Here is a 55615-nt window from a genome sequence, read left to right on the forward strand (position 1 = left end):
GCAAGACCCTCGGATGGAGGACACCCGCCGAAGCCCTCAACGAACACCTACTCTTGACTCAACAAGCCGGTGTTGCGACGACCGATTGAGTCCGGACTGGTCACCGAGCGCGCCCACCTGCCGCTGCTGCGCGGGCTCGACCTGCCGGGCGTACGGCTGCTCGTGACCGACACCGGGGAGTACGCCGAGTTGCTCGCCCCGTACGCGGCCGCGAAGCCGGGCGAGGCGGTGCTCGCCGCCCCCGGGCCCGCCTCCCGCTTCCTCCTCTACTTCACCTCGGGCTCCACCGGCGCCCCCAAGGCCGCCATCTGCACCCAGGGCCGGCTGGCCGCCGCCGGCGACTCACTGGCCCGGCACTTCTCGGTCGCCCCGGACGACGTCCACTACGTCTGCATGCCGCTCTTCCACGGCAACGCGGTCATGGCCGACTGGCTGCCCGCCCTCGCCGGGGGCGCGTCCGTGGCCCTGCGCCCCCGCTTCTCCGCCTCCGCGTTCCTGGACGACGTCCGCGCCTACAGAGCGACGTACTTCACCTACGTCGGCCGGGCCGTCCAGTACCTGCTGGCCACCGAGCCCCGCCCGGACGACCGCGACCACACCCTGCGCCTCGGCTTCGGCACCGAGGCCGGCGCCGTGGACGCGGCCCGCTTCGCCGAGCGGTTCGGAGTCCGGCTGGTGGAGGGGTACGGGGCCACCGAGGGCGGCGCCTCCGTCCAGAGGACCCCGGACACCCCACCGGGCGCCCTGGGCCGCGCCGGGGCCGGGGACGACCTGGCGGTGATCGATCCGGAGACGGGCGCGGAGTGCCCGCCGGCCGTCCTGGACGCGCGGGGCCGCCTCCTGAACGGCTCCGCGGCGATCGGGGAGCTGGTCAACCGCGGCCGGAGCCTGTTCGAGGGGTACTGGCGCAATCCCGAGGCGGAGGCCGCGCGGACCCGCGACGGCTGGTACTGGACGGGCGACCTCTTCTTCCGCGACGCGGGAGGCTTCCTCTACTTCGCGGGCCGTACGGACGACCGGCTGCGCGTCGACAGCGAGAACCTCGCCGCGGCCGTGATCGAGAACATCCTGGCGCGCTGGTCCCCGGCGGCCGCGGTCGCCGTGTACGCGGTGCCGGACGAGGTGGCCGGCGACCAGGTGATGGCGGCGGTCGCCCTCGGGAAGGGGGAGCGGTTCTCGCCGGAGGCCTTCTCCGCGTTCCTGGCCGGCCAGCCGGACCTGGGCACGAAGATGTCCCCGCGCTATGTCCGGATCCTGGAGTCCATGCCGACGACGGCGACGAACAAGGTCCACCGCGTCGCCCTGCGCCGGTCCGGTTTCCGCTGCCCGGACCCGGTCTGGTGGTCCCCTCCGGGCGCCCGCGGCTACCGGCTCCTCGGTCCGGCCGATCTCGACGGCCTGCTGGCGGCGTACGCGGCCCACGGCCGCAGCGAGCTCCTGGACCGCTGATCCCCGCCTCGGGGGGCATGGTTTTGAGCACCCCTGAGGACCAGGTAGTATTTTCTCTGTCAGGCGCCGCTAGCTCAGTTGGTTAGAGCAGCTGACTCTTAATCAGCGGGTCCGGGGTTCGAGTCCCTGGCGGCGCACCTGTACTTCGGGCGGTTTCCGGTTCACCGGAAACCGCCCGAAGTGTTTTCGGGGCCCTGTCCCGCCGTGGCGAGCCTGCCTGCGGCGAGCGTCACAAGGTGAGCGACAGCAACAGGGGCGCGGCCTTCCGGTTCAGTGCGTCCGCGGCGGCCCGCAGCCGGTGTGCGTGCTCGACCGGCATCGACAGGGCCAGGCAGCCCACCGAGGCCCCGGCCGTGATCGGCACGGCGGCGCAGACGGTGCCCACCGCGTACTCCTGCAGGTCCAGCACCGGAACCGTGGCCGGCTGGCTGTCCAGCTTGGAGAAGAGGATCTGCTCGTTCACGATCGTCTTCGACGTGAGCCGGGCGATCTTGTGCCGCGACAGGTGGTCGCGCCGCCCGTTCTGGTCGAGCTGGGTCAGCAGGCACTTGCCGACCGCGCTGGCGTGCGCCGCGGACCGGAAGTCGACCCACTCGTGCACCTTCGGCGTGCGCGGGCTGTCCGCGAACTGCGTGATCTTCACTTCGCCGTCCTCGTACCGGCTGATGTAGACCGCCGCGCCCACCGAGTCCCGGAGCCGGCCCAGGGTGTCCTGCAGCTTGTTCTGGAGTGCCTGCTGCCGGTCTATGCCGGAGCCGAGCAGCACCAGGGAGTCGCCTATGGCGTAGGCGCCGTCGGACACCTGGAGTACATACCCCTCACGGCGCAGCATGAGGAGCATCGGGGCGAGATGGACCGCGGGCAGGCCGGTCTCACGCGCGATCTGTACGTCGGTCACACCGCCGGTATGGCGGGCGATTGCTTCGAGTACGCGCAGGGCGTACTGCACCGAGTGGAACGGCGCGATCGGCTCGGGCTTCAGCGCCACGGTTTCCCCCTAGCAGGTTGTTACCGCTTGCCCTACCACGATAGCCATCAAGAGGCCCACGTGGAGCGCCTGTTGATGAGATTGATGGCTCAATCATGTCCTCCCGCCTGTGTCTACTCCAGTGGCATATGCCAAGGTCATGCCCGGTGTCTCGGGATGCCGGGAATGGCCGCACGCCGCCGATGGTTCGAGTTCTTCGTACGGACGGCGAAGCGAGACGGGAGCGACTATGAGTGACACCGGGGACGCGGGTCGGGGTGCGGACGCGGGCGGCCGTGGCGACCGGATCCGGGGCGAGGCCCGCGGCCTCGCGCCGGTTCCGCTCTCGGTGCTGGACCTCGTCACGGTCGGCAGCGGCAGCACCGCGCACGACTCCCTGCGCACGAGCGTCGGCATCGCCCGGCTCGCCGAGTCCCGCGGCTACCACCGGCACTGGGTCGCCGAGCACCACTCCATGCCCGGGGTGGCCAGCTCCTCCCCGGCGGTGATCCTGGCCCACCTGGCCGCCCACACCTCCCGCATCCGGCTCGGCTCCGGTGGGGTCATGCTGCCCAACCACGCCCCGCTCGCCGTCGCCGAGCAGTTCGGCACCCTGGAGGCGCTCGCCCCGGGCCGGATCGACCTCGGGCTCGGCCGCGCGCCCGGCACCGACGGCCGCACGGCGGCGGCCTTGCGCGGCCCCGGGCGCCTCGACGAGGCCGCGGAGGAGTTCCCCCGGCAGCTCGTGGAGCTCACCCGCTTCCTCGACGACGACTTCCCCGACGGTCACCCGTACGCCCGCGTCCACGCGGTGCCGGGGCCCGTGCAGGGCGCCGCCGGGCGGCCGCCCCTGTGGCTGCTCGGCTCCTCCGGGTTCAGCGCCCGCCTCGCCGCCGAGCTCGGCCTGCCCTTCGCGTACGCCCACCACTTCTCGGCGGCCGGCACCCTGCCCGCGCTGGAGCTCTATCGGCAGTCGTTCCGCCCCTCCGCCGTACTGGACGCCCCGTACGCCGTGATCGGGGTCTCGGCGCTCGCCGCCGACACCGCGGAGCAGGCCCGCGCCCAGGTGCTCACGGGGGCGCTGTCGATACTGCGGCTGCGCAGCGGCCGGCCCGGGTTGATCCCGACGCCCGAGGAGGCGGGGAGTTACGGATTCTCCCCGCTGGAGCGGGAGTTCGTGGACGGCTGGCTCGCGAACGTCGTCCACGGCACGCCGGACGAGGTCCGTGCCGGGCTCGACGGCCTCGTCGGGCGCACGGGCGCCGACGAGCTGATGCTGACCGCCAACGCGCACAGCGGCGCGGCCCGGTTGCGTTCCTACGAGCTCGTCGCAGATGTGTACGGAATGCCGGTGCAGAGCCGCGTGAGCTGATTGATCGCATGCGAACGGGGTTCGGCTGGTTTGTTGCCGAAACCTTGCAGGAGGGTGTCCTAAGGCATCCTTAAACCGCTCGTCACCCGGGGTGGCGGGCGATTTTTCATGTGTTCCCAGGCCTCTGACGAGGGGATTTCCGCGGCGAGTGGTCTAGTCCTTCTTTGGTCCAAACCATTGACTCGGACCTCGGGTGATCGCTATTCCTTCTCCCACCCGAACCTCTTGCTTCCCCTCCCACCCCCCGGAGGCAGTTCATGCACATCCGTAAACCCCTCATCGCGGCCGCCGCCACGGCCGCGCTGGCAGCCGGAGCGCTGGCAGGCTTCGCGGGGCTCGGCACCGCACAGGCCGCCGCCGGCGGCGCGAGCGGCGGCGGCAACGTCAAGATCGCGTACTACGACCAGTGGAGCGTGTACGGGAACGCCTTCTATCCCAAGCACCTCGACACCCGTGGCATAGCGGGCAAGCTGGACGTCATCAACTACTCGTTCGGCAATATCCACCCCACGAACCTCACTTGTTTCGAGGCGAACAAGGCGGCGGGCGACGACAACAACGCCAGTGCCGGTGACGGCGCGGGCGATTCGTACGCCGACTACCAGAAGTCCTTCAGTGCCGCCGACAGCGTCAGCGGCGTCGCCGACAAGTGGGACCAGCCGATCGTCGGCGTCTTCAACCAGTTCAAGCAGCTGAAGGCGAAGTACCCCAACCTCAAGATCAATATTTCGATCGGCGGCTGGACCTACTCGAAGTACTTCAGCGACGCGGCGAAGACCGATGCCTCCCGCAAGAAGCTCGTGTCCTCCTGTATCGACCAGTACATCAAGGGCAACCTGCCGGTCGAGGGCGGCTACGGCGGTCCGGGCACGGCGGCGGGCATCTTCGACGGCATCGACATCGACTGGGAGTACCCCGGCTCCTCCGGGGGGCACCTGGGCAACCACTACGCCCCCGAGGACAAGCAGAACTTCACGCTCCTGCTCAAGGAGTTCCGCGAGCAGCTCGACGCCTACGGCGCGGCCAACGGCGGCAAGAAGTACCTGCTGACCGCGGCGCTCCCGGCCGGTCAGGACAAGATCAAGTACATCGAGACGGACAAGATCGGTTCGTACCTCGACTACGCGAACATCATGACGTACGACATGCACGGCGCCTGGGACGGCGACGGGCCCACATACCACCAGTCCCCGCTCCTGCCCTCGGCGGCCGACCCGACCGACCCGATCGCACCGGGCACCGAGAAGTACAGCATCAAGAACGCCGTCGACTCCTGGCTCGACGGCAACGCGGCCTACGGCATCGCCGGCGGCTTCCCCGCGAACAAGCTGACCCTGGGCTACGAGTTCTACTACCGGGGCTGGAAGGGCGTCCCGGCGGGCGCCGCCAACGGCCTCGCCCAGACCGCGACCGGTCCCTCCGGCGCCCGGCCCACCAGCCAGCAGGCCGGCATCGCCAACTACAAGGAGCTCGGCGGGATCGTCGACAACCCGGCGACCACCTTCTGGGACGACCAGGCGAAGGCCTCGTACTTCTACAAGGACGGCGAGTTCTTCACCGGCCTGAACCAGAAGTCCGTCCAGGCCCGGGTCGACTACGGCAGGCAGCGCGGCCTGGCCGGCGCGATGATGTACTCCCTGCTCGGCCTGGACGCCAACACCACGCTGCTCAACCAGATCTCGGACGCCCTCGGCGGCACCACGCAGCCTCCGACGACTCCGCCCACCACGCCGCCGACGACCCCGCCGACCACGCCCCCGACCACCCCGCCGACCACGCCGCCCGGCACGGGCTGCACGGCGCCGGCGTACGTCGCGGGGACCGTCTACACCGGAGGCAGCGAGGTTTCGCACAAGGGCCACAAGTGGAAGGCCCAGTGGTGGACGCAGAACGAGGAGCCCGGCACGACCGGTGAATGGGGTGTCTGGAAGGACCTCGGCGCCTGCTGATCCCCCCACCCCGCGCCGAGCGGCACCCCGCCCTGCACCCCGCATCCCGGGTGCGGGGCGGAGGTGTGTCCCGGGGCCGGCCCGCAGAGCGCGGCGGCGCCCCCGACCCCGGCCGGCCGCCCGGGCGGAACGCCTAGCGGCGGTCGCGGTCGCGGTCGTGGTCGCCCGGCCGGGTGCCGATCATCTCGGCGATCCGCTCCGGGGCGACGGCCCGCGAGTACAGCCAGCCCTGGCCCGTGTCGCAGCCGACGCGCCGCAGGCGGGCGGCCTGGCCGGCGGTCTCCACGCATTCCGCGGTGACCGTGAGGCCGAGGCGGTGCGCGAGCTGGACGAGGGCCTCGACGATGGTCTCGTCGGCCGGGTTCGGGTGGGTGCCCTCGTCGTAGCGGAATCCGTGGACGAAGGAACCGTCCAGCTTCAGCACGGACACCGGCAGCCGGCTCAGGTACGCCAGGTTCGAGTACCCGGTGCCGAAGTCGTCGATGGCGATCCGCACCCCCATGTCGCTCAGCGCCTGGAGGGCCTGGAGCGGCCGCCCCGCGGAGCCCATCACCGCCGACTCGGTCAGCTCCAGCTGGAGCAGCTGCGGGGCCAGCCCGGTCTCGGCCAGGATCTCCGCCACGTCGCCGACCAGGTCGGAGTCCCACACCTGCCGTACCGCCACGTTGACGGAGACGAAGACCGGGGCGTCGCTGGGCTGCTCGATCTGCCAGCGCCGGGCCTGGCGGCAGGCGGTCCGCAGCACCCAGCGCCCCAACTGCACGATGGAGCCGTCCTCTTCCGCAATTCCGATGAACCGATTCGGCGTCAGCGTGCCGAACTGCGGGTGGTTCCAGCGGACCAGGGCCTCCACCCCGCGCACCGCCCCGCTCTCCAGGTCCACGAGGGGCTGGTACTCCAGCTCGAACTCGCCCCGCTCCACGGCCGGCCGCAGCGTCGAGCTGAGCGCCTGGCGGGTCATGCGGTGGGCGTTGCGCTCCGGGTCGAACAGCGTCCAGCGCGCCTTCCCGTCCGCCTTGGCCCAGTACAGGGTCGTGTCCGCGGCCTGCATCAGCGCGGTCGCCGACGTCCCCTCCGCGGTGCGCTCGACGACGCCGATCGACGCCGAGACCGACAGCCGCTGGCCGGCCAGGTCGAACGGCTCCTGCACGGCAGCCAGTACGCTGCGCGCCAGGTCGGCGAGCTGCTCGGTGCCGGTGGAGTCCTCGACCAGCAGGGCGAACTCGTCGCCGCCGAGCCGCGCCACCAGGTGCCCGCCCGTGCGCCCGTACCCGGACTGGTCGGCGCACTGGGTCAGCCGGGCCGCGACGGCGGTCAGCAGCCGGTCGCCGACCCGGTGCCCCAGGGTGTCGTTGACGGCCTTGAACCCGTCCAGGTCGAGGTAGCACAGGCCGATCCGCCCGGTGCCCCCGTGCTCGTACGAGGAGGCCTCCAGGGCGGCGGAGAGCCGCTCGAAGAACAGCGCCCGGTTGGGCAGCCGGGTCACCGGGTCGTGCATCTGGAGGTGCCGCAGCCGGGCCTGGAGATCGCGGCGGTCGCTGATGTCGGCGACGGACAGCAGCACGTCCCGGGTCCCGGGCACGGGCCCGAGGGTGACCTCGGTCCACAGCGAGTGCCCGTCGGGGTGTTTGAGCCGGCGGGTGCAGCGCAGCCTGGCCTGCCGGCCGCGCAGCACATCCTGGTAGGCCTGCCAGGTACGGGCCTCGGCGCCCAGGTCGACCAGGTCGGCTGCGCACTGCTCGACGAGTGCGTCCGGCTCGGTGCCGAGGAGCCCGGCCAGGGCCGCGTTCGCGGCGACGACGTAGCCGGAGCGGTCGACGACGGCCATCGCGAGGTGGGCCGCGTTGAAGGCGGCCCGGTAGTCGCGCAGCTCGGACGCGGTGCGGGGCGGCGTCGGCGGCACAGCCGGCACTACTTGGTGACGCTCCGTAATGGCCGATCGGGTGCTGTCGGCCGCCGAACCGGTTCCCTCTGAGGTTCCGCTCACCGTTGGCTCCCGCAGTGCTCGTGAGTGTCCGTGCAGGAAAGTGTGCCGATCATAGAGGCACCGTACGGCCCTATCCAGCGGCGTCGCCGTGCGGGGCGCGGGACTTCGGCATGCTGACGGCCCGCCGGCCGGATCCCGGGCGATCGTTTCTGCACCGCTCTGAGCAGCGGAAGGCCCTCGTTGATCTCCCGTGATCGGTTGTGACGTTCTGTAGGCATGTGGGTGAACCCCCGAGTCACCGGCTTGCCGTAGTGCTCACTCGTGTGGGGCAGCGGAACAGGACATCAGTAAGACAATCGCCTCAGGGTGGAGCGAGATGGTACGAATCCACCACCGGAGGCCGATGTGCCGCGACAGCAGACACCCGGGGGAGTGGAACACTCCCGCGTCAGAAGTGCGGCGGCCGTGTTCACTTCCCTCACGGCGCTCGCCGCCATGTCGCTCGTCGCCGGTCCCGCGGTCGCCGATCCGGGGGCCGCGCCGTGCGCCCTGACCCGCACCTCGGCGCACCATTCCCTCGGCCTGGACAGCTGGAACCGGGCCTACCCCAAGCCGGAGCGCACCCTCGACGCGGTCATGGTCTTCCTCTCCTTCCCCGACCACCGGACCACCCTGACGACCGGGCAGCTGGCCGACGACTACTTCCCCGCGACCAGCGACTTCTTCGAGCGGGCCTCGTACGGGAGGTTCCACCTCGTCCCGCACCCGCAGAAGCAGTGGATCCGGATGCCCAAGCCGTCCACGGCGTACGGGATACAGCGTGACTGGGCGGCCGAGGACCGGGGGGCCTACCTGCGGGACGCGGTCGCCGCCGCGGACCGGGACGTGGACTTCTCGAAGTACGACGTCGTGTACTTCGTCGCCGACCCGGACGCGCCCGGCGTGGACTCGGACGCCACCAAGGTCGTCAACTTCGACCGGCCGATCAGCGCGGACGGGACGGACCTGCGGCGGATCGTGACCGTCTTCGAGCGCCACCCGCCGGACCGGAACGTGCTGGCGCACGAGACCGGGCACGTCTTCGACCTGCCCGACCTCTACCACCGGCCGACGGACGGCAAGGGCGACTGGGACACGTACGTCGGGGACTGGGACGTCATGGGCAGCCAGTTCGGGATGTCGCCCGACCTGTTCGCCTGGCACAAGTGGAAGCTCGGCTGGCTGGACTCCTCCCAGGTGGACTGCGTGCAGTCCGGATCCTCCCTGCACACCCTGCTGCCGCTGGCCCAGCCCCCGGCGCCGGGCGCCACGGGCGGGACCCGGCTCGCGGTGATCCGTACGGGTCGCGGCAGCGCCGTCGCGATCGAGGCCCGGGGTTCCGCCGGCAACGACGGGGACATCTGCACGGAAGGGGTCCTGGTCTACCGGGTGCGCAACGAGGCGGCGTCGGGCGGCGGACCGATCGAGGTGCTCGACGGGCATCCGCACTCGGAGGCGTGCTGGGACCGCTCGGTGTACCCGCCGCTGGCGGACGCGCCGCTGGGGGTCGGGGAGGCGTTCACGGTGCCGGGGGAGCGGATCAGGATCGAGGTGGCCGACCGGACCCCGTCGGGCGCGTACACGGTCAAAATCACGACCTAGTGCAGGCCACGACGAAGAAGGCCCCCACATGTGTGGGGGCCTTCTTCCGTCTGTGCGCCGCCAGGGACTCGAACCCCGGACCCGCTGATTAAGAGTCAGCTGCTCTAACCAACTGAGCTAGCGGCGCTTGCTGACGAGGAAGACATTAGCAGGAGGACGGCCGGAAGGAAAAATCGATATCCGCAGCTCGGGCGGCGCGGACGTACGCCCACTGGAGCGCCTCGGGTCCGGGGAGCCAGGGCGTGCGGGTGTCGGGGGCGACGAGCCAGCGCGACGGGCCGGGTGTGGCGGCGAGCGGCGGCACGGTGACGGCGTCGCCCCGCCCGTGGCACAGCGGCGCGGGCACGGCGCTGCCCCCTTCTTCCCAGGCGAGCAGCGCGGGGAGCCGGTGGGCGGTCCCGGTGGCGGTGAAGAGCAGCATCCGCCCGCGGTGCACGGCGACGGGCCCGGATCCGGGGCCCTCGGCCCAGAGCAGGTCGAGCATGCGGCGCCCGAGGACGAGAGGGACGTTGACGACGTCGAAGGCGGTCCCGCAGGGCAGCGCGGCCGGCTCGGTGGGCCGCGCCTGCCAGAGCGCGAGGGTGTCGTGCGGGTTCGCACAGGCAGAGGTGAGCCAGGCGGCGCCCTGAGGGGTGACGTGGGTGGCGGTGCGTGCGTCGTTGGCGGGGCAGGCGGGTGCCGTCGTGAGCGTCGTCATGCGGACCGGTCTACCGGGCGTAGCAATCCGGTTTCCGGGAGTTACGGAAAGTCGGGACAGGGCGGAGGGAGGTGGGCTATGTTGCGCCCCGCATATGCCGGATGAGACATCCGCCACATCCGGCGCGGAGGCCCCCGCCCGGCCCTGCGGAGGCGGTACGGGCGGCGGGGGCCAGGTCGGGGTCAGGCCGGGGGCGGCAGGGCCAGGGGATGTCCGGGCTGGGGGGCGTCCGGGCTAGGGGGTGTCCGGGCCCGCTTCGCGCTGGAGGGATTCGCCGAACTCGATCATCTTGCGCGCGTAGTCCTCGGTCCATTCCGCCTCCGCGGCGATCGCCGCCAGCGGCAGCCGGTCGAACCGCCGAGGGTCGGCGAGCTGTGCGGCGGCCAACGCCTGGAACTCCACCGCGCGCTCCTGCGCCGCCCGGAAGGCGAGCGTCAGCTCGGTGGCGCGGGCCAGCAGCTCACGCGGATCCTCGATCGACTCCAGATCGAAGAAGTGCTCCGGGTCAGTGGCAGCCTCCGAGGGCTCGAAGAGCAGCGGCGCGGGCCGCAGCTTCCGCTCGGTCGTCCGCTCGGGCTCTGCCATGCGTGTCCTCCTGCTGCACGTTCGGGATCCTTCCGGGCCACCCTCCATTGTCCAACGCGGCGCAAGAGTGCCGTCCTCGGGCCGCGTCCCGCCGTATGAGGGCTTCCGGACCACCCGGTGCTCCGCCAGGTGCGCCAGGACCGGGGTGGTTCGCCTCCCGGCCGTCGGGGCTGCGTCCGTTGGCCGCCTGCGGCGGTGTGTCGGACTCCGTCCGGCGATTGCGGCAAGGCTCCTCGCGCGGCGCCGTGCGGGGCAGGCGGAGGTGGATCACGGCCGCCAGGTGACGCGGTGGTCGGACCAGAAATCCCACGTGGCCATCATCGCCTCCCAGCCGTCGGGGAACTTCACCGTCACCCCCAACTGGACCGGCTCCGTGGACGGATGGTCGTCCAGCAGCTCCGCTATCCCCGCCCGCGCCACGACCACGCACGCGTGCCGGTGCCGCGAGGCCAGCACGCACAGGCGGCCCGTCTCCAGGTGGAAGGCCGTCGCGTCGGGGCGGCCCGACAGCGGGTGGAGCACCACCGTGAGGTCGTACTCCCGCCCCTGCAGCCGGTTCGCGGTGTCCACGGTCACCCCGGTGACGCCCAGCTCCGCCAGGGCGGCGCGGACCGCCGCCGCCTGGTCGCGGTGCGCGGTGCCGACCGCGATCCGGTCGGCGGTCAGCGGGGCCGGCGCCGCGGACTGCTCGTCCGCCGTCACCGCCCCCCGGTCCAGCGCCCGGCGTACCACCAGGGCCACCGCCCGCACCGCCTCCGGGTCGGTGCGCGGGGTGTGCCGCGCGGGCAGCTCCAGCAGACCCCAGCCCGACTCGGCGGCCTCGTCCAGCACCCGGTCCGGGCCCGAGCCGTCGCCCGCGACCCCGTACGACAGCCGCCGCTCTCCCGGGCCCGTACCGCTGCGGAACTGCGTGTACGGGTAGAACGCCCGCGAGACCAGCGGCGCGGCCGTCGCTGGGAGCCGCCAGGACACCGGCAGCCGGTGCTGCGGCAGGTGCGGGTTGTGGGCGAGGAGGGTGCTGACGGCGCTCGCCGAAGGGTCGTACGACAGGCCGGCCCACTGCTCGGCACCGACCACGCTGAACGGGTCCAACTGCCCCGGGTCGCCCACGAACAGCGCCCGCTCGAACAGCCCGGCCACGGCCAGCAGCGCGTCCGAGCGCATCTGGTACGCCTCGTCGACGATGGCGTGCTCCCAGGGTTCCGCGTTCTTCACGTACGCCCACTTCGCCGCCGTCGAGATGGTGACCGGCAGCTCGGCGAGGTCCCCCGGCTTGGCCGAGAGGGTGACCGAGGGCAGTTCGCGCAGCGCCGGGTCGTACGCGTCGCCGTCGCTGCTGTGCAGCCGGCCGACCTTCAGCTCCGGGTCCTTGGCGGCGAGCCGCAGCACCAGGTCGTCGACCTGCGCGTTGGTCTGCGCGACCACCATCAGCCGGCGACCGGCCGCGGCCAGCTCCCGGGCTGCCCGCACCACGAGCGTGGACTTGCCGGCTCCGGGCGGGGAGTCGACGACCACGCCGCGCTCGCGGCCGTGCAGCGTGTCGCGCAGGATGGCGGCGGTCGCCTCGGCGGCGGCCGTGCCGGGATCGAATGCGGTGCTCACAGGATGTCCTCGGCGGTCACAGGGTCGGGCGCGGCGGCGGGCAGCGCGGCGGCGGTCGCGGATCCCGGCGGTCCGCCGTGCGTCCACGGGGTCCGCTCCGGGTCCGGCAGTTTCGGGCCGCCGCGCGCATCGTGCTCGAACAGCGTCCAGCAGACCCGGTCGCCCTTCTCCGGCACCGAGCCCGGCTCCGGCTCCCGGCCGCGGCCCATCTTGTCCAGCAGCCGCAGCACGAGCCGCCCGTCCTCCTCGAAGCGGACGAACTGCGCCGCCTGCGGGCGCCCGTCCAGCGAGCGGAACACCTTGCCGCCGCCCTCGGCGAGCTGCGGAGCGTCCTCCGTGGCCACCGTGACCAGCGGGCGCGGACTCGGCCGCTTCGACTCGGTCCACTCCATCACCACCTCGGTGACCTCGCCCGCGAAGGCCTCGCCCGCGAGCCGCCGGCCCGCCATCACCAGCGGATCGTCCAGCGCCTCCTGGGCATCGAGCCGCACCTGCTCGGTCTCCCGCGTCGCCAGCTTCTGGGCCGCCGTCACCGCGTCGTCGTGGCGCGGCTGCGGGGGCTCCCCCGCCCGGACCCGGTCCCGGTGGCCGGTGTACGACCAGCGGTCCCGGGTCCAGCGCTCCTCGGCCCGCTCCGCGGGCGGCAGGGCGCGCAGCAGCTCCAGCGACTGCCACACCGCCCGCCAGGTGGGCCGCATCTGCTCCGCGACGAGCTCGCGGACGGCCGCCTCGGCGCGGTCCAGGGCCGCCCGGTCGCCCGCGGTGCGCGCCGCGTCGAAGCGGGCCATGGCCGGGGCGAGCAGCTTGTTGTCGAACGCCGGGTCGGTGGCCGGTCCGGCGGGCGGCACCAGCAGCTGGCCGTCCCGGTCGCGGCCCAGCTCGGCCCGCAGGGCGGCCTCCGCGCCCGTTTCCCCGTCCGGCGGGGCTATCCACGACAGCAGCGCGCCCAGGTGCTGCTCTTCCGGATTGCTCTGGCCGCTCGCCCAGTGCCGCCCCAGCAGCTCCGTCGCCGACAGCAGCATCGAGGCTCCCGGGACCCGGGCGCGCTCGCCGAGGTGCGTGAACCAGCGCCCCAGCAGCGGGACCCGCGTGGGCACCGGGTACGGGTTGTCCGGATCCTCCTCGGCCGTCCGCCGGAACCGCATCGACCGCCCCAGGAGCCGGACGTACTCGACGCCCGCCGGGCTCGGCACGATCACCTGCGGCGCGTCCAGGCACAGCTCGGCGGCGACCTTGCTCTTCGCGCCGGTCTCCGGGTCGGTTTCGGTGCGCTCCACGTACTCGACGGCGTCCGCGTACCCGTCCAGGTACGGCAGGACCGCGTCCGCCAGCTCCGCCAGGAACGTCCAGCGCAGGTCCCGGTCGCGCGGCTGCGGCACCACCAGCAGCCGCGGCTGCGCCGGATCCGTGCCGACCAGCGCGCCGAGCGGGGCTCCGGCCTCGCCCGCCGTGGTCAGGGGTACGAGGACCAGCGGGCGCTCGCTCAGATGCCGGTGCCGTACGGTCGCCAGCGGCCGGGCCCGGCCCGCCCGGACGGCCTCCAGGCGCGCGAGGGTGGTCAGGAGCGGCATGCGGCTGCCTCCAGGGCCTCGGCGCGCAACCGGGCCGCCCGGTGCAGGGCGGCCGCCGCCGGGTCGTCGGGACGGCCGCCGCCGGCGGCGGCCGCGAGGGCCTCCTCGACGGTGGTGAGCGCGCCGAGCTCCCCCCGTACGGAGCGGCCGAGGGTGGTCACCGCGCCGGCTGCACGGGCCCGCTCCCGGCAGTGGAAGGCCAGCTCGCAGGCGGCCAGGCATTCGGGGGCGTAGGCGGCAGAGACGGCGGAGACCGCCTCGGTCAGCTCCGCGGCGGGCCGTGCCGGGTCGAAGCTGAGCCCCTCGGGCAGGGCGGCGGCCAGCTCCTCGACCCGGGTCAGCCGGTCCAGCTGGCGCCGGGTCACGGAACGCTCCCGGCGGACGTCGACGGGCGCGGCTGCGGGCAGGTTGGAGAAGTCCTTCGGGCAGACGAGCAGGACGGTGTGCCCCACCACGGCGGAGGGCAGCTTCTCGGCGGTCTTCTCCAGGGCCAGCACGTACACGGCGGCCTGCCTGGCGGCGGCGCCCACCTTCGCGGGATCGGCCGCTCCGTCGATCAGCGGGAACGACTTGATCTCCACGACGGTCCAGCGGCCGTCGGGATGCACCACGACGGCATCCGGCTCCAGGTAGGCGGGGGTGCCCGCCACCTCCAGCGCCAGCATCGGGTGGTCCAGCAGGGTCCACGCCCCGGCGGCGGTGGCCTCGCGCAGTGCGAGCGCGGTGCGCGCGGCGCGGCCTTCGGGCCCGGCGGCCGTCAGGTCGGGGACGGGGGTGCCCGGGCCGGGCGGCTCGGCGCCGGCGCCCAGGTGCCGGTGGACCAGTTCCAGGAGGGCGGCTCCGCCGCCGCCCTTGACCCTGGCCTCGAAGGAGTTCCCGCGGATGATGGCGAACTGCGACTGGCCGAAGGCGGCGGGCGAGCCGAGGGCCGCGGCCAGTGCGGTCTTGTCCACGCCGGCGCCGTCGAGCAGGGCGCGTCTGCCGCATCCCGGGTTGGCGGCGAGGGCAGCCAGCGCGCGGGCGTCGAGCGGGCGGGGCGGTACGGCGGGGCCGCGCAGGTCAGCGAGCCGCTGCCGCAGTGTCGTCTTCGGGGGCGGGCCGCTGGGCGGGTAGGAGCTCACGGGCGGAAGTGTCCCATCCGCCACTGACAATCGTGGTCGTACCGCGGAAACCGGCCGTCCGGGCGGACAGCAGGCGGGAGATCGCGTATCCGGCGGCCATCACGACGGCCCCGGCGGCCGCGTCCAGGAAGTAGTGGTTGGCCGTGCCCATGACCACGAGGGTGGTGACGGCGGGGTAGGCGATGCCGAGCGCCCGCAGCAGCGGGTGGCGCCCGTGCCGCCACAGCAGGACCCCGCACCACAGGGCCCAGCCGACGTGCAGGCTCGGCATGGCCGCGTACTGGTTGGTCAGGCCCCCGAGCCCGCGCGGGGCACTGGCCTCGGCGCCCCACCAGCCGTACGCGCTGTACTGGGCCATCGTGTCGGTGAACCCGTACGCGGCGTCCAGCAGCCGGGGCGGGCAGGTGGGCATCAGCGTGAAGCCGACGAGCCCGAGGAGGGTGGAGACCACCAGCCAGGTGCGGGCGCCGCGGTAGTGCCGGGGGTGGCGCAGGTACAGCCAGACCAGCACGGCCGGGGTGACGAGGTAGTGCAGGGAGGCGTAGACGAAATCGGCGGGTATCCCGAGCAACCCCTGGTGGGAGAAGAGCCGGTTGAGCGGCCGTTCGAGATCGATGCCCAGCAGTTCCTCGGTCCGGAGTATCGCGAGCCCGTGGCCGACGGCGAGGTGCACGTCGCCCCGGGCGAGGAGTCTGCCACCGGTGTACGCGCCGTAGACGAGTCCCAGGAGCAGCAGTTCGGCCCACCAGCGGGCGGGCTTCTGCCGATCAGTCATACGGTGTAGGACGCTTGTGCGACGGGGTGGGTTGCCTGGTGTTCACGTGATGGATGATGGATGGACGACGCAACCGCCTGAAACAGCATGAACCCTTACGCACCAGGAGGATTTCCTATGGCCCCCCGCATCCTCCTGGCCCGCCACGGCCAGACGGCGTGGTCCCAGCTCGGCAAGCACACGGGACGCACGGACGTGCCCATGCTGGAGGAGGGCAAGCAGGGCGCCAAGCTGCTCGGCGAGCGGCTGGCCCGCGCCCCGTGGAACGGCCTGCCCGGCGTGGAGGTCCGCACCAGCCCCCTGGTCCGCGCGAGCGAGAGCTGCGACCTGGCGGGCTTCGGGGCCCGGGCCGAGCCGTGGGACGCGCTGATGGAGTGGGACTACGGCGACTACGAGGGCATGACCCCGGCCGAGATCCAGGCGATCCGCCCGGGCTGGCTGATCTGGCGCGACGGCGTCCCGGGCGGCGAGTCCGTCGCCGACGTCGCCGCCCGCGCCGACGAGGTGGTCGCCTGGGCCCGCTCGGCGGAGCGCGACGTGCTGGTCTTCGCGCACGGCCACGTCCTGCGCACCCTGGCCGCCCGCTGGCTCGGCCTCGAAGCCTCCTTCGGCGCCCGCATCCGTCTGGAGCCCACCTCTCTCTCGGTCCTGGGCTGGGCGTACGGGGCTCCCGCGCTGGAGCGCTGGAACGACACGGGCCACCTGGACATCTGACCGGGCCGGGCCCGATCGGCCCGGCCGGCGGGGTGGCGGGTCAGACCGTGGCGTGGCGGGTCAGGAAGGCCGCCACCCGGGGGCTGCGCTGGTGCGGGACCAGGGCGCGGGCCGTCCCCGAGAGCATGGACCGGATCCGGGTGGACTGGACCTCGGTGAGCAGGTCCAGGACCCGCCCGCCCGCCCAGGCCGCCTCGTCCGGGGCGCCCGCGCGGGCCAGGTCCCCGGCCAGCTCGGCCGTGTAGAGGGCCACGTTCCGGGCGAAGTGCGGATCCTGGAGGTCCGCCGCGCGGCGGGCGTGCCGGGCCGCCCGGGCGTACTCGCCGAGGGCCGCCCAGCAGCGCGACTCCAGGGACTCCAGCTCGGCCTCGCCGAAGAAGGACATCCACTCCGGGTCCGCCGCCGCCTTGCCGCGGGAGAACTCCGTGTGCGCCCGGGTCAGCGCGTCCTCGCAGGCCTTGCGGTCGGCCAGCCCCGCCCAGCCGCCCGCCTCCCGCAGGGCGAGCAGCGAGAGCAGCCGCGGGGAACCGAGGGAGCGGGCGGCCCGGCGGCCCGCCTGGGCCGCCCGTACCGACTCCCGGGGCCGGCCGCAGTCCCGGGCCAGGAACGCCATGTTGCTGAAGGCGTGCGCCTCCAGGCCCGCGTCCCCCGAGACCCGGGCCGTCGCCAGGGCCTCCGCGTAGTGCGAGCGGGCGTCGTCGAAGCGGCCGGAGTCGTGCGCCAGCCACCCCACGGAGACGGCCAGTTCACCGGCACCCGCGTGCAGCCGGTCCTCGGTGGACTGCCGGGTGGCTCCCGCATCCAGCAACGCGTAGGCGGCGCGCAGGGGTTCGGCGGCCCTGCGGTACAGGGCGTCGGCCCCGTGCCGGTCGTCCAGCAGCCGGATCTGGCGTACGGCCTCCTCGACCGCCGCGGCCTCGGACTCGCCGGCCCGGGCGGGTGGCCGCCGGGTGTCGCCGAGCAGGGTGAGCCCGATCGTCGCGGCCGCCACGGTCGCGGAGCCGCCCGCCATGAACGCGCGACGCAGCACGTCGCTCTCCTTGTGGGTGAAGGGGGCGGTGCGCTGCGCCGACCGGCCGCGGACCGCCTCGCGCGGGGAGAAGCCCAGATCGGCCAGGGTCCGGCCGGGGAACATGTGCAGGAAGACCCGCTCGTACGCGTAGTTGGGACAGCGGATCTCGCCGGACTCGACCCGGCCGATGTAGCGGGCGTCGCAGGAAACCGTTTCTCCGATCTCCTTCGCGGCCCGGCGCACCATGGCCGCGAACTCGGCCGGGGAGTGCTGCCCGCGCAGCCGCCGGAACGTCTGATTCGGTGAGTGGGGGAACGCCGCCATGGACGTGGCCTCTCTGGCAAGGGACGCACCGCCGGTTCCGCGGATGGAGCCGGGCCCGGCGCGCATGAACGTACCGCCAGAGACGGGCAGCTCACACGGTGTTTGCCTACAAAAGGGATATCTCACCCGCGATCCGCCATGAACTGCCATCCTTTGCAGCGTCTTGCCGCCGCACCCGTTGACGTTCTGGCGCGTTGAGCCCATGCGGGGTGTGAGGTGACTCCCGCCCCGCCCGTACGCGGATCGAGGAGGGGTTCCCTTGGTGGAGGGTGTCATGGAGAGCACTGGAATGAACACCGCGCCCGCGTCTTCGGGCGCGACCCCCGTCCCGGCAGCTCCGGCCGAGGCGCCGGACCTGGTGACCGTGCCCGCCCGGCAGGGCCTGGAGGCCGTGGACATCATCCGCCGCGCCGCCGGCCTGCCCGGCGGGGTAGGCCCGGTGCTGCACGACGGCTCCGGCGACACCCTCGGCTTCCTCGTCCCGCCCGGCACGGCCGACGCCTGGGACATGCCGGGCAGCGCGTGCACCCAGACCAACGGGCGCGGCATGCGCTTCGGCGACGTGTCGCCCACCGCCGGCGACACCGGCTGGCTGCTCCCCCCGGAGGCCGTCGGCCCGGTCACCGACCCGGAGGTGCTGCGCGCCGCGCTCGGCGAGGCGGCCCGCCTGATCGAGGCGGCGGACAACTGCCGCTGACCGGTCACAATGGGGTGGTGGCAGGCAAGGGCAAAGGCAGCAGACAGCGCGGTCGCGGGAGCTCCGAGGCGGTCGCCGGGCAGGTGGACGGCGGCACGGCGGAGCTGGCCCCCGACCGGGAGCGCGCGGACGCCTGGACCCTGCTCATCGACGGGGCCCCGCAGTCACATGTGGACCTGGGTGATCCGGGGTACCTGGACTTCGCGTACCAGCGGCGGATCGGCCACCTGATCGACCTCGTCGCGCCCGCCCGGCAGCCCCTGAACGTGGTGCACCTGGGCGGCGGAGCCTTCACCCTCGCGCGCTACACGGCCGCCGCCCGCCCCCGCTCGACCCAGCAGGTCGTGGAGATCGACGCCGCTCTGGTGGCCTTCGTACGGGAACACCTGCCGCTGGACCCGCAGGCGCGGGTCCGGGTCCGGGCGGTGGACGCGCGGGCGGGCCTGGCCAAAATCCCGGACGGCTGGGCGGACCTGGTGATCGCGGACGTGTTCAGCGGCGCGCGCACCCCGGCGCACCTGACCAGTGCCGAGTTCCTGGACGACGTACGGCGTGTCCTCGCACCCGGCGGCTGGTACGCGGCCAACCTCGCGGACGGTCCGCCGCTCGCGCACCTGAAGGGGCAGATCGCGACGGCCGCGTCCCGCTTCGAGCACCTGGCGCTGGCCGCCGACCCGGTGGTGTGGCGGGGGAAACGATTCGGCAACGCGGTACTGGTGGCTGCCGACCGCGAGCTGCCGGTCGCCGAGTTCACCCGGCGGGTGGCGAGCGACCCGCATCCCGGCCGGGTCGAACACGGCAGGGCCCTCGCCGACTTCGCGGGCGGCGCGGCCCCCGTCACGGACGCCTCGGCTGTGGCCTCGCCGGAGCCCCCGCCCTCGGTCTTCCGCTGAGCCCCGGCGACCGGGCGTGCGCCGGCCGGACGGTCTAACCCTCGTACGTCTCCACCATCGGCGGGTGGCCGTTCCAGGTGCAGAAGACCGACATCTCCCGGCCCGCCTTGGTGAAGGTGACCCGGATCCAGTACGGCTGCTTCCACACCTGCATCTGCCAGCCGGCGTCCGGCGTCGCCGAGACCAGTTCCGCCGAGGACGTTCCGATGTCGAAGACCACCCGGCCGCCCGTGACCGGGTACGCCTTCACCTTGCCCGGATCCCCGCCCCCGTCCTGCTGCCCGTCCGGGCGCGGGCTCGACGGGTCCGCCGCCTTCTGCGGGGGCTTGGCGGGGGAGGCGGGGGCGGAGGGCGACGCCGACGGGGAGGGGGACGGCGCGTCCGGGGACGGCTCGGACGACGGCGCCGCCGCGCGGTGCGTCGAGGAGGACAGCGGCTGGTTGGTCAGCGGCACCGCGAGCGGCGGATCGTAGGCCGTTCCGGACATGACCGAGTGCACGCCCCACCAGGACAGCGTCACCGCCGCCCCGGTCGCCAGCGTCCAGGCGAGAGCATGAACAAGTCCTCTGTGCATCAGGGCACATACTGCACCACCCACCCCGGAGGCCGCCCGACACCCCGCACGGTCCCCCGAATGGACTACGGTGCCGCCCATGGCAAGTGTGCTCGTGGTCGAGGACGACCAGTTCGTACGTTCGGCCCTGATCCGGCACCTGACCGAGGCCTCCCACACCGTGCGGAGCGTCGGCACGGCCCTGGAGGCGCTGCGCGAGGTCGCCCACCACCGGTTCGACGTGGTCATCCTCGACCTCGGGCTGCCCGACCTCGACGGGTCCGAGGCGCTCAAGATGCTGCGCGGCATCACCGACGTCCCGGTGATCATCGCCACCGCGCGCGACGACGAGACCGAGATCGTCCGGCTCCTCAACGACGGCGCCGACGACTACCTGACCAAGCCCTTCTCCGTGGAGCACCTCTCCGCCCGGATGGCCGCCGTCCTGCGCCGCGCCCGCGCGGCCACCGGGGCCGAGCCGCCCTCGCGCGTCCTGCGGGTGGGCGGGCTGGCCATCGACCCGCTGCGCCGGCAGGCCGAACTGGACGGGGCCGTGCTGGACCTGACCCGGCGGGAGTTCGACCTGCTGGCATTCCTCGCCGGGCGCCCCGGGGTGGTCGTGGCCCGGCGCGAACTGCTCGCCGAGGTCTGGCAGCAGTCGTACGGGGACGACCAGACCATCGACGTGCACCTGTCCTGGCTGCGCCGCAAACTGGGTGAAACAGCCGCCAACCCCCGCTATCTGCACACGCTGCGGGGGGTTGGCGTCAAGCTGGAGCCGCCCCGGTGAGCGCGCGATGAGATGGGCGCTGGTCAAGGTGTGCCTCGCGGTCACGGCCATGGTGGTCGTCGCCTTCGCCGTGCCGCTCGGGCTGGTCGTCCAGGAAATGGCCAGCGACCGGGCCTTCTCCAACGCCGAGCGGCAGGCCGCCAGCATCGGCCCGACCCTGTCCATCACCACCGACCCGGGGCAGCTGCGCAAGGCCGTGGAGTCCACGCAGATGGGCGCGGCCGGGCGGATGGCCGTCCACGTGCCCGCGATCGGCGACAGCGCACCCGTGGAGATCGGCACCGGCCGGGCCGGGGCGCACGCCGTGGGGGAGACCCGGCGGATCGGCCGGGCGATGACGGCCCCGCTGGCCGGCGGCGGATCGGCCCTGCTCCAGCCGACCGCACTCGGGTCGGGGGACATCGCCGTCGTGGAGATCTTCGTACCGGAGAGCGAGGTCAGCAACGGCGTCGCGACGGCTTGGGTGGTCCTCGCCGGCGTCGGCCTGGCACTGATCGTGGGCTCGGTCGCGGTCGCGGACCGGCTCGGTGCCCGGCTGGTGCGGCCGGCCGAGCGGCTCGCGGACGCCGCGCACCAGCTGGGGGAGGGCCGACTGGGGGCGCGGGTGCCGGAGGACGGGCCGAAGGAACTCCGTTCGGCGGCCGTCGCGTTCAACTCGATGGCGGACCAGGTGGTGGAACTCCTCGCCAACGAACGGGAGTTGGCAGCCGACCTCTCGCACCGGCTGCGGACGCCGCTGACGGTGCTGCGGCTCAACACGGCCTCGCTCGGCGACGGGCCGGCCGCGGAGCAGACCCGGGCGGCGGTCGAGCAGCTGGAACGGGAGGTCGACACGATCATCCGTACGGCCCGTGAACAGCGCGCACCCGCAGCCGCCGCGGGCGGGGCCGGGGCGGGCTGCGACGCCTCGGAGGTGATCCGCGACCGGATGGCCTTCTGGTCGGCGCTCGCGGAGGACGAGGGCCGCGAGGTGCGGCTCGCGGGCGTGGACCGTACGGTACGGATCCCGGTCGCCCGGCCGGAGCTCGCGGCCGCCCTCGACGCCCTGCTCGGCAACGTGTTCCGGCACACCCCGGAGGGCACCCCGTTCGCGGTGGACGTCCACGACGCGGGGGACGCGGTCATCGTGCTCGTCTCGGACGCCGGCGCGGGCATCGCGGATCCGGACGCGGCCCTGCGCCGTGGCAACGACGGCGCCCGGGACGGTTCGACGGGCCTCGGCCTGGACATCGTGCGCCGGGTCGCGGAATCGACGGGCGGCGACGTGCGGATCGGCCGCTCGATGCTCGGCGGGACCGAGGTCAGGGTGTGGATCGCCCTCGACGACCGGGCGCGGGGAGGGCCGGGCGGTGCGGGCACGCGCCGCGGCCGCCGCAAGCGGCGCGGCGCCTGACACGGCGGCCCGGCCGCATGGCCCGACCCGGCCGCATGACCCGGCGCGGCCCGGCCCGGCACCGCTGCGGGCGGCGATCGGGGCGGGCGGCGTACATCGCCGTCCTCTTCGAGGAGGGATTCCACTGGTTCCTCCCCGACGACCCCTCGCGCTACGAAATCTTCCTCGACGTCGGGATCCTGGGCCGCCGGCGGGCACCGGCGGCATACCGTACGGGGTGGTTGCTCATCCTTCCCCCGAACGGAATGGAACTGGTCATGCGCTACGCAGTCCTCGGCACCGGGATCGTCGGCCGAACGGTGGCCGCCCGCCTCGTCTCCCTCGGGCACGACGTGGTCATCGGCACCCGGAACCCCGAGGCCACCCTCGCCCGTACCGAGTACGCAGAATGGCAGGAGGCCCACCCGCAGGTCGGCCTCGCCTCCTTCCCCGATGCCGCACGGCAGGGCGAGGTGCTGGTTAACGCCACCAGCGGGCAGGCCAGCGTCGCCGCGCTGACGGAGGCGGACGCCGCGCACCTGGACGGCAAGGTGCTGATCGACATCGCCAATCCGCTGGACTTCTCGCGGGGGTTCCCGCCCACCCTGGACCCGGTGAACGACGACAGCCTGGGCGAACTGCTCCAGCGGACGTTCCCGGGGCTGCGCGTGGTCAAGACGCTGAACACGATGAACTGCCAGATCATGGTCGACCCGGCCCGCGTCCCGGGCGAGCACAGCGTGTTCCTGTCGGGCGAGGACGCCGGCGCCAAGAAGTCCGTGCGCGAGCTGCTGTACTCCTTCGGCTGGCCGGAGGCGAGCGTCCTCGACCTCGGCGGCATCGAGTCGGCGCGGGGCACCGAGATGCTCCTCCCCGTCTGGCTCCGCCTGATGGGCACCCTCGGCCACACGGACTTCAACTTCCACATCCGGAGCGCGACGCGGGGGAGCTGACGCAGGGGCCCGAGGCAGGGGGCCGATGCAGGGGAGCCGGCGCGGGGGAGCCGGGGACGGTCCCGGATGGGCGCCGAGATGTTGCCGGTACCCGAGGCCGCGCCGACTGTGGGCCTGACGAAAGGAGTCAGGCATGAGAGTCATGCTCAGGGCCCACATCGACACACCGGCCGGCAACGAGTCCATCAAGAGCGGCGGCCTGCCGCAGCTCATGAAGAAGCTCATGGACGACCTCAAGCCGGAGGCCGCCTACTTCGGGCTCTCCGAGGGCGTCCGGACCTGCTGGATCGTCTTCGACATGCAGGACAGCGCCAAGATGCCGCCGCTGCTCGAAGGGCTGTTCATGCAGCTCCACGCCGAGATCGAGGTCTTTCCGGTGATGGACGCCCAAGGGCTGGAGCAGGGGCTGAGGGAGATGGCGGGGGGCTGAGGCGCGCACCCCGGCCGGCGGCCGCCCACGCCAGCAGCGCGGAGGCGGCCGCCGCCGCGCACGACACGGCGAACGCGGCCCGGTGGCCGTACGCCCCCGCCAGCGGCCCGGCGGCCGCCGCGGCTTGGCCCCGCTCCGCGCGGCGCCTTGCAGCACGGCCATCGTGCACAGCAGCGCGGGCTCCGGCGACCACAGTCGTACGTCGGCACGGGCACCGGCGTCCGGTGCGCCGAAGGGGCCGGGCGCGGTCGGTTGGACGGCGAACAGGGTCCCGAAGACCAGGATCAGCCCGGCGGTGAGCACGAGGGCCGAGGCCGGATGCCCGTGTCTCCGGCGCGCTCCGTTGCCCGTCGGGCGGGACCGTAGCCGCGGAACGCGGGGTTCGGCAGGCCCTGTCCGCGTGCCGGAAGCCGGCCCGTAGGCGTGTCGCCGTGCTTCAGCCGCTGTGCTTCAGCCGTCGTGGTTCCCCGTCGTGGTTCCCCGCCGTGGTTCAGCCGCCGGAGTTCAGGCGCTGGGCCTGGGACCGGCCGACCTCGGCGGCGCGGTGCAGGTAGTCGGCGATGACGGCCAGTTCGGAGTCGGAGTAGCTCTCCAGGACGGCGCCGAAGGCCCGGCCGGGGGTGTCCCAGGCCTCGCCGAGCCGCCGGCGGGCCTCGGCGGCGAGGGAGACGAGGGAGCGGCGCCGGTCGTGGGGGTCCGCGTGCCGCTCGACGATGCCGGCCTTGACCAGCCGGTCGACGAGGCGGGTGGCGGAGCCGGAGGTCAGGCCGGTGAGCCGGGCGATGTCGCCGGTGCTGACGGGCCCGGGTTCCATGTCGAGGAGGGCCACGCACTGCATGTCGGTGGGGTGCAGGCCGACGTGGTCGGCCATCGCCTGGTTGAAGAGCGAGTAGTCGGCGTAGTGCCGCTGGCTCTCGGTGACGATGCGCGCGAGCAGCTCGGCGCGGCTCCACTCATCACGGCCCGCACTCGAACGAGGGGAATCGGTTGACATCGGCTTCTCCATGCCTGAAATTTATCTGTGTGACGCAGAATGTTGTTCGTGCAGAATCTGTGCCACGTAGTCATCCTAGCGTGAGTGCCACGCTCCGGAACAGAAACAAGAACAGGAACCCGCCATGTCGATCCTCGTCACCGGCGCCCGCGGCGCCGTTGCCCGCGGCCTCGCCTCCCTTCTCACCGCCCACGGCATCCCTTACCGCCTCGCCTCCCGCGTGGCGGACACACCCGGCACCGTCCATTGCGACCTCGGCGATCCCTCGACCTTCCCCGCCGCCCTGGCCGGCGTCCGGTCCGTCTTCCTCTACGCCGAAGCCGCCGCCATCGGTGCCTTCGTCAAGGAGGCCGTCACTGCCGGAGTCGAGCACGTCGTGCTCCTGTCCTCTTCCTCGGTGCTCGCCCCCGACGCAGCCGACAGCCCGCTGGCCGCCTCCCATCTCGCCGTCGAGGAGGCCCTGCTGGCTTCCCCGCTGCGCACCACCCTGCTGCGCCCCGGCGCCTTCGCAAGCAACTCCCTCGGCTGGGCCCGGTCGCTGAAGTCCGGCCGCGCGGTCCACCTGCCCTACCCGGGCTCCCACGGCACCCCGGTCCACGAGGCCGACCTCGCCGAGGCCGCGTTCGCCGTCCTCACCGACCCGGCCCTCGCCGGCCGCGCGTACCACCTGACGGGCCCGCAGTCGCTGGCCTTCGCAACCCAACTCGCGATACTCGGCCAGGTCCTGGGAAGGCCCGTGCCGTTCGAGACCGTCACCGCCGAGGAATGGAAGGCCGAGGTCGACGGCTTCATACCCGGCCCCTACGCCGACTCGCTCCTCGACTACTGGGCCGCCGGCGACGGCCTCCCGGCCGAGGTCACCGACGCCGTCGAGCACCTCACCGGTCACCCGGCCCGTACCTTCGAAACCTGGGCCGAGGACCACGCGGACGCCTTCCGCGCCTGACCGCCGTGATCCCTCCTTAGGGTGTCGGGAGGTACGGCACGGGGCGCGAGGGGATCGGCATGCAGACATTCGGGATATCCGGGAGCGCGGAGACGGCCGTGGCCGAGAAGCCGCGGCGGACGGCGAACACGCTGTTCTGGGCCGTGCTGATTCCGACGGCGGCCACGGTGGGCGGCTTCGTCAGCCAGTACCCCTACGGCATGTTGTGGGTCGGAGTCCTGATCGTCCTCGCCGCGGCGGCCACCGGTCCGATCGTGGCGGGCTCTGTCTGGAACCGGGCGGGCGCCGCAACCCTGGTGGGCTTCGCCGTCCTCGCACTGGGTCTGTTCGCCGGGTCCAACCTCAACGAGACGTACATGAAACAGCTCGGTGAACGGGCCGGAGCTGTGGTCGTCGAGGCAGGAGAGCGGGTCAACGCCAAGGGCGACGTACGGCACTTCTGCCGGGTCGTCGACGACTCGGGGAGCCGAGCGGAACTGGGCGACATCCAGAACTGCCACGGCCAGTTCGCGACGGGGCGGCGCGTCGTCCTCTTCAAGGACCGGCTGGCCGGCCTGGACCCCTGGATCGAGGCCACGGACGACCGTGCCGTAGATCCGGTCGGACTGGGCATCACCGGCGGCCTTTATGCCCTGACCGCCGCAACCCTCTTCCACGCAGGTCACCGGCGGCGCCAGGCCCGTTAGGGCGCCTGGCCGACGGGGGCGAGTCGGCCGCGGGCGCTCGCCAACCGCGCCGCCCGCGCCCTGGCCGCCAACCGCGCCGATGCCGTCGCTCTGGTCGTTCCCGGGTCCCGGTCGCGCTTCTTCGCCGAGCCGTACTTCTCGGACACGGTCCGCGGGATCGGCGCCGTCCTCGCCGAGACCGACGTACAGCTGGTCCTCACCCTCGCGGGCGGCGACCGCGAGCGCCGCCGGCTCGCCCAGTCCCTGTCCGCGCACCGCGTCGACGGGGTGCTGCTCGTCGCCGTCCACGCCGACGACCCGCTGCCCGGGCTGCTGGCCGGGCTCGGCATCCCGGCCGTGATCAGCGGCCGCCGCTCGGCCGCCGAGGCGCTGCCTTCGGTGGACTGCGACAACCTGGCGGGCGCCGCCGGGGCGGTACGCCACCTCCTCGGCCGGGGCCGGCGTGCGATAGCCGCCATCACCGGACCGCCGGACGTGTACGGGGCGCGGTGCCGGCTCGACGGCTACCGGGAGGCCCTGACGGCCGCCGGGGTCCCCGTCGACGAGTCGCTGGTCTCGGGCGGCGATTTCACCGAGGAGGGCGGCCGCCGGGCCATGCGAGAGCTGCTGGAGCGCCGCCCCGCCCTCGACGCGGTCTTCGCCGCCTCCGACGTGATGGCGGCGGGCGCCCTGCGCGAGCTGCGCGCGGCCGGCCGCCGGACACCCGAGGACGTGGCGGTGGTCGGCTTCGACGACTCGGTGCTGGCCCGGCACACGGATCCGCCGCTGACCAGTGTCCGCCGGCCGGTCGAGGAGATGGGCCGGACCATGGCGCGCGTGCTGCTGGCGCGGATGGCGGGGGAGGCCGCGGGGGCGGGCGTGGTGCTGCCGACCGAGCTGGTGGTGCGGGAGTCCTCGTAGGACCCGGAAAACCGGAGGCCGGAGGCCGGATAACGCAGAGGGCCCCGGTCCGCTTTCGCGTACCGGGGCCCTCTCGCAGGGTGAGTGACGGGACTTGAACCCGCGGCCACCTGGACCACAACCAGGTGCTCTACCAACTGAGCTACACCCACCATGTCCGGTCGGAAAACCGACCGGCCGAAGAAAAGGGTACAGGGTCCGGGAGGGTGCTCGCGCCCCCCTTTCCCCCGAGCCGTCTCCGGAGGGTCTGCCGGGTCCTATTCGGCGGACAGGGTGTGCTTGGCGGCGATGGCCCGGGCAGTGTCCGAGTCGGGTCCGGGCTGCGGCACGAAGATCGCCTCCCGGTAGTAGCGCAGCTCGGCGATGGACTCCTTGATGTCCGCGAGCGCCCGGTGGTTGCCGTTCTTCGGCGGGCTGTTGAAGTACGCCCGCGGGTACCACCGCCGCGCCAGCTCCTTGACCGAGGACACGTCCACGATCCGGTAGTGCAGGTGGCTCTCCAGTGCGGGCATGTCGCGTAGCAGGAATCCGCGGTCGGTGCCGACCGAGTTCCCGCAGAGCGGAGCCTTGCGGGGCTCCTTCACGTGTTCCCGTACGTACGCCAGGACCTGCGCCTCGGCGTCCGCGAGGGTGATCCCGTCGGCCAGCTCGTCGAGCAGTCCGGAGGCGGTGTGCATCTCGCGCACCACGTCGGGCATGTTCTCCAGGGCCGCGTCCGGCGGGCGGATCACGAGGTCCACGCCTTCGCCGAGCACATTGAGCTCCGAGTCGGTGACCAGTGCGGCCACCTCGATAAGTGCGTCGTCCGTCAACGAGAGCCCGGTCATCTCGCAGTCGATCCACACCATGCGATCGTTCATGCGGCCCAGCTTATGCGGATTACGCGAAAGGTCCCCCGCATCGGTGACGACCGATGCGGGGGACCTGCCGCAGGCAGTGCCCGGGCGGGAGCTACGCGTGCTCGCGCAGGACCCGGTTCGGGGCGTACAGCTCCGTCACCGTCGGGCCGGCCGCGGCCAGGGCCGCCGCCGCCCGATGGGGCTGCGGAGTGCGCTGGTGCGGAACCGGGCTCCCCGGCATTTCGGTCACCTGGGACACGTCGGTCTGTGGCCGGCGCGCCCGGTAGGCCGAGCGGTAGGCGGCCGGGGAGGACCCCAGCTGCCGCCGGAAGTGCCCGCGCAGGGCGACCGGCGAGCGGAACCCGCAGCGTCCGGCGACCTCGTCGACCGAGTAGTCGGAAGTCTCCAGCAGCCGCTGTGCCTGGAGCACCCGCTGGGTGATCAGCCACTGGAGCGGCGCGCTGCCGGTCAGCGAGCGGAACCGCCGGTCGAACGTGCGCCGGCTCATGTAAGCGCGGGCCGCGAGGGTCTCCACGTCGAACTGCTCGTGGAGGTGCTCCAGGGCCCAGGCGACGACCTCGGCCAGCGGGTCTGCGCCGATCTCCTCCGGCAGCGACCGGTCGAGATAGCGCTCCTGGCCGCCCGTGCGGCGCGGCGGGACGACGAGCCGGCGGGCCAGTGCCCCGGCCGCCTCGCTGCCGTGGTCCGTGCGCACGATGTGCAGGCACAGGTCGATTCCGGCCGCGGTGCCCGCGGACGTCAGCACGTCGCCGTCGTCGACGAACAGCTCGCGCGGGTCGACATGGACGGACGGGTACCGCTTGGCCAGCGTCGGCGCGTACATCCAGTGCGTCGTCGCGGGCCGGCCGTCCAGCAGACCGGCGGCGGCGAGCACGAAGGCTCCCGTGCACAGTCCGACGATCCGGGCGCCCTCCTCGTGCGCCAGACGCAGTGCGTCGAGCGCTTCCGGAGGCGGCGGTGAAGTGATGGAGCGCCAGGCGGGAACGACGACCGTGCCTGCCCGGGCGATCGCCTCCAACCCGTACGGCGCGGTGAGCTCGAGTCCGCCGGTGGTCCGCAGCGGACCGTCCTCCCCGGCGCATACGAGCAGTCGATAGCGTGGAACTCCCGCGTCCTGCCGGTCGATGCCGAACACGGAAAGTGGAATGGAGCTCTCGAAGATCGGTCCGCCGCTGAACAGCAGCACTGCGACGATCTCCCTGCGGCGACGCCCCGCGAGCTTCCTGCCGGCGTCTGCGACGACGGCGGTGGAATCCTGGCTCATGGCTAAGCCCCCCTTGGGTGTCGCGACTCCTTGGTCTGGTCGCACCTGCACGTTTCCCCTCGGCCTTGCACGTGGATCCCCCGCCGTAAATACATGATCGAATCTACTGCGTCCCGTGGTGTCGGCGTGACAAGTTCAGCACGCAGCGCTATGTCGACTTGGCAACTTGGCGAAAAGCATTCGATCAGGAAGCGTTCCACTCCGCTACCGGAGTGGGAAGCTCGACCTCCGGCCATGGCCAGTACCCGTAGGGTCTCGGAGTCACCCCGGCGCTGTCGTCGCTGGTGGTGGGGGGGTTGAGGGGGCGTTTCGGCAAGACCGGCACTGTTCCGGGAAGTTGGCTGAAAATATGCGGGTGTGGGTGTGCGAATCAGTCAGTCCTCAGAGGAGATTCCGCCGGAGGTGTGTCAGCCGCGGCGCGCACGGCGCCCGGAGCCGCGCCCGGCGCGCGAATGCCGGCGGCGCCGGCCCGGCGGCAGCCGGTCCTCGGTGAGGACCAGGGCGGCCCGTTGCGCCTTCTCCGAGTAGCGCAGCATCGCCCGGCACGCCGCCGTGACCGCGACCAGCCCGAGGGTCGCGACGGCGGCCCCGCCGAAGGAGGTCCCGTACACGACGAGCACGACGGGTACGAGCAGGCAGCTGAAGGCGGCCCAGCGCACCACGTCACCCGCGGGGTCGTCATGGGGGCGCCTGCCGGGGCGCACGGACGGGTGAACGGACGGGTGAACGGGAGCGGGCGCGAAACGGGGGGCCGTGTCCGGGCGCGGGGCGGACCGCGGGGACCGGACGGGCGGGGTCGGCTGAGCGGGCTGGACGGGGTGAACCGGACGACCGGGCACGGCGTGCTCCCTGCGGGCTCTTCCTGGACGGTCGGACGCCTGTCCAACGGCGTGCGGCAGGGCTCGGTCACTGCGCGCACGGGTGGCGCGCGGCGGCTCGTCACTGGCTGTAGGGGACAGCGGCCATTGCCAAGGAGCCCTCGCTCCGGCATGCTCCCTGGGACGCTCTCCAAGGGCGGCAAGCCCTGTGCAGGACAGGGGTGTCGCCGTACCCTGGTGGGTATGGGCTTGGGAAGATGCTTCCCGGACAGAGCTCCGTCACCCTGAGTCGTCATTTTTCAATAGTCGCTTCCGCCCGATGTCGCCCCGACGCCTTGTCCCTTCCCCCGAGGACCCCTTCGCCGAGACAGCCATGGCCGGTCACGAATCCCCCGAACCCGCGGACCGCAAGCGCAAACCGCTCGCCGACCACACGTCGAGCGACCTGCGCGCGGCGGAACAGACACGTCATCCCTGCGACCCGGCCTTCCGGCACGGGGTCGTGGTGGGGTTCGACGGCTCCACCTCCAGCGAGCGCGCGCTGGCGTACGCGATCGGGATGGCCCGCCGGTCCGGATCCGGACTGATCATCGTGCACGTGGCCAACCGGCTGCCCACCACGGTGTGGGCCGGCTGCGAGCCGCCCGTCTTCGTGGACGTGCCGGACCACCGGACCGAGGTCCTGGGGCTGGAGCTCGCCTGCGCGGACTACCTGGCCGAGGTGCCGTGGATCCTGGTCGAGCGGGGCGGGGACATCTGCCACGAGCTGGAGGAGGTCGGCCGGGAGTACTCGGCGGACGCCATCGTCGTCGGCTCCACGCACGGGATCGTGGGCCGGATCTTCGGCTCCGTCGCGGGTCGGCTGGCCAAGCGCGCACAGCGACCGGTTGTTGTCATTCCGTAACCCGCTGTACGTCGATTGTGCGGTTGTGAACCCCCATGTAAAGGGTAGATAAATGCTGCTGGGACGCAGCAAACAACTGCAGATCGAAGGGAGCCCGCCGTGGACAATGGTGTCTCTGCGGGAAGCACGGCCTCGACTTCGACCCTCGGGAACATAGCCCTGGGTCTCACCCTTCTCGCATTCGGTATCGGCCACACCGCCATCGTCAGCGGAGTGTCCGCGGCCAACTCCGTGTCACTCGCGACCTACGTCGGCGGTCTCGCCCTGTTCGTCCTCGGAGTCCTCGAATTCCGCGGCGGCAACGGATTCAACGGCACCGCGTTCGCGGGCCTCGGCGCCTTCTGGTTCACCTGGGCCGCAGGGGCGGACGGAAAGGTTTCGGCACACGCCGCCGGACTGTTCCTGGTCCTCTTCGCCCTGCTCGCGCTGACCCTCACCGTGAGCGCATCGAGCGGACTGTTCGGTCAGGGCGCCTACGCCCTGCTCACCCTCTCCCTGCTGCTCCTCGCGGTCGGCTCCTTCGCCGACAGCGGCGGGCTCGCCAAGGCCGCCGGCTGGGTGGCCGCCGTCTCCGGGCTGCTGTTCTGGTACGGCGCCACGGCGGCGCTCGCCCACTGGCCCACCGCGCTGGGCAAGGCCTCCGGCCGCGGCGCGGTCGCCGCGGGCTGAGCGCCGCGGGCCGGCCGGCGGGCCGGCGTACGGGAGCGGAACGCGGGAACGGCCCCCGGGGAATCCCCCGGGGGCCGTTCTGCGTGATCGGTGCGACTACTCGACGGTGACCGACTTCGCCAGGTTGCGCGGCTTGTCGATGTCCCGGCCCAGGGCCAGGGCCGTGTGGTACGCCAGCAGCTGGAGCGGGATGCCCATCAGGATCGGGTCCAGCTCGTCCTCGTTCTTGGGCACGACGATGGTGTGGTCGGCCTTCTCCTGCTCGCGGTGGGCGACCGCCAGGATCCGGCCGCTGCGGGCCTTGATCTCCTCCAGCGCCGCGCGGTTCTTCTCCAGCAGGTCGTCGTCGGGGACGATCGCGACCGTCGGCATCGCCGGCTCGATGAGCGCGAGCGGGCCGTGCTTGAGCTCGGAGGCCGGGTAGGCCTCGGCGTGGATGTAGGAGATCTCCTTCAGCTTGAGGGAGGCCTCCAGGGCCACCGGGTAGCCGCGGACCCGGCCGATGAACATCATCGACTTGGCCTCGGCGTACTCGGCCGCGAGGCGCTTGATCTCGTCCTCGCCCTGGAGGATCTCCTCGATCTGCGCGGGCAGCTTGCGCAGGCCCTCGATGATCCGCTTGCCGTCGGTGACCGACAGGTCCCGGATCCGGCCCAGGTGCACGGCGAGCAGCGCGAACGCCACGACCGTGTTGGTGAAGCACTTGGTGGAGACGACGCAGACCTCGGGGCCGGCGTGCACGTACACGCCGCCGTCGGCCTCGCGGGCGATCGCGGAGCCCACCACGTTGACCACGCCGAGGACGCGGGCGCCCTTGCGCTTGAGCTCCTGCACGGCCGCCAGCACGTCGTACGTCTCACCGGACTGGGAGACGGCGATGTAGAGGGTGTCGGGGTCCACGACCGGGTTGCGGTAGCGGAACTCGGAGGCCGGCTCGGCGTCCGCCGGGATGCGGGCCATGCTCTCGATGAGGCCGGCGCCGATCAGGCCCGCGTGGTACGAGGTGCCGCAGCCCAGGATCTTGACCCGGCGGATGCCGCGCGCCTCGCGCGGGTCCAGGTTCAGGCCGCCCAGGTGCACGGTGCTGAAGCGGTCGTCGATCCGGCCGCGCAGCACGCGGTCGACCGCGTCGGGCTGCTCGGAGATCTCCTTGTGCATGTACGTGTCGTGGCCGCCCATGTCGTAGGAGGCGGCCTCCCACTCCACGGTCTCGGGGGTGGAGTTGGTCGTCGTCCCGCTGGTGGTGTAGGTGCGGAAGTCGTCGGCCTTGAGGGTGGCCATCTCGCCGTCGTTCAGGGTGACGACCTGGCGGGTGTGGGCGATGAGCGCGGCGACGTCGGAGGCGACGAGCATCTCCTTCTCGCCGATGCCGAGGATGACCGGGGAGCCGTTGCGGGCCACCACGATGCGGTCGGCGAAGTCGGCGTGCATGACGGCGATGCCGTAGGTGCCCTCGATGACCTTGACGGCCTCGCGGACCTTCTCCTCCAGGGTGGAGGCCTGGGAGCGGGCGACCAGGTGGACGATGACCTCGGTGTCGGTCTCCGAGACGAAGACGACACCCTCGGACTCCAGCTTGGCGCGGAGGTCGGCGGCGTTGTCCACGATGCCGTTGTGGACGACCGCGACCTTGCTGTCGGCGTCGAGGTGCGGGTGGGAGTTGAGGTCGCTCGGCGCGCCGTGGGTGGCCCAGCGGGTGTGGGCGATGCCGGTGGTGCCCGCGAAGCGCTTGGGCACCCGGGACTCCAGCTCGCGGACGCGGCCCTTGGCCTTGACCACCTTGAGCGCGGGGGACTTCGGGCTGTTCACGACGATGCCCGCGGAGTCGTACCCGCGGTATTCCAGCCGCTGCAGGCCTTCCAGCAGCAGCGGTGCCACGTCACGCTTGCCGATGTATCCCACGATTCCGCACATAAAGTCTTGCCCCTCCTGAAGTTCGGTTGCTCTTGCCGCTGTTGTCGCCGCGCCCTGCCGGCGGCCCTGTCGCTCAGCCGTAGACGATGCGGCGCAGCTGCCGGAGCGAGAGCTCCGGCGGCGCCACGGCGCGGTGCGGCAGCTCGGCCGCGATCCGCTCGAAGATCTCCGCGTTGACCGCGCCGCCGGACTGGAGCTCACGGTGGCGGCGGCGCACGAATTCCTCGGCCGTCTCGTCGAAGTACGCGAGCACGTCGAGCACCACCCGGGCGGCCTCGCCGCGCTGCAGCGCGGTGCTGCGCACCAGGTGGTCGACGAGATCGTCATGAGACGGGCGGCGGTCGAGCACTCGTAGATACTGACGGGCCGCGGCCGGGAACGCAAAGATTCTGCCCGGAATCGGGCAGGATCCACCTGGTCCAGACCAGCGGAATGTGTAAATCCAGTTACTAAGCGGTTAGAAACGCCGCAAAACGGCCTGCTTGGCTGCAGCGAACTCCTCCGCCGTGAGGATGCCCCCCTGATGCAGGTCGCCGAGCTCCCGCAGCCGGCGCAGCAGCGCGTCGTGGTCCTCCGCGGCCACCGGCCCGGGGGCCGAGGCCGCGAGCTCCGGCACCGGCGCCGGGGACGGGGCCGGGTCGTGCTCGGCCGGGGCCGCGGCACTGCGGGGATGCGGCATCCGCACCGCCACGGCTGCCGCGACCAGCGCCATCAGCGGGTCCTTCTTGAAACCGAACAGCTCCACCGTGTACGGGTCGTACTTGGGTGCGGGCGCCGCCGGGGCGCCCGCCAGCGTGAACCGGATCCATCCGTTGTCCAGGCCCTTCGACGGGGACCACTCCACCGCCCGCAGGTCCGCGACCCGGAATTCGCGCGGCCCCCCGGAGCTCTTGGCCTCCTCCGTCGTCCAGTTCCAGTCCAGTGCCACCCTGTCGCCGTCGAAAACCACCGTTCCGTCCCCCGCCGCCACGGTGATCGGCACGGCCGGCCCCGGCAGCAGGTACGCGTCCGCCGGTCCGGCGCCGACCTGGTCCAGCAGCAGCGCATTGCGGACCTCGTCCACGAAGTACTCCGCCACGCCGGTCCGGTCCGCCTCCACGGTCAGCCGGTACGGGTCGGAGGCGTCCGGCAGCCGCCCACCGGTCACCTGGAGCAGCGGGTCTGCTCCGTCACGCAGCTTCAGCCTCAACCGGCCCGCCTTGCGCCCCGGTTCGTGACTGACCCCTGCCAGCGCGTGCAGCGGCACGACCACCTCGCCCAGCGTCTGGCGCAGCAGCCCCACCCCCTTGTCGCGGCCGGGCACGATGCGCACCGCGTCCCCGTCGAAGGTCCATGTGCCGTCCTTCTGGATGATTTCCGCCATCCATCGATTCTCGCACCGGCCACAGAAAGCCAGTTGGCCTATACCTGCCCTATGAGAGTCCTGCGACGCACGCTCGGCACCCTCCTCGTCCTCGGCGCGGCCGTCTCCTGCGCGGCATCCCCCGGTGACGACCCCGGATCCGGGGACGCACGCCCCGCCGCCCTCACCCCCTACGAACAGCTTCTGCCCGCTCCGGCCTCCGCCCGCCCCCAAGGCCCCGGGTACGCCGTCGGAGCGGGCACCGTGATCCGTACCGGCCCGACCGGCGACGAGGAGGTCCGCCGGGTCGGCGAGCTCCTCGCACAGCAGCTCAGGGGCCCCGGCAGGCTCCCGCTGCCGGTGGTCGACGCGGCCGGCGGCGACGGGATCCGGCTGCGGCTCGACGGGGACGCCGAGGGCGTCGGCGCCGAGGGGTACCGGCTGGAGTCCGGCCCGGGTGGGGTCACACTGACCGCCCGGACCCCGGCGGGGCTCTTCCACGCGGGGCAGACGCTGCGGCAGCTGCTGCCGGTGTCCGGCCCGGGCACCGTGCCCGGCGGTGAGATCACCGATGCGCCCCGCTTCGCGTACCGGGGCGCCATGCTCGACATCGCCCGCCACCACTTCACGGTGGAGCAGGTCAAGAGGTACGTCGACCAGCTCGCCCAGTACAAGGTCAACACCCTGCACCTGCACCTGACCGACGACCAGGGCTGGCGGATCGCGATCGACTCCTGGCCGCGGCTGGCGGAGTACGGCGGCGCCGGCGAGGTCGGCGGCGGACCCGGCGGGTACTGGACGAAGGAGCAGTACCGGGACCTGGTGGCGTACGCGGGGGAGCGGTACGTGGACGTGGTCCCGGAGATCGACATGCCGGGGCACGTCAACGCGGCGCTGGCCTCGTACGCGGAGCTGAACTGCGACGGGAAGGCGCGCGAGCGGTACACCGGGACCAAGGTCGGCTTCAGCTCGCTGTGCGTCGGCAAGGAGCGGACGTACGAGTTCATCGACGACGTGCTCGGCGAGCTCGCCGAGCTGACGCCGGGCCGCTACCTGCACATCGGCGGCGACGAGGCGCTCTCGACGCCGGCGGCGGACTACGGGGCGTTCATGGACCGGGCCCAGCAGGCCGTGGCACGCCACGGCAAGACGGTGGTGGCCTGGCACCAGCTGGCGACGGCCCGGCCGGCACGGGGCACCGTGCTCCAGTACTGGGGCCACGACAGGACTTCGGCCGCCGAGAAGGCGGGGGTGGCCGCGGCGGCGAAGGCGGGCCATCCGCTGATCCTGTCGCCGGCGGACCGCCTGTACCTGGACATGAAGTACGACACCACGACCAAGCAGGGCCTGGCCTGGGCCGGCTACGTCCCGGTGCGGCGGTCTTACGAATGGAACCCGGGTGCGTACCTGACGGGAGTCCCGCAATCCTCGGTCCTGGGCGTGGAGGCCCCCCTCTGGACGGAGACCATCGCCACCCGCCCGGACCTGGAGTTCATGGCCTTCCCCCGGATCCTGGGCTTGGCGGAACTGGGCTGGAGCCGGGGCCCGCAGAACTGGACGGACTACAGCCGGCGCCTGGCGGCCCAGGCGCCCCGCCTCGACGCCCAGGACATCACGTTCTACCGGGCCCCGGACGTGCCGTGGTCCTGAGGTGCGCCTGAGGTTCCGGGGGGCAGGGGCGGAGGCGCCCGCAGGCGGAGGCCGGTGGGGGGTGTACGGCGGCGGGCGCGGTGTCGAGGGACCGTATCGACGCCGCGCCCGCCCCCCGGTCACCGCCGCGCAGCGAAGCGCGCGACGGGGTTCTTGAGGGTGCCGATCAGCTGGAGGGCGGCCGCCGGGTCGGCGAGGTCGACCATCTGCTTGTTGTTGCGCAGTTGGAGGCGGTTCAGGCAGGACAGCTGGAACTCGTCCGCGAACAGGTCGTAGCGGACGAAACGCTCCGCCAGGGCCGGCGTCGACTCCTGATAGGCGTGGCCGCAGTCCGCGACCGCCCGCCAGAAGGTGTCCTCCTCGCAGATGCCCTCCGTGGCCAGGATCGAGCCCAGGAAGCGGAAGAAGCAGTCGAAGACGTCCGTGAAGACCGACAGGAGCTTCATGTCCTCCGGGATGTCGGCCCTGACGCGCTCGACGGCCGGCGGGAGCACCGCGTCGGGGTCCATGACCACGATCTCTTCGGCGATGTCCTTGAAGATCGCCCGCTTCACCACGCCGTTCTCGATGACGAGGATCGTGTTCTCGCCGTGCGGCATGTACGCCAGGTCGTAACGGTAGAAGCAGTGCAGCAGGGGGACGAGGTAGGCCCGCAGGTAGTGGCGCAGCCACTCGGCCGGGGTCAGGCCGGAATCCTCGATCAGCGCACCGACGAAGGAGCGGCCGTCCGCGTCCACGTGGAGCAGCGAGGCCATCGTCGCGAGCCGCTCGCCCTCCCGGAGCGACTCCACCGGGGACTCGCGCCACAGGGCGGCCAGCATCTTGCGGTACGGGGAGTGGCGGTCGGTGGCGCGCTCGTACTGGCGGGGGTGGTAGCCGATGGCCGCGCGCTCGCGGATGATCGAGAAGTCCACCGACTGCAGGACCTCGTCGCCCTCGATCAGCTGGTGCAGCCAGTCGTTGATCGCCGGGGTGGCCTCCATGTAGGCCGCCGACAGGCCGCGCATGAAGCCCATGTTGAGGACCGAGATGGCGGTCTTCACGTAGTGCTTCGCCGGCGTCGTGGTGTTGAAGAACGTACGGATCGACTGCTGGGCCCGGTACGCGTCCGCGCCCTCGCCGAGCAGGACCAGGCGGCGGTTCGCGATCTCGCCCGCGAAGGTGACCGTGGTCTTGTTCCACCACTGCCAGGGGTGGACCGGCAGCAGGTGGTAGTCCGCCAGGTCCAGGCCGAGGGAGGACATCTCGGCCTCGAAGCCGGCGATGGTGTCCTCGCCCAGCTCCGCGCGCATGAACGCGTCGTGGTCGAGGCCCGCGCCCGCCGTGAAGGTGGAGACGTCCTTGCGGGCCGCCACCCACACCAGGTGGACGGGGCTCGCCGCCTCCGGGGCGTACGAGAGGTACTCGTGCACGCCGAAGCCGAGCCGGCCGTTGTTGGCGACGAAGCAGGGGTGGCCCTCGGTCATGCCCGTCTCGATGTCCTGGAAGGAGGACTTCGCCAGGACGGCGGCCGGGACCTGCGGCTTCGTGTACTTGAAGCCCGAGCCCGCCAGGGTGGAGGAGATCTCCTCCAGATACACCGGCAGGACCTCGGCGCTGAGACCGAGGGCGTCCTTCAGCTCGATGTGGAAGTCGATCGCGTCCAGGGGCAGCTCGGCGCCGTCCCGGTGGCGGGTGACGGAGGCCTCGTCGACCGCCCAGTGGTCCAGGGCGTGGAGGGCCGCGGTGAAGCGGTACTCCACGGTGCCGTCGTCGCTGAGGACCGAGTACGCCGAGTTGCCGAGCGGCTCCGGGGTCAGCAGGCGCTCGTGCGAGAACTCCGCCAGGGCCTTGCGGACCAGTGCGCGGTTCGCGCGGGCCCACAGTTCGGGGGAGAGGTGCGAGATCGCGTCGGCGAGGCTCATACGGAGGCTCCCGTCAGGCCGGTGGCCGCCTCGAACTGCGCGCGGGTGCAGAAGCTCAGCAGGGCTTCCTTCTCCGGCTTGGTGACCTGCCGCTCCGGCACGAAGCCGACGGCCTCGTTCAGGGCGTGCACGGCGGTGTTGGCGACGTCCGGCTCGACCACGACGCGCCCGGTGGCCGGGTCGGCGAAGACCGCGGCCATGACCGTGGTGATGACCGCGCGGGTGAAGCCGTGCAGCGGCCGGTCGCTCGGGGCGACGAGGAAGTGCATGCCGACGTCGGCGGGCTGGGCGTCGTACAGGCCGACGAGCTCCAGCTCGCTCGGGTCGTACGTCTCCATCAGGAAGGCCGGGCGGCCCTCGTGCAGGCCGATGAAGGCCTGGTGGTGCTCGTGGGCGGCGATCCGCATGTACTCGCGCTCGACGTCCGGCAGCGAGGCGTCCTGCATCATCCAGAACGAGGCCTTCGGGTGGGTGACCCAGCCGTGCAGCAGCTCCGCGTCGGCGAACGGGTCCAGGGGCCTCACGGAGAAGGTCCCGAGGTCCGCGTCGACGCGGCTGTACAGGATTTCGGTGGTGCTCATGCGTGCATGCCTTCCGGGGCCGCGAACTGCTGGAACGCGATGGACTTCTCGACCTTGTAGTACTCGCGGCCGAGGAGCTCTCCGACGATGTAGGCGTTGCGGTACGCGGCCATGCCCAGGTCGGGCGAGGTGATGGAGTGGTTGTGGACCGTGCCGTTCTGGAGGAAGACCTCGCGGCCGGCCACGTCGATGCTGTAGTTGCGCGCTGCGTCGGGACGGCCGTGGCCGTCGAAGGCGAGGCGGTCGCGGACGGGGTTCAGGAACTGCGGCAGCGTGTACTTGTACCCCGTCGCGAGGATCAGGCCCTCGGTGGCGAGGGAGAAGTCGCGCTCCTGCTCCTCCTGGCGCAGCCCCAGGGTGTAGGTGCCCGTGGTGGTGTCGTACGCCGCCGAGTTCAGGGAGGTGTTGGTCAGCAGGGTGGTCGGGACGGGGCCCGGCGAGGTGACCTTCTTCTGGTACAGCAGGTCGAAGATGGCATTGACGAGCTCGCCGTCGATGCCCTTGAAGAGGTTCTTCTGCTGGTTCTCCAGCCGGTACCGGGTCTCCTCGGGGAGCGCGTGGAAGTAGTCCACGTACTCCGGTGAGGTCATCTCCAGCGTCAGCTTCGTGTACTCCAGCGGGAAGAACCGCGGGGAACGCGTGACCCAGTTGAGCCGGTAGCCGTACACGTCGATCTCGGACAGCAGGTCGTGGTAGATCTCCGCCGCGCTCTGGCCGGAGCCGATGAGCGTGATCGACTTCTTCTGCCGGAGCTCCGCCTTGTGCTGCATGTACGCGGAGTTGTGCGTGAAGTCGCCGCCCAGCCCGGCGCAGGCTTGCGGGAGGAACGGCGGGGTGCCGGTGCCCAGGACCAGGCGGCGGGTCAGGTGGGTCTCGCCGCGGTCGGTGTGGACCTCGTACAGACCGGCCCGCTCGTCGTACGTGACCTCGGTGACGGACGTGGAGTACTGCACGTTGTCGAGGCGGTCGGCGGCCCAGCGGCAGTAGTCGTTGTACTCGGTCCGCAGCGGGTAGAAGTTCTCCCGGATGTAGAAGGAGTACAGCCGGTCCTTGTCCTTCAGGTAGTTCAGGAAGGAGAAGGGCGAGGTCGGGTCGGCCAGGGTGACCAGGTCCGACATGAACGGCGTCTGCAGGTGCGCGCCGTCCAGGAACATCCCGGCGTGCCACTCGAAGTGCGGCTTCGTCTCGATGAAGAGGCCGTCGAGCTCGCCGATCGGCGCGGTCAGACAGGCGAGTCCCAGGTTGAAGGGACCGAGGCCGACACCGATGAAGTCGAAGGGCCGGCGGGGGTCACGGGGCTCACGAGGCGACTGCAAGGGATTCTCCCAGGTACTGCTCGGCGTGGGACGCGAGGAGGTCGAGGACGGCTGCGATGTCGGCCGTCGTGGTCTGCGGGTTGAGGAGGGTGAACTTCAGGTACTGGTCGCCGTCCACCTTGGTGCCGGCGACGACTGCCTCGCCGGAGGCGAACAGTGCCTTGCGGGCGTGCAGGTTGGCCTCGTCGACGAGGTCCTTGCGGACCCCGCCTCCGGGCACGTAGCGGAAGACCAGGGTGGAGATCTGGGGCTTGACGACGACCTCGAAGCGCGGGTCGGCGTCGATGACGTCCCAGCCGGCCGCGGCCAGGTCGATGACCTCGTCGAAGAGCGAGCCGAGGCCGTCGGCGCCCATGGTGCGCAAGGTCATCCAGAGCTTGAGCGCGTCGAAGCGGCGCGTGGTCTGGATGGACTTGTCGACCTGGTTCGGGATCCGCTCCTGCGCCATGCGGCGCGGGTTGAGGTAGTCCGCGTGGTAGGTGGCGTGTCCGAGGGTGTCGCGGTCGCGCACCAGCATCGCGCTGGAACTGACCGGCTGGAAGAACGACTTGTGGTAGTCGACCGTGACCGAGTCGGCCCGTTCGATGCCGTCGAGCAGGTGCCGGCGGGTGGGGGAGACCAGCAGTCCGCAGCCGTACGCGGCGTCCACGTGCATCCATGCGGAGTGCTCGGCGGCCAGGCGGGCGATCTCGGGGAGCGGGTCGATGGACCCGAAGTCGGTGGTGCCGGCGGTGGCGACGACGGCCATCGGGAACAGGCCCTCGGCGGCGCACTCCTCCAGCTCCAGGGCGAGCGCGGAGGTGTCCATGCGGCGGCCCCGGTCGACCGGGACGGTGATGACGGCCTCGTAGCCGAGCCCGAGCATGGCGGCCGACTTCCTGACGCTGAAGTGGCTGGCCTCGGAGGTGAAGATGCGCAGCCTGGGCAGGACTTCGGACTTCGCGAGCGGCCGTTCGCTGCGCCGCATGACGGTGCGGCAGGCCTCGTCGCGGGCCAGCAGCAGCGCGTGGAAGTTGGACTGGCTGCCGCCGGAGGTGAAGATGCCGTCCGCAGCCGGGCCGAGGCCGATGCGGCCGGCGGTCCAGTCGATCAGGCGGCGCTCGATGAGGGTGCCGCCTATGGACTGGTCCCAGGTGTCCAGGGAGGAGTTGACGGCCGAGAGGACGGCCTCGCCGAGTACGGCGGGGATGACGACCGGGCAGTTGAGGTGGCCCAGGTAGCGCGGGTGGTGGAAGTACACCGCGTCGCGCAGGTAGACCTCTTCCAGCTCGTCGAGGACGGCGGCCGGGTCTTCGAGCGGCCGGTCCAGGTCGATCCCGTTGATCACCGGGGCGAGTTCGTCGACCGAGATGCCGGTGTGGGGCCGCTCCGTGGTCGCGAGTTTGGCGGCGACGCGCTCGACGCCTTCGATGACGGAACGCCGGTAGAGGTCCGCGGTCGTCTCATTCAGCAGATGCGAGCGCATCAACGTTCCTCCGGGCGGGAAAAGAGGGGGGTGGGGAAGATGATTCTTAGGTTAGCCTAACCTAATTTTCGCGCCAAATGATGATGGGCCCCGGCGAAAAGCCGGGGCCCATCATCGAAAACGGGTGCGGGAAAAGGGAGTTGCTACAGCTCGGAGGCGGGGTCCTCGCTGGCTGCCTGACCCGCGTACGCCTCGGCGAGGAGTTGCTCCTCGCTCGCGCCGAGGCGCCAGTAGCCGGTGAAGCGCACCGCGCGCCGGTCGATGGAGCGTTCCTGGACGACATGCCTGCGGACCGCCCGGACGGTGCCCGCCTCGCCCGCCAGCCAGACGTACGGAGCTTCGGCGACCGGCAGTTCGGCCGCCCGGAGCGCCTCCAGCACCCGCTCGGCACGCTCCTTGCCCGCACCGCCCTCCCGCACGATCCACGTGATGTCCGCGTCGGCGAGGGTCGGCAGGACGAGCCGGTCGTCGGCGTGCGGAACCTCGAACCAGGCCGCGACCCGCGTGCCGGCCGGAAGCCGGTCCAGGATCGCGGCGGCGGCGGGAAGCGCCGTCTCGTCGGCGTACATCAGCAGTGCGTCGGTGCCGGCCGGCGGCTGGAACCGTACGGACTTGTTCTCCGCGACGGCCGGTCCGATCGCCGTGATCCGGCGGCCGGTCACCGCCCGCCCGGCCCAGTACGAGGCGGGGGACGAGTCCCCGTGCAGGACGAAGTCGATGTCGACCTCGTCCGCGCCCTCGGGCGTACGGCGTTGCTCGCGCACGGTGTACGAGCGCATCACCGGGCGGTCGGCTTCGGGCATCGCGCGCCAGGCGCCGAACCAGGTGTCCTCGTCGGTGGACGGGAGCACGGTGTGCTCCTCGTGTGCAGGCGGCAGGAAGAGCGAGAGGCTCTGGTCGTAGCCGCCCGAACGGAAGCCCGCGAGGGACTTTCCGCCGAACGTGACCCGCAGGAACGAGTGCCCGAGCCGGCGGGTGCGGAGCACTTCGAGTTCGAAGAACCGGAAGTGGGCGGCGGCCGGGGCGGAGTCGGACGCGGTGGCGTCGGGTGCGGTGGCGGTCATGCGGAGAGTCCCCCTGGGAGTGGAAGCGGCGCCTGGTCCGGGCGCCGAGGGTCAGCTGACCTTCTTGGCGTTCTGGATGGACTTCGCGAGGTCCTCCAGGATCTGGGCGCACTTGTCGTACGAGTAGATCGGCTCGGTCACGCGCGGGGCGACCTGGCCGGCCTTGACGGCGGGCAGCTCGGCCCAGGTCGGCTTGGCCTTCAGCTCCTCCGGCTGCAGCGTGCCCGTGCGGTTGTCGAGCAGGACCAGGTCGGCCTTGTACTTGCCGGCGTTCTCCCAGCTGAGGCTCTCGAAGAAGCCGCCCGCGTCCAGCTTGTCCTTCTCCGGGGTGACGAACTCGACGCCGAGGGTCTCGAAGTACTTCAGGTCGGCCGAGGTCTTCGGGGTGGAGACGTAGAACAGGTCGGCGGAGCCGGAGCCGACGAGCACCTTGACGCCCGGGTTGGCCTTGGTGGCCTCGCGGACCTTGGCGGAGGCCGCGTCGAAGCGGGCCCTGGCGTCGGCGGCCTGCTTGGTGTTCAGGTCGGCGCCCAGGGACTTGGCGAGGTCGGCCGTGCGCTCCAGCGCCTTGTCGAGGGAGGCGTCGCCGCCCACGCCGATCGCGGCGGCCGGGGCCAGCTTCAGGATCTTGTCCTTGGAGGCCTCCGGAACGAACCAGTAGCTGCCGTCCCAGGTGTTGGTGACCAGCAGCTCGGGCTGGAGGGCCGCGTACTTCTCGACGTTGAACTCGTCGTAGACGTTGCCGAGGACCTCGACCTTGGAGATGTCCATCGAGCCGGCCATCCTGTCCGCCTTGCCGTCGGCGGTCTTGGTCGGGCCGAAGACGCCCTTGACCTTGATGCCGTAGTCGTACAGCGCGGCGGCGGTGCCGGTGTAGGCCACGATGTTCTTCGGCTTGGCCTTGAGGCCGATGTCCTTGCCGAGGTCGTCCTTGAAGGTCCAGGCACCCGAGGCCGCAGCGCCCTTGTCCTTGTCGCCCGCCCCGCCCTTCGCCGAGTCGGAGCCGCCGCATGCGGTGAGGGCCGCGACGAGGCCGAGGGCACCGCCGGCGGCGAGGAGACCGCGGCGGGAGAGGCGGGAGGTACGGGACTTGGGCATGTCTATGTCCGCTTTCATGCGTGCCGGGCGACCACTGGGCCGTTCGGAGGGAAGGTTAGCCTAACCTTGGCTGAAAGCGGTAAGGGGGCCCTAAGTTCTAGGGCCCCCAGGTACTGCGTGCGCGGTGTCTAGCCGGCGAAGCCCAGTTCGCGGGCGATGAGCATGCGCTGCACCTCGCTGGTGCCCTCGCCGATCTCCAGGATCTTGGAATCGCGCCACATGCGCGCCACGGGGTACTCGTTCATGAACCCGTAGCCGCCGTGGATCTGGGTGGCCTCACGCGCGTTGTCGACGGCGACGGTGGAGGAGTACAGCTTCGCGATCGCCGCCTCCTTCTTGAACGGCTCCCCGGCCACGAGGCGGGAGGCCGCGTCGCGCCAGCCGATCCGCGCCATGTGGGCGCGCATCTCCATGTCCGCCAGCTTGAACTGGATGGACTGGTTGTCGCCGATGGGCCGGCCGAAGGCCTTGCGCTCCTTCGCGTACTTCACCGACTCGTCCACGCAGCCCTGCGCGAGGCCCGTGGCGAGCGCCGAGATGGCGATGCGGCCCTCGTCGAGGATGCGCAGGAACTGGGCGTAGCCGCGGCCCTCCTGGCCGACCAGGTTGGCCAGGGGCACGCGCACGTTGTCGAACGCCAGCTCGCGGGTGTCCGACGAGTTCCAGCCGACCTTGGAGTACGGGGCGGCCACCGTGAAGCCGGGGGTGCCGGACGGGACGATGATCGAGGAGATCTCCGGACGGCCGTCCGCCTTGCGGCCCGTCACGGCGGTGACGGTGACCAGACCGGTGATGTCCGTACCGGAGTTGGTGATGAAGCACTTCGAGCCGTTGATCACCCACTCGTCGCCGTCCTTGACGGCCGTGGTGCGGGTGCCGCCGGCGTCGGAGCCGCCGTCCGGCTCGGTCAGGCCGAAGGCGCCGAGCACCTCGCCGGCGCACATCTTCGGCAGCCACTGCTGCTTCTGCTCTTCGGTGCCGAAGAGGTAGATGGGCATGGCGCCCAGCGAAACGCCCGCCTCCAGGGTGATGGCGACCGAGGAGTCGACGCGGGCCAGCTCCTCCAGGGCGATGCCGAGGGCGAGGTAGTCGCCGCCCATGCCGCCGTACTCCTCCGGGAAGGGCAGGCCGAACAGGCCCATGCGGCCCATCTCGCGGACGATCTCGTACGGGAACTCGTGCCGCTCGTACAGGTCGCCGATCTTGGGGGCGACGACGTCGTGCGCGAACGCCTCGACGGTACGGCGGAGTTCCTCGTGCTCGGGGGTGAGCCGGTGGTCGAGGGGCATGTCTTCGTTACTCCTTGTGGGAGAGGGCGCGGACGGTACGGGAGGGGCTGGGGCGTCCCAGCTGCTCGGCCATCCACACGCTCGTGGCGGTGAGGGCGGCCAGGTCGACGCCGGTCTCGATGCCGAGACCGTCGAGCATCCACACCAGGTCCTCGGTGGCGAGGTTGCCGGTGGCGCTCTTCGCGTACGGGCACCCACCGAGGCCGCCTGCGGAGGCGTCGACGGTGGTCACCCCGTGCTGGAGCGCGGCGAGGGTGTTGGACAGCGCCTGGCCGTAGGTGTCGTGGAAGTGCACACCGATCCGGTCGGCGGGCACGCCTTCTTCGTTCAGCTCGCTCAGCAGCACCCGGACGTGGCCGGGCGTGGCGACGCCGATGGTGTCGCCGAGGCTGAGCTCGTCGCAGCCGAGGTCGAGCAGGGCCTTGGCCGTGCGGACGACCTGGTGGACCGGGACCGGCCCCTCCCACGGGTCGCCGAAGCACATGGAGAGATAGCCGCGGACGTGCGCCTTGCCCTCCTTGGCGCGGGCCACGACCGGCTCGAACATCGCGAGGGACTCGGCGACGGTCCGGTTCAGGTTGCGGGAGGCGAAGGTCTCGGTCGCCGAGCCGAACACGGCGATGCGGTCCGCGCCGAGGGCCAGGGCGCGGTCCAGCCCGCGCTCGTTGGGCACGAGGACGGGCAGGTGCACCCCGGCCAGGTCCTGGAGCTGCGGGAACAGCTCCTCGGCGTCCGCCAGCTGGGGCACCCACTTGGGGTGCACGAAGCTGGTCGCCTCGACGGTGGTCAGACCGGCCGCGGCCAGCCGGTGGATGAACTCGGCCTTGACGTGGGTGGGTACGGCCGTCTTCTCGTTCTGGAGACCGTCGCGGGCACCGACCTCGTGGATGCGGACGCGGGCCGGCAGCCCGGGGGCCGGGACGGTCATGGGCAGCCCGTTCACTTCGCCTCCTCCTCTTCCTCGTCCGGGGTGACGACGGCCAGGACCTGGTCCATGGCCACGGTGGTACCGGGAGAGACGTCCAGCTCGGTGACCGTGCCGGCGTGCGGGGCGGAGATGACGTGCTCCATCTTCATCGCTTCCACGACGAGCAGGCTCTGCCCGGCGGCGACGCGGTCGCCGACGGCGACCTTGACGACGGTGACGGTGCCGGGCATGGGGGCGGCGAGGGTGTCGGCGCCCGCGTGTCCGGCACCGGTGAGGGCGGCGGCGACGGGGTCGTGGTCCTGCACGTGCCAGGAGTCGCCGTCGCGGCCGAGCCAGGCCCCCTCCGGGGAGGTGGCGTAGGAGAACCGGTGGGTGACCCCGTCGAGTTCGACCGTCAGGTACTCGGCGGTCCGGGCCACGATCCGGCCGCGGGCCGGTGCGCCGGGCCTCTGCCCCAGACCCCGCGCCTCAATCGCCGGCAGGGCCGGATTCCGGCCGGCGTCGCCGTCGGCTGCGGGTGCGAGCAGCAGCTCCGTGCCGGAACCGTACGGGCGGGTGCGGACGGCGACGGGCTCCTGGCCGGGGAGGCGGAAGTGGTGGACCGTCCAGGCGGGGGTGCCGCCCAGGCGCCAGCCGTTGGCCGCCCCGAACGGGTCGACCCAGGCATCCGGCCCCGCCGGCGTCTGAGGCGCGGGTCCGGGCAGAGCCCGGTTCCGGGAAGGGGCGGGGTGGGGGACGGACAGCAGGGCCGCAGCCGCGTACACCTCGGGCGGCACGCCCTCCGGCAGGAGGGACCCCAGGTCCCGCTCGACCAGGCCCGTGTCGAGGTCGCCCGACACCACGTCCGGGTGCGCCAGCAGCCTCCGCAGGAAACCGGCGTTGGTCTGGACACCCAGGATCACCGTGTCGGCGAGGGCGCCCCGCAGCACCCGGAGGGCCGCGGCCCGGTCCGGGCCGTACGCGATCACCTTCGACAGCATCGGGTCGTAGGTCGAGCCCGTGTCGACCCCCGCCGCCAGCCCGGAGTCCGTGCGTACCGACCCGCCCGAGGGCTCGGACAGCGCCAGGACCGTCCCCCCGGAGGGCAGGAACCCGCGCGCCGGGTCTTCCGCACAGACGCGGGCCTCGATCGCATGCCCGGTCAGCCGGATCCCGGACTGGTCGAAGCCCAGCTCGGCGCCGGAGGCGACCCGCAGCTGTTGCTCCACCAGGTCCAGCCCGGTGATCAGCTCGGTGACCGGGTGCTCCACCTGGAGGCGGGTGTTCATCTCCATGAAGTAGTACGAGGACGGGTCCCCCCCCGGGACGATGAACTCCACCGTGCCCGCGCCGACGTACCCGCACGAGCGGGCCGCCTCCACCGCTGCCGCGCCCATCGAGGCCCGCAGCTCCGGCGTGAGCAGGACCGACGGGGCCTCCTCGATGACCTTCTGGTGGCGCCGCTGGAGCGAGCACTCGCGCTCGCCCAGGTGCACCACGTTGCCGTGCGCGTCGGCCAGGACCTGGATCTCGATGTGCCGCGGCCGGTCCACCCACCGCTCCACGAGCAGGGTGTCGTCGCCGAAGGACGACCGCGCCTCGCGGCGCGCCGCCGCGATCTCTTCCGCCAGCACGGCGGCGTCCCGCACCAGCCGCATGCCCTTGCCGCCGCCGCCCGCCGAGGGCTTGAGCAGCACCGGCATGCCGATCTCCTCGGCGGCCGCGACCAGTTCGGCGTCCGACAGGCCGCTTCCCGAGGAGCCGGGCACGACCGGGACCCCGGCCGCCTTCACCGTCTCCTTCGCGCGGATCTTGTCGCCCATCAGGGAGATCGCCGAAGCCGGCGGCCCGATGAAGGCCAGGCCCGCCTCGGCGCAGGCGGCCGCGAAGGCCGCGTTCTCGGCGAGGAAGCCGTAACCCGGGTGGACGGCCTCGGCGCCGGTGCGGCGGGCGGCGTCGAGCAGCCGCTCCACCGACAGGTAGCTCTCGGCGGCGGCCGCCGGGCCGATCCGGACGGCCGTGTCGGCCTCCCGTACGTGCCGTGCGTCCGCGTCCGCGTCGCTGAAGACGGCCACGGACCGCACGCCGAGCTCCCGCAGCGTGCGGATGACCCGGACCGCGATCTCGCCGCGGTTGGCGACCAGAACAGTGCTGAACATCGAAGAGGTCCTCACGTCACACGTCACATACGGAAGATGCCGAAGCCCGAGTCGCCCAAGGGGGCGTTCGCGCACGCGGTCAGGGCCAGTCCCAGCACCTGCCGGGTCTCCATCGGGTCGATGACCCCGTCGTCCCACAGCCGCGCGGTGGCGTAGTAGGAGTTGCCCTGTTCCTCGTACTGCGCGCGGACCGGGGCCTTGAAGGCCTCCTCGTCTTCGAGCGGCCACTCCTGGCCGGCGCCCTCGATCTGGTCCCGCTTGACCGTGGCGAGCACGGACGCGGCCTGCTCGCCGCCCATCACCGAGATCTTGGCGTTGGGCCACATCCACAGGAACCGCGGCGAGTACGCCCGGCCGCACATCGAGTAGTTGCCCGCGCCGTACGAGCCGCCGACGACCACGGTCAGCTTCGGGACCCGGGTGCAGGCCACGGCCGTGACCATCTTCGCGCCGTGCTTGGCGATGCCGCCGGCCTCGTAGTCGCGGCCGACCATGAAGCCCGAGATGTTCTGGAGGAAAAGGAGCGGGATCCCGCGCTGGTCGCACAGCTCGATGAAGTGCGCGCCCTTCTGGGCGGATTCGGCGAACAGGATGCCGTTGTTGGCGACGATCCCGACCGGGTGTCCGTGGATCCGGGCGAAGCCGGTGACCAGGGTCTGCCCGAACTCCGACTTGAACTCCTGGAAGCGGGACCCGTCCACGATCCGGGCGATGATCTCGCGGGCGTCGTACGGGGTGCGCGAGTCGACGGGGACCGCGCCGTACAGCCCGTACGGGTCCACCTTCGGCTCTTGCGGTGCCTCGACCGACCAGGGCAGGGCCCCGCGCTCGGGCAGGGTCGCCACGATGTTCCGTACGATCCGCAGCGCGTGCGCGTCGTCCTCCGCGAGGTGGTCGGTGACGCCCGAGATCCGGGAGTGGACCTCGCCGCCGCCGAGCTCCTCGGCCGTGACCACCTCGCCGGTGGCGGCCTTCACCAGCGGCGGGCCGCCGAGGAAGATCGTGCCCTGGCCGCGGACGATGACGGCCTCGTCGCTCATCGCCGGGACGTACGCGCCGCCCGCCGTGCAGGAGCCGAGGACGGCGGCGATCTGCGGGATGCCGGCGCCTGACATGCGGGCCTGGTTGTAGAAGATGCGGCCGAAGTGCTCCCGGTCGGGGAAGACCTCGTCCTGCATGGGGAGGAAGGCGCCGCCCGAGTCGACCAGGTAGAGGCAGGGGAGACGATTCTCCAGGGCCACTTCCTGGGCGCGCAGGTGCTTCTTGACGGTCATCGGGTAGTACGTGCCGCCCTTGACGGTGGCGTCGTTCGCGACGATCACGCACTCGCGGCCGCTGACCCGGCCGATGCCCGCGATGACCCCGGCGGCCGGGGCCGCGCCCCCGTACATGCCCTCGGCGGCCAGCGGGGCCAGCTCCAGGAAGGGGGATCCGGGGTCGAGGAGGGTGTCCACGCGGTCGCGGGGGAGCAGCTTCCCGCGGGCGGTGTGGCGGGCGCGGGCCTTCTCGCCACCGCCGAGCCGGGCCGCGTCGAGCCGGGCCCGCAGCCCCTCGGCGAGCTCGCGGTGGGCGGCCTCGTTGGTCCGCCAGGCCTCGGACGCCGGGTCCGCGGCGCTCGTCAGCACTGGTGCCTGCTGCATCGGTCGAGCTCCCTTGCTCGGTGCACGCTGTTAATGAGCGTTAACGCATGTACGACTTAGGTTAACGACCGCTAACGGCCCTGTCTAGAATGGATTCCCATGAGCACCAGAGCGGCCGCCCCGACCCGTCGCGAGCAGATCCTCAGTGAGGCCGCGCGCCTCTTCGCCGCCCGCGGATTCCACGGCGTCGGCGTGGACGAGATAGGGGCTGCGGTGGGCATCAGCGGCCCCGGCCTGTACCGCCACTTCGCGGGCAAGGACGCCATGCTCGCGGAGCTGCTGGTCGGGATCAGCGAGCGGCTGCTGACCGGAGGCCGCCACCGGGTGGCCGAGGCCGCGGGCGACCCGGTCGGCGTGCTGGCCTCCCTCATCGACGGCCACATCGACTTCGCCCTCGACGACCGGGCGCTGATCACCCTCCACGACCGGGAGCTGGACCGGTTGCGGGACGCCGACCGCAAGCTCGTACGGCAGCTCCAGCGGCAGTACGTGGAGTTGTGGGTGGAGGTCGTGCGGGAACTGCACCCGGAGGTCGGCGAGGCGGAGGTACGGGTGGCCGTCCATGCCGTCTTCGGCCTGCTCAACTCCACCCCGCACCTGGCGGCGCTCGGCCGCGAGGCGACGGAATCGCTGCTGCGGCGGTTGGCCCACGGGGCGTTCGGGGCGCTGTCGGGATGAAGCCACGTGTCCGCCGGTCGGGATGGAACCGACGACTCCGGCCCGGCGGCGGCAGAATGGGCCGCATGCCGAAGCCGATAGAGACGCCCGTACCGAGCCGCGCCGAACTCGTCGACCATCTGGTCCGCACCCGGATCTCGGGTCAGGTCGCGACGCCACGCGAGAACAACCTGTCGCACTACCGCAAGCTCGCCAACGGCGACCGGCACTACTGGCTGGGCCTGGAACTGGGCGACCGCTGGGCGGACGAGCAGGACGTGCTCGCCGTGATGGCGGAGCGGTGCGGGGTCGTCGACGACGCCGCGTACCGGTTCGGCCAGGACACGATCGACCCGGAGCTGACGGTGTCCGGCCTGGAGCGGATGGCCGCACGGCTGCGGAAGGCGGCCCTCGACCGGCAGCGCGTGCTGCTGGCCACCGGGCACCCGGGCGGCCTGCTGGACGTCCACCGGGCGACGGCGGCCGCGCTGCGCGCGGCGGGCTGCGAGATCGTGGTGATCCCCTCCGGCCTGGTCGCGGACGAGGGCTCGGTGTGGCAGTTCGCGGACGTCGCCGTCCTGGAGCGCGGGGCGACGCTGTGGCACACCCACTCGCCGGAGCCGATGGCCGCGATCCTGGACGGCCTGACGGCGGAGGGCCGCCCCCAGCCGGACCTGGTCGTCGCCGACCACGGCTGGGCGGGGTGCGCGGCGCAGCGCGGGCTGGACGCGGTGGGCTACGCGGACTGCAACGACCCGGCGCTGTTCGTCGGCGAGGCGGAGGGCACCCTCCAGGTGGCGGTGCCGCTGGACGACCACGTGCGCGACCCGCGCTTCTACGACCCGATGGTCGCGTACCTGCTGGCTGCCGCAGGCCTCCTCTGACCCGGACTCCGAGTCCGATCCGCGGGCTCCGGCCCCCGCACCCCGGGCGGAGCCCCGGGACACGGGGGCAGGAGCGGAGCGGCTAGCGGACCCAGCCGGCGGTCATGGACTGCACGGCCGAGCCGTCGAGGTCGGTGAGCTTGGTGGCGACGAAGTCGCGGGCCCAGTCGGAGGTCTGCACGCGGAACGGCATCCGGTCGGCGGTCAGCGCCTCGACGACGGGGGCCGCGGCCTCCGCGGGGGTCTGCGCGTTGGCGAAGGACTGCGTGGTGCGCTCGACGTACGTCTTCAGCGCGGGGGCGTACGGTCCGGCCTCGGCGAGCAGGGCCGGTACGTCGAGCTGCAGGCTGGCGACGAACTCGCTGGCGACGGCGCCCGGTTCGACGACGGCCACCTGGACCCCGGTGGACGCGGCGACCGGCGCCAGCGACTCCATGAAGCCCTCGACGGCGAACTTGGCCGCGCAGTAGGCCTCGTTGAACGGCTGGCCGATCACGCCGCCGACGCTGGTGACGGTGAGGACCCGCCCGCCGGAGGCGCGCAGGTGGGGGAGGGCGGCCAGGGTCAGCTCGACGACGCCGAAGTAGTTGACCTCCATCGCGGCCCGGACCGGCTCCATGCCCATCTGCTCGATGGTGCCCACGAACCCGGCGCCCGCGTTGTTCACGACCGCGTCGAGCCGGCCGTGTTCGGCGACGACCTCCGCCACGCAGGCGGCGACCGAGGCCGCGTCGGTCACGTCCAGCCGCTTGACCTGCACCAGGTCGGCCACGCCCGCCTCGTCGGCGGCCTTGCGCAGGGCGTCGGCCCGGCCGGTGTCGCGCATGGTGGCGACGGTGTGCCAGCCGGCCTGGGCGGTGGCGACGGCCGCGGCCAGGCCGATGCCGGAGGAGGTGCCGGTGATGAGGACGGTCTTGGTGCTCATGGAAAGTCTCCCTTTATCTGTGCGTGCACACACACATTATCTTTGTGTGCGTGTGCACGCAACCGGTACCCTGTCCGCATGGCGCACAACGAGCTCACCATGGGCGGTCTCACCTCCCGGGACCACGCCTTCTACGGACTGGTCTGGGCCGGTACCACCCTCACCGCGCGGGTCGACCAGGCCCTCACGCGCCACCACGACCTCCCGCTGTCCTGGTTCGAGGTCATGCTGTGGCTGCGCGGCCAGAAGGAGCCGGTCGCCCCCTCCGAGCTCGGCGCCAGGACCCTGCTCAGCCGGAGCCAGGTCTCCCGCGTCGCCGACTCGCTCCAGGCCCGCGGACTGGTCGAGCGGATACCCTCGCCGACGGATGCCCGGTCGGTCGGCATCGCCCTCACCGAAGCGGGCCGCCGCGCCTTCGCGGAGGCCGACGCCACCCGCCGCGAGGCCCTCGCCGAGGTCTTCGACGACCGGCTCGACGACGCCGACATCGCCGCCCTGGAAGCCGTCTGGGCCAAGCTCAAGAATCCGAAGGGGCCGTCGTCGGCTCCTTGAGCACCCTGCGCCGCAGCAGGGGTGCCAGCGGCGCCGCGAGCGCACACGCCGCGGCGGTCGCGGCGGCGGCCATGACGGCCGGGTTCACCCAGCCGGGGATCAGCTGCCGCCCGCCCGGATCCCCGGGATGGTCGGCGCAGTGCACGGAGAGCGGGAACGACGATTCCCAGACGACCGTCTTCTCGCGTTCGCCGTACAGGGCGTACCCGCACACCTCGTCGGGATCGAGGACGTACACGCCGTACGACAGGCCCCAGATGTACACCGAGCCGACGGCGCACAGGGCGAGGAGGGCCGCCAGCAGGAAGGTGAACGGGCCGAGCAGGTCCGCGGCGGAGCGCCGCCGGACCGTGACCACCAGGTGGACGGCCAGCCGGCCGAGAACCAGGACGCCCGCGAACGGAGAGATCACGGCGAGGGCGAAAAGGAAAGCGATCATGCTTCCAGCCGACGCCCCGCCGGCCTGGTCAGTTCCGCACTGTGGCCGAGCGCACGCGGGATCTTCGAGGTCAGGCGCGCGGGACGCGCACCACACCCTCCTGGATGACGGTCACGGCGAGGCGCCCGTCCTGCGTCCAGATCCGGGCCTGCCCGAGGCCCCGCCCGCCGGCCGCCGACGGGGACTCCTGGTCGTACAGCAGCCACTCGTCGGCGCGGAACGGCCGGTGGAACCACATCGCGTGGTCCAGCGAGGCGCCCACCACGTCGCCCACCGCCCAGCCTCCCCGGCCGTGCGCGAGCAGCACCGAGTCGAGCAGGGTCATGTCCGAGACGTAGGTGGCCAGGCACGTGTGCAGGAGCGCGTCGTCGCTCTCCAGCTTGCCGGCGGTACGGAACCACACCTGCGAGCGCGGCTCGACCGGCTCGCCGACGCTGCCCCAGGGCGGGACCGTCGCGTACCGCAGGTCCACCGCGGCGCGCGCGTCGAGCAGCCGCTCCACCGTGCCCGGGTCGCGGAAGATCTCCCGGTACGCGGGCAGCGACTCGGCGGCCGTCGGCAGCGTCTCGGGGTCGGGCGCGTCGGGCATCGCGGCCTGGTGGTCGAGGCCCTCCTCGTACGTCTGGAAGGACGCGGAGAGGTGGAAGACCGGCTGGCCGTGCTGGACGGCGACGACCCGGCGGGTGGTGAAGGAGCGCCCGTCGCGGATCCGGTCGACCGAATACACGATGGGCGCGCCCGGGTCCCCGGGGCGCAGGAAGTACGAGTGCAGCGAGTGCGCGGTGCGGTCCTCGGGCACGGTCCGGCCGGCCGCGACCATCGCCTGGGCCGCGACCTGGCCGCCGAAGACGCGCGGTACCAGCGCCGAACGGCTGGTACCGCGGAAGATGTTCTCCTCGATCTGCTCCAGGTCGAGCAGATCGAGGAGCGTCGCCAGTGCCTCGTTCATGAGGGGAAAGGCAAGTCCCTTGTCCCGACGGGTCCTCAGAGGCCCATCGACTTGGCGATGATGGACTTCATGATCTCGCTGGTGCCGCCGTAGATGCGGTTGACGCGGTTGTCTGCGTACAGGCGGGCGATCGGGTACTCGTTCATGTAGCCGTAGCCGCCGTGCAGCTGGAGGCAGCGGTCGATCACGCGGTGCGCGACCTCGGTGCAGAAGAGCTTCGCGGAGGCGGCCTCGGCGGGGGTCAGCTCGCCGGCGTCCAGGGCCTCCAGGGCGCGGTCCGCGACGGCCTGGGCGGCGTCCACCTCGGCCTGGCAGGCGGCCAGCTCGAACTTGGTGTTCTGGAAGTGCGCGACCGGCTTGCCGAAGACGGTGCGGTCGGTGACGTACTGCTGGGCGAACCGGACGGCCGCGGCAGCCTGGGCGTACGCGCCGAAGGCGATGCCCCAGCGCTCGGAGGCCAGGTTGTGGCCGAGGTAGTAGAAGCCCTTGCCCTCCTCGCCGAGCAGGTCCTCGACCGGGACCTTGACGTCGACGAACGCCAGCTCGGCGGTGTCGGAGGTGCGCAGGCCGAGCTTGTCGAGCTTGCGGCCGATCGAGTAGCCCTCGGACTTGGTGTCCACGGCGAAGAGGGAGATGCCGAAGCGGCGGTCGTCCTCGCGCGGGGCGGAGGTGCGGGCGCAGACGATCACCCGGTCGGCGTGCACGCCGCCGGTGATGAAGGTCTTGGAGCCGTTGAGGACGTAGTGCGTGCCGTCCTCGGAGAGCTTGGCGGTGGTCTTCATGCCCGCGACGTCGGAACCGGTGCCCGGCTCGGTCATCGCAAGGGCCCACATCTCCTCACCGGAGACGAACTTCGGCAGGTAGCGCTTCTTCTGCTCGTCGTCGGCCAGCATCTTGATGTAGGGGAGGGCGAGCAGCACGTGCACGCCGGAGCCGCCGAAGTTCACGCCCGCGCGGGAGGTCTCCTCGTACAGGACGGCCTCGAACTTGTGGGTGTCGAGGCCCGCGCCGCCGAACTCCTCGGGGACGTTGATACCGAAGACGCCCAGCTCGCCGAGCTTGTAGTAGAAGTCGCGCGGAGCCTGGCCGGCCGCGAACCACTCGTCGTAGACCGGGACGACCTCGGCCTCTATGAAGGCGCGGATGGTCTCGCGGAACGCCTCGTGGTCCTCGTTGAAAACGGTACGGCGCACGGCCGGCTCCCTTCGGTCGCGGCGGTCCGCCGCCGTTGGCTAAGCGCTTGCTCATACTAAGTTACCGGCGAGTTGTCGATTCTGTCCAGAGTGAGCCTCGACGCAGGCCGCGGCCCCCGCCCGGGAGGGCGCCTGCCCGGCCGCCGTCAGCCGCGGGGTGCGTCCGGCCGCTCCGGTGCCGGCGGTCCTTCCGGTGGAGCGGCGGACCACCGCAGGGCGAACCACAGCTCCATCCGGGTGTCCGGGTCGTCG

51 protein-coding genes, 3 tRNA genes and 1 pseudogene (1 of these 55 cut by a window edge) are annotated in these 55615 nt (G+C 72.2%); 21 read left to right on the forward strand and 34 right to left on the reverse strand.

The features are described 5' to 3' along the window. Positions 1 to 72 precede the first annotated feature (72 nt). Both ABTY04_RS11015 and ABTY04_RS11020 read left to right on the forward strand, forming a co-directional pair. The gene (locus ABTY04_RS11015) at positions 73 to 1449 is read left to right on the forward strand and encodes an AMP-binding protein (protein WP_352213060.1); all 1377 of its coding nucleotides are present in this window, start codon (positions 73 to 75) and stop codon (positions 1447 to 1449) included. A 63-nt stretch (positions 1450 to 1512) separates the two neighbouring features. Beyond that, positions 1513 to 1586: transfer RNA gene (locus ABTY04_RS11020), tRNA-Lys, on the forward strand. A 92-nt stretch (positions 1587 to 1678) separates the two neighbouring features. Here the strand turns inward: ABTY04_RS11020 and ABTY04_RS11025 are convergent. Continuing rightward, complete coding sequence (locus ABTY04_RS11025; RefSeq protein WP_352213061.1) at positions 1679 to 2437, reverse strand: IclR family transcriptional regulator; 759 nt, start codon at positions 2435 to 2437, stop codon at positions 1679 to 1681. A gap of 229 nt (positions 2438 to 2666) precedes the next feature. Here ABTY04_RS11025 and ABTY04_RS11030 point away from each other — a divergent pair, with 229 nt between their 5' ends. Together ABTY04_RS11030 and ABTY04_RS11035 are read left to right on the forward strand one after the other, a co-directional pair. Next, positions 2667 to 3788 (forward strand): LLM class flavin-dependent oxidoreductase, encoded by a 1122-nt coding sequence (locus ABTY04_RS11030; protein WP_352213062.1) that lies wholly within the window; start codon positions 2667 to 2669, stop codon positions 3786 to 3788. Between the two features lie 257 nt (positions 3789 to 4045). Beyond that, the gene (locus tag ABTY04_RS11035) at positions 4046 to 5737 is read left to right on the forward strand and encodes a glycosyl hydrolase family 18 protein (RefSeq protein ID WP_352213063.1); all 1692 of its coding nucleotides are present in this window, start codon (positions 4046 to 4048) and stop codon (positions 5735 to 5737) included. A 133-nt stretch (positions 5738 to 5870) separates the two neighbouring features. Here the strand turns inward: ABTY04_RS11035 and ABTY04_RS11040 are convergent, their stop codons facing one another. After that, the gene (locus ABTY04_RS11040) at positions 5871 to 7724 is read right to left on the reverse strand and encodes a putative bifunctional diguanylate cyclase/phosphodiesterase (RefSeq protein WP_352213064.1); all 1854 of its coding nucleotides are present in this window, start codon (positions 7722 to 7724) and stop codon (positions 5871 to 5873) included. Positions 7725 to 8069: 345 nt separating this feature from the next. On the opposite strand from ABTY04_RS11040, the gene ABTY04_RS11045 reads away from it, so the two are divergent. After that, on the forward strand, positions 8070 to 9305 hold the full coding sequence (locus ABTY04_RS11045; RefSeq protein ID WP_352213065.1) for a M6 family metalloprotease domain-containing protein: 1236 nt from the start codon (positions 8070 to 8072) through the stop codon (positions 9303 to 9305). A gap of 53 nt (positions 9306 to 9358) precedes the next feature. Here the strand turns inward: ABTY04_RS11045 and ABTY04_RS11050 are convergent. From ABTY04_RS11050 to ABTY04_RS11080, 7 genes are all read right to left on the reverse strand, one after another. Continuing rightward, positions 9359 to 9432 (reverse strand) — tRNA-Lys (locus ABTY04_RS11050). Between the two features lie 18 nt (positions 9433 to 9450). Then, positions 9451 to 10002, reverse strand: coding sequence for a bifunctional DNA primase/polymerase (locus ABTY04_RS11055; protein WP_502996611.1), 552 nt, complete (start codon positions 10000 to 10002; stop codon positions 9451 to 9453). A gap of 234 nt (positions 10003 to 10236) precedes the next feature. Next, positions 10237 to 10587 (reverse strand): DUF8844 domain-containing protein, encoded by a 351-nt coding sequence (locus ABTY04_RS11060; RefSeq protein ID WP_352213066.1) that lies wholly within the window; start codon positions 10585 to 10587, stop codon positions 10237 to 10239. A 267-nt stretch (positions 10588 to 10854) separates the two neighbouring features. Next, positions 10855 to 12189 carry an AAA domain-containing protein gene (locus ABTY04_RS11065; RefSeq protein WP_352213067.1) on the reverse strand — a complete coding sequence of 445 codons (1335 nt, stop codon included), beginning with the start codon at positions 12187 to 12189 and terminating at the stop codon, positions 10855 to 10857. Continuing rightward, positions 12186 to 13760: a hypothetical protein gene (locus tag ABTY04_RS11070; RefSeq protein ID WP_352213068.1), complete on the reverse strand. Its 1575-nt coding sequence runs from the start codon at positions 13758 to 13760 to the stop codon at positions 12186 to 12188. Before ABTY04_RS11070 ends, ABTY04_RS11065 begins: the two co-directional genes overlap by 4 nt. After that, entirely contained in the window at positions 13748 to 14881 is a 1134-nt protein-coding gene (locus tag ABTY04_RS11075; protein ID WP_352213069.1) for a hypothetical protein, read from the reverse strand. The genes ABTY04_RS11070 and ABTY04_RS11075 overlap by 13 nt, the downstream gene beginning before the upstream one ends. Beyond that, positions 14820 to 15656, reverse strand: a complete 837-nt coding sequence (locus ABTY04_RS11080; protein WP_352213070.1) for a phosphatase PAP2 family protein — start codon at positions 15654 to 15656, stop codon at positions 14820 to 14822. Before ABTY04_RS11080 ends, ABTY04_RS11075 begins: the two co-directional genes overlap by 62 nt. A 117-nt stretch (positions 15657 to 15773) precedes the next feature. Between ABTY04_RS11080 and ABTY04_RS11085 the strand changes: the two genes are divergently transcribed. Beyond that, positions 15774 to 16370: a histidine phosphatase family protein gene (locus ABTY04_RS11085; RefSeq protein WP_352213071.1), complete on the forward strand. Its 597-nt coding sequence runs from the start codon at positions 15774 to 15776 to the stop codon at positions 16368 to 16370. 40 nt (positions 16371 to 16410) lie between these two features. On the opposite strand, the gene ABTY04_RS11090 is transcribed toward ABTY04_RS11085, so the two are convergent. Beyond that, a complete protein-coding gene (locus ABTY04_RS11090) occupies positions 16411 to 17706 on the reverse strand; it encodes an NsdA family TPR-like regulatory protein (RefSeq protein WP_352213072.1) in 1296 nt (431 codons plus the stop codon). Between the two features lie 274 nt (positions 17707 to 17980). Between ABTY04_RS11090 and ABTY04_RS11095 the strand changes: the two genes are divergently transcribed. Both ABTY04_RS11095 and ABTY04_RS11100 read left to right on the forward strand, forming a co-directional pair. Next, positions 17981 to 18403 carry a hypothetical protein gene (locus ABTY04_RS11095; protein ID WP_352213073.1) on the forward strand — a complete coding sequence of 141 codons (423 nt, stop codon included), beginning with the start codon at positions 17981 to 17983 and terminating at the stop codon, positions 18401 to 18403. Continuing rightward, positions 18394 to 19296 carry a spermidine synthase gene (locus tag ABTY04_RS11100; protein WP_502996616.1) on the forward strand — a complete coding sequence of 301 codons (903 nt, stop codon included), beginning with the start codon at positions 18394 to 18396 and terminating at the stop codon, positions 19294 to 19296. The genes ABTY04_RS11095 and ABTY04_RS11100 overlap by 10 nt, the downstream gene beginning before the upstream one ends. A 34-nt stretch (positions 19297 to 19330) precedes the next feature. On the opposite strand, the gene ABTY04_RS11105 is transcribed toward ABTY04_RS11100, so the two are convergent. Then, positions 19331 to 19870, reverse strand: coding sequence for a hypothetical protein (locus tag ABTY04_RS11105; RefSeq protein WP_352213075.1), 540 nt, complete (start codon positions 19868 to 19870; stop codon positions 19331 to 19333). A gap of 79 nt (positions 19871 to 19949) precedes the next feature. Between ABTY04_RS11105 and ABTY04_RS11110 the strand changes: the two genes are divergently transcribed. From ABTY04_RS11110 to ABTY04_RS11125, 4 genes are all read left to right on the forward strand, one after another. Continuing rightward, positions 19950 to 20639, forward strand: a complete 690-nt coding sequence (locus ABTY04_RS11110; protein ID WP_352213076.1) for a response regulator transcription factor — start codon at positions 19950 to 19952, stop codon at positions 20637 to 20639. 7 nt (positions 20640 to 20646) lie between these two features. Continuing rightward, a complete protein-coding gene (locus ABTY04_RS11115; protein ID WP_352213077.1) occupies positions 20647 to 22032 on the forward strand; it encodes a sensor histidine kinase in 1386 nt (461 codons plus the stop codon). Between the two features lie 257 nt (positions 22033 to 22289). Further along, positions 22290 to 22964, forward strand: coding sequence for an NADPH-dependent F420 reductase (locus ABTY04_RS11120; RefSeq protein ID WP_352213231.1), 675 nt, complete (start codon positions 22290 to 22292; stop codon positions 22962 to 22964). A 133-nt stretch (positions 22965 to 23097) separates the two neighbouring features. After that, positions 23098 to 23394, forward strand: coding sequence for a hypothetical protein (locus ABTY04_RS11125; protein WP_352213078.1), 297 nt, complete (start codon positions 23098 to 23100; stop codon positions 23392 to 23394). Positions 23395 to 23884: 490 nt separating this feature from the next. Here the strand turns inward: ABTY04_RS11125 and ABTY04_RS11130 are convergent, their stop codons facing one another. Beyond that, entirely contained in the window at positions 23885 to 24388 is a 504-nt protein-coding gene (locus ABTY04_RS11130) for a MarR family winged helix-turn-helix transcriptional regulator (RefSeq protein WP_352213079.1), read from the reverse strand. A 124-nt stretch (positions 24389 to 24512) separates the two neighbouring features. Here ABTY04_RS11130 and ABTY04_RS11135 point away from each other — a divergent pair, with 124 nt between their 5' ends. The 3 genes and pseudogenes from ABTY04_RS11135 to ABTY04_RS11145 all read left to right on the forward strand — a co-directional run. Beyond that, on the forward strand, positions 24513 to 25334 hold the full coding sequence (locus ABTY04_RS11135) for an NmrA family NAD(P)-binding protein (protein ID WP_352213080.1): 822 nt from the start codon (positions 24513 to 24515) through the stop codon (positions 25332 to 25334). A gap of 59 nt (positions 25335 to 25393) precedes the next feature. Then, the gene (locus ABTY04_RS11140; RefSeq protein WP_352213081.1) at positions 25394 to 26020 is read left to right on the forward strand and encodes a hypothetical protein; all 627 of its coding nucleotides are present in this window, start codon (positions 25394 to 25396) and stop codon (positions 26018 to 26020) included. Between the two features lie 42 nt (positions 26021 to 26062). Further along, positions 26063 to 26920: pseudogene (locus ABTY04_RS11145) on the forward strand (LacI family DNA-binding transcriptional regulator); the annotation flags it as partial. 79 nt (positions 26921 to 26999) lie between these two features. On the opposite strand, the gene ABTY04_RS11150 reads toward ABTY04_RS11145, so the two are convergent. The 4 genes from ABTY04_RS11150 to ABTY04_RS11165 all read right to left on the reverse strand — a co-directional run bounded on the left by ABTY04_RS11150 (position 27000) and on the right by ABTY04_RS11165 (position 29748). Further along, positions 27000 to 27072, reverse strand: a tRNA-His gene (locus ABTY04_RS11150). Between the two features lie 105 nt (positions 27073 to 27177). After that, complete coding sequence (gene orn, locus ABTY04_RS11155) at positions 27178 to 27780, reverse strand: oligoribonuclease (RefSeq protein WP_352213082.1); 603 nt, start codon at positions 27778 to 27780, stop codon at positions 27178 to 27180. Positions 27781 to 27871: 91 nt separating this feature from the next. Next, on the reverse strand, positions 27872 to 29044 hold the full coding sequence (locus tag ABTY04_RS11160) for a helix-turn-helix domain-containing protein (protein WP_352213083.1): 1173 nt from the start codon (positions 29042 to 29044) through the stop codon (positions 27872 to 27874). Between the two features lie 407 nt (positions 29045 to 29451). Further along, a complete protein-coding gene (locus ABTY04_RS11165; RefSeq protein WP_352213084.1) occupies positions 29452 to 29748 on the reverse strand; it encodes a hypothetical protein in 297 nt (98 codons plus the stop codon). A 487-nt stretch (positions 29749 to 30235) separates the two neighbouring features. Here ABTY04_RS11165 and ABTY04_RS11170 point away from each other — a divergent pair, with 487 nt between their 5' ends. Together ABTY04_RS11170 and ABTY04_RS11175 are read left to right on the forward strand one after the other, a co-directional pair. Further along, on the forward strand, positions 30236 to 30766 hold the full coding sequence (locus ABTY04_RS11170; protein WP_352213085.1) for a universal stress protein: 531 nt from the start codon (positions 30236 to 30238) through the stop codon (positions 30764 to 30766). A gap of 99 nt (positions 30767 to 30865) precedes the next feature. Beyond that, positions 30866 to 31435, forward strand: a complete 570-nt coding sequence (locus tag ABTY04_RS11175) for a GPR1/FUN34/YaaH family transporter (RefSeq protein WP_352213086.1) — start codon at positions 30866 to 30868, stop codon at positions 31433 to 31435. A 96-nt stretch (positions 31436 to 31531) separates the two neighbouring features. On the opposite strand, the gene glmS is transcribed toward ABTY04_RS11175, so the two are convergent. From glmS to ABTY04_RS11190, 3 genes are all read right to left on the reverse strand, one after another. Beyond that, complete coding sequence (glmS, locus tag ABTY04_RS11180; protein ID WP_352213087.1) at positions 31532 to 33349, reverse strand: glutamine--fructose-6-phosphate transaminase (isomerizing); 1818 nt, start codon at positions 33347 to 33349, stop codon at positions 31532 to 31534. Between the two features lie 73 nt (positions 33350 to 33422). Continuing rightward, positions 33423 to 33698, reverse strand: a complete 276-nt coding sequence (locus ABTY04_RS11185) for a hypothetical protein (RefSeq protein ID WP_352213088.1) — start codon at positions 33696 to 33698, stop codon at positions 33423 to 33425. 108 nt (positions 33699 to 33806) lie between these two features. Next, the gene (locus tag ABTY04_RS11190; RefSeq protein WP_352213089.1) at positions 33807 to 34712 is read right to left on the reverse strand and encodes a DUF4429 domain-containing protein; all 906 of its coding nucleotides are present in this window, start codon (positions 34710 to 34712) and stop codon (positions 33807 to 33809) included. A 51-nt stretch (positions 34713 to 34763) separates the two neighbouring features. On the opposite strand from ABTY04_RS11190, the gene ABTY04_RS11195 reads away from it, so the two are divergent. Beyond that, complete coding sequence (locus tag ABTY04_RS11195; RefSeq protein ID WP_352213090.1) at positions 34764 to 36341, forward strand: beta-N-acetylhexosaminidase; 1578 nt, start codon at positions 34764 to 34766, stop codon at positions 36339 to 36341. 119 nt (positions 36342 to 36460) lie between these two features. Here ABTY04_RS11195 and ABTY04_RS11200 read toward each other — a convergent pair whose 3' ends face one another. The 10 genes from ABTY04_RS11200 to ABTY04_RS11245 all read right to left on the reverse strand — a co-directional run bounded on the left by ABTY04_RS11200 (position 36461) and on the right by ABTY04_RS11245 (position 49764). Continuing rightward, on the reverse strand, positions 36461 to 38245 hold the full coding sequence (locus ABTY04_RS11200) for an IucA/IucC family protein (RefSeq protein ID WP_352213091.1): 1785 nt from the start codon (positions 38243 to 38245) through the stop codon (positions 36461 to 36463). Continuing rightward, positions 38242 to 38826 (reverse strand): GNAT family N-acetyltransferase, encoded by a 585-nt coding sequence (locus tag ABTY04_RS11205; RefSeq protein ID WP_352213092.1) that lies wholly within the window; start codon positions 38824 to 38826, stop codon positions 38242 to 38244. The genes ABTY04_RS11200 and ABTY04_RS11205 overlap by 4 nt, the downstream gene beginning before the upstream one ends. Next, positions 38823 to 40142 carry a lysine N(6)-hydroxylase/L-ornithine N(5)-oxygenase family protein gene (locus ABTY04_RS11210; protein ID WP_352213093.1) on the reverse strand — a complete coding sequence of 440 codons (1320 nt, stop codon included), beginning with the start codon at positions 40140 to 40142 and terminating at the stop codon, positions 38823 to 38825. Before ABTY04_RS11210 ends, ABTY04_RS11205 begins: the two co-directional genes overlap by 4 nt. Further along, positions 40126 to 41607 carry a pyridoxal phosphate-dependent decarboxylase family protein gene (locus ABTY04_RS11215; RefSeq protein WP_352213094.1) on the reverse strand — a complete coding sequence of 494 codons (1482 nt, stop codon included), beginning with the start codon at positions 41605 to 41607 and terminating at the stop codon, positions 40126 to 40128. Before ABTY04_RS11215 ends, ABTY04_RS11210 begins: the two co-directional genes overlap by 17 nt. 143 nt (positions 41608 to 41750) lie before the next feature. After that, complete coding sequence (locus ABTY04_RS11220) at positions 41751 to 42671, reverse strand: siderophore-interacting protein (RefSeq protein WP_352213095.1); 921 nt, start codon at positions 42669 to 42671, stop codon at positions 41751 to 41753. Between the two features lie 51 nt (positions 42672 to 42722). Continuing rightward, positions 42723 to 43769, reverse strand: coding sequence for an ABC transporter substrate-binding protein (locus ABTY04_RS11225; RefSeq protein ID WP_352213096.1), 1047 nt, complete (start codon positions 43767 to 43769; stop codon positions 42723 to 42725). 128 nt (positions 43770 to 43897) lie between these two features. Beyond that, positions 43898 to 45058, reverse strand: a complete 1161-nt coding sequence (locus ABTY04_RS11230; protein ID WP_352213097.1) for an acyl-CoA dehydrogenase family protein — start codon at positions 45056 to 45058, stop codon at positions 43898 to 43900. Positions 45059 to 45065: 7 nt separating this feature from the next. Continuing rightward, positions 45066 to 45986: a hydroxymethylglutaryl-CoA lyase gene (locus ABTY04_RS11235; protein WP_352213232.1), complete on the reverse strand. Its 921-nt coding sequence runs from the start codon at positions 45984 to 45986 to the stop codon at positions 45066 to 45068. 11 nt (positions 45987 to 45997) lie between these two features. Continuing rightward, positions 45998 to 48124 carry an ATP-binding protein gene (locus ABTY04_RS11240; protein WP_352213098.1) on the reverse strand — a complete coding sequence of 709 codons (2127 nt, stop codon included), beginning with the start codon at positions 48122 to 48124 and terminating at the stop codon, positions 45998 to 46000. Between the two features lie 23 nt (positions 48125 to 48147). After that, entirely contained in the window at positions 48148 to 49764 is a 1617-nt protein-coding gene (locus ABTY04_RS11245; protein ID WP_352213099.1) for a carboxyl transferase domain-containing protein, read from the reverse strand. A gap of 99 nt (positions 49765 to 49863) precedes the next feature. Here ABTY04_RS11245 and ABTY04_RS11250 point away from each other — a divergent pair, with 99 nt between their 5' ends. Both ABTY04_RS11250 and ABTY04_RS11255 read left to right on the forward strand, forming a co-directional pair. Continuing rightward, the gene (locus ABTY04_RS11250; RefSeq protein ID WP_352213100.1) at positions 49864 to 50442 is read left to right on the forward strand and encodes an SACE_7040 family transcriptional regulator; all 579 of its coding nucleotides are present in this window, start codon (positions 49864 to 49866) and stop codon (positions 50440 to 50442) included. A gap of 56 nt (positions 50443 to 50498) precedes the next feature. Then, entirely contained in the window at positions 50499 to 51305 is an 807-nt protein-coding gene (locus ABTY04_RS11255) for a phosphatase (RefSeq protein WP_352213101.1), read from the forward strand. 82 nt (positions 51306 to 51387) lie between these two features. Here ABTY04_RS11255 and ABTY04_RS11260 read toward each other — a convergent pair whose 3' ends face one another. Then, on the reverse strand, positions 51388 to 52230 hold the full coding sequence (locus ABTY04_RS11260; protein ID WP_352213102.1) for an SDR family NAD(P)-dependent oxidoreductase: 843 nt from the start codon (positions 52228 to 52230) through the stop codon (positions 51388 to 51390). A gap of 78 nt (positions 52231 to 52308) precedes the next feature. Between ABTY04_RS11260 and ABTY04_RS11265 the strand changes: the two genes are divergently transcribed. Continuing rightward, positions 52309 to 52782 (forward strand): MarR family winged helix-turn-helix transcriptional regulator, encoded by a 474-nt coding sequence (locus ABTY04_RS11265; RefSeq protein ID WP_352213103.1) that lies wholly within the window; start codon positions 52309 to 52311, stop codon positions 52780 to 52782. On the opposite strand, the gene ABTY04_RS11270 is transcribed toward ABTY04_RS11265, so the two are convergent. From ABTY04_RS11270 to ABTY04_RS11285, 4 genes are all read right to left on the reverse strand, one after another. Then, the gene (locus ABTY04_RS11270; protein ID WP_352213104.1) at positions 52748 to 53221 is read right to left on the reverse strand and encodes a hypothetical protein; all 474 of its coding nucleotides are present in this window, start codon (positions 53219 to 53221) and stop codon (positions 52748 to 52750) included. The two genes, ABTY04_RS11265 and ABTY04_RS11270, sit on opposite strands and share 35 nt — an antisense overlap. 70 nt (positions 53222 to 53291) lie before the next feature. Further along, complete coding sequence (tesB, locus tag ABTY04_RS11275; RefSeq protein ID WP_352213105.1) at positions 53292 to 54170, reverse strand: acyl-CoA thioesterase II; 879 nt, start codon at positions 54168 to 54170, stop codon at positions 53292 to 53294. 35 nt (positions 54171 to 54205) lie between these two features. Further along, a complete protein-coding gene (locus tag ABTY04_RS11280) occupies positions 54206 to 55363 on the reverse strand; it encodes an acyl-CoA dehydrogenase family protein (protein WP_352213106.1) in 1158 nt (385 codons plus the stop codon). A gap of 146 nt (positions 55364 to 55509) precedes the next feature. After that, on the reverse strand, positions 55510 to 55615 hold the 3' end of the coding sequence (locus tag ABTY04_RS11285; RefSeq protein WP_352213107.1) for a PucR family transcriptional regulator. Its footprint extends 1427 nt past the window's final position; only the last 106 of its 1533 coding nucleotides appear in the window; its start codon lies off the right edge, out of view; its stop codon occupies positions 55510 to 55512.

Origin of the sequence: Streptomyces sp. NPDC097981, from assembly GCF_040302565.1 — a bacterium.
Lineage (GTDB): Bacteria > Actinomycetota > Actinomycetes > Streptomycetales > Streptomycetaceae > Streptomyces.

Coding starts and splice junctions, on each gene's coding strand:
- ABTY04_RS11265 (WP_352213103.1), top strand. CDS start 52,309: ATGGCGCACAACGAGCTCACCATGGGCGGTCTCACCTCCCGGGACCAC.
- ABTY04_RS11200 (WP_352213091.1), bottom strand. CDS start 38,245: ATGAGCCTCGCCGACGCGATCTCGCACCTCTCCCCCGAACTGTGGGCC.
- ABTY04_RS11060 (WP_352213066.1), bottom strand. CDS start 10,587: ATGGCAGAGCCCGAGCGGACGACCGAGCGGAAGCTGCGGCCCGCGCCG.
- ABTY04_RS11250 (WP_352213100.1), top strand. CDS start 49,864: ATGAGCACCAGAGCGGCCGCCCCGACCCGTCGCGAGCAGATCCTCAGT.
- ABTY04_RS11260 (WP_352213102.1), bottom strand. CDS start 52,230: ATGAGCACCAAGACCGTCCTCATCACCGGCACCTCCTCCGGCATCGGC.
- ABTY04_RS11095 (WP_352213073.1), top strand. CDS start 17,981: ATGGAGAGCACTGGAATGAACACCGCGCCCGCGTCTTCGGGCGCGACC.
- ABTY04_RS11120 (WP_352213231.1), top strand. CDS start 22,290: ATGCGCTACGCAGTCCTCGGCACCGGGATCGTCGGCCGAACGGTGGCC.
- ABTY04_RS11195 (WP_352213090.1), top strand. CDS start 34,764: ATGAGAGTCCTGCGACGCACGCTCGGCACCCTCCTCGTCCTCGGCGCG.
- ABTY04_RS11220 (WP_352213095.1), bottom strand. CDS start 42,671: ATGACCGCCACCGCACCCGACGCCACCGCGTCCGACTCCGCCCCGGCC.
- ABTY04_RS11035 (WP_352213063.1), top strand. CDS start 4,046: ATGCACATCCGTAAACCCCTCATCGCGGCCGCCGCCACGGCCGCGCTG.
- ABTY04_RS11190 (WP_352213089.1), bottom strand. CDS start 34,712: ATGGCGGAAATCATCCAGAAGGACGGCACATGGACCTTCGACGGGGAC.
- ABTY04_RS11205 (WP_352213092.1), bottom strand. CDS start 38,826: ATGAGCACCACCGAAATCCTGTACAGCCGCGTCGACGCGGACCTCGGG.
- ABTY04_RS11140 (WP_352213081.1), top strand. CDS start 25,394: ATGCAGACATTCGGGATATCCGGGAGCGCGGAGACGGCCGTGGCCGAG.
- ABTY04_RS11090 (WP_352213072.1), bottom strand. CDS start 17,706: ATGGCGGCGTTCCCCCACTCACCGAATCAGACGTTCCGGCGGCTGCGC.
- glmS (WP_352213087.1), bottom strand. CDS start 33,349: ATGTGCGGAATCGTGGGATACATCGGCAAGCGTGACGTGGCACCGCTG.
- ABTY04_RS11125 (WP_352213078.1), top strand. CDS start 23,098: ATGAGAGTCATGCTCAGGGCCCACATCGACACACCGGCCGGCAACGAG.
- ABTY04_RS11235 (WP_352213232.1), bottom strand. CDS start 45,986: ATGACCGTCCCGGCCCCCGGGCTGCCGGCCCGCGTCCGCATCCACGAG.
- tesB (WP_352213105.1), bottom strand. CDS start 54,170: ATGAACGAGGCACTGGCGACGCTCCTCGATCTGCTCGACCTGGAGCAG.
- ABTY04_RS11130 (WP_352213079.1), bottom strand. CDS start 24,388: ATGTCAACCGATTCCCCTCGTTCGAGTGCGGGCCGTGATGAGTGGAGC.
- ABTY04_RS11030 (WP_352213062.1), top strand. CDS start 2,667: ATGAGTGACACCGGGGACGCGGGTCGGGGTGCGGACGCGGGCGGCCGT.
- ABTY04_RS11170 (WP_352213085.1), top strand. CDS start 30,236: ATGGCCGGTCACGAATCCCCCGAACCCGCGGACCGCAAGCGCAAACCG.
- ABTY04_RS11240 (WP_352213098.1), bottom strand. CDS start 48,124: ATGTTCAGCACTGTTCTGGTCGCCAACCGCGGCGAGATCGCGGTCCGG.
- ABTY04_RS11080 (WP_352213070.1), bottom strand. CDS start 15,656: ATGACTGATCGGCAGAAGCCCGCCCGCTGGTGGGCCGAACTGCTGCTC.
- ABTY04_RS11115 (WP_352213077.1), top strand. CDS start 20,647: ATGAGATGGGCGCTGGTCAAGGTGTGCCTCGCGGTCACGGCCATGGTG.
- ABTY04_RS11135 (WP_352213080.1), top strand. CDS start 24,513: ATGTCGATCCTCGTCACCGGCGCCCGCGGCGCCGTTGCCCGCGGCCTC.
- ABTY04_RS11270 (WP_352213104.1), bottom strand. CDS start 53,221: ATGATCGCTTTCCTTTTCGCCCTCGCCGTGATCTCTCCGTTCGCGGGC.
- orn (WP_352213082.1), bottom strand. CDS start 27,780: ATGAACGATCGCATGGTGTGGATCGACTGCGAGATGACCGGGCTCTCG.
- ABTY04_RS11055 (WP_502996611.1), bottom strand. CDS start 10,002: ATGACGACGCTCACGACGGCACCCGCCTGCCCCGCCAACGACGCACGC.
- ABTY04_RS11160 (WP_352213083.1), bottom strand. CDS start 29,044: ATGAGCCAGGATTCCACCGCCGTCGTCGCAGACGCCGGCAGGAAGCTC.
- ABTY04_RS11070 (WP_352213068.1), bottom strand. CDS start 13,760: ATGCCGCTCCTGACCACCCTCGCGCGCCTGGAGGCCGTCCGGGCGGGC.
- ABTY04_RS11225 (WP_352213096.1), bottom strand. CDS start 43,769: ATGCCCAAGTCCCGTACCTCCCGCCTCTCCCGCCGCGGTCTCCTCGCC.
- ABTY04_RS11230 (WP_352213097.1), bottom strand. CDS start 45,058: ATGCCCCTCGACCACCGGCTCACCCCCGAGCACGAGGAACTCCGCCGT.
- ABTY04_RS11110 (WP_352213076.1), top strand. CDS start 19,950: ATGGCAAGTGTGCTCGTGGTCGAGGACGACCAGTTCGTACGTTCGGCC.
- ABTY04_RS11255 (WP_352213101.1), top strand. CDS start 50,499: ATGGGCCGCATGCCGAAGCCGATAGAGACGCCCGTACCGAGCCGCGCC.
- ABTY04_RS11215 (WP_352213094.1), bottom strand. CDS start 41,607: ATGCGCTCGCATCTGCTGAATGAGACGACCGCGGACCTCTACCGGCGT.
- ABTY04_RS11105 (WP_352213075.1), bottom strand. CDS start 19,870: ATGCACAGAGGACTTGTTCATGCTCTCGCCTGGACGCTGGCGACCGGG.
- ABTY04_RS11085 (WP_352213071.1), top strand. CDS start 15,774: ATGGCCCCCCGCATCCTCCTGGCCCGCCACGGCCAGACGGCGTGGTCC.
- ABTY04_RS11245 (WP_352213099.1), bottom strand. CDS start 49,764: ATGCAGCAGGCACCAGTGCTGACGAGCGCCGCGGACCCGGCGTCCGAG.